The sequence below is a fragment of the Acinetobacter colistiniresistens genome (assembly GCF_000413935.1).
Lineage (GTDB): Bacteria > Pseudomonadota > Gammaproteobacteria > Pseudomonadales > Moraxellaceae > Acinetobacter > Acinetobacter colistiniresistens.
On the sequence record NZ_KE340380.1, the window covers coordinates 57672 to 115342 of the forward strand.

Below are 57671 nucleotides of genomic sequence, written 5' to 3' on the forward strand. Positions count from 1 at the left end.
CCATGGCTTAGTCACACACCAGTTGGCGTTTTGGTTGCTGGTCATATGATGATCGTAGTGCCAGGGGATTCTTTTTTTTGCATACTCTGGATCTAGATGGGATTGAGCATGTACTTTCCAATAGTTCCAAATGCCGTAGTACAAACCCGCAGTAAAGAACGGTGCAACAGGCAGGAAAATTGTGGATGCAGCAGCCAAGCCGATAAGTGCCGATTTTTCATTATACATTTCCGAGTTTTTAAACATCGATTCGGCATAACCTTCATCATGAAAGCCATTTAAACGAGCACGTTTATGGTGAGCAATATGGGTAAAGAATGGACTATTTCTATTTTTGCTTGGAAATTCGTGTAACCAGACTTTGTGGAAATACCATTCCATGCCATTGGCAACAAAAATACCGACTGGGAAACCGATCATGAGAGATTACCTCGTAAAACATGATCGGATTTTAAAAAGAAAACGGTTAAAACTTTTGACAGATCTGGCAGCTTTTGATTGCCTACCGAATCAATTTAAGCCTGTTTACGTTGCCGATATGCTGTAGGTGTTTCACCAGTCCAGCGTTTAAAGGCTCTTGAAAATGCTGAGGGCTCAGAAAAGCCAGTGAGATAAACAATCTGGTCAATCGTTTCTTGGGTTTGGGAGAGTAATCGCCGTGCCAGACGTTCCCGATAATGGGCAATGACTTTTTCATAGTTGGTATTTAACAGTTGTAAATCCGCTCTCAAACTACGGGCACTGCGATTTAAATATTGCGCGACGATATTTTGATCAAACTCACCTGATTCCAATAATCCACTGGCTAGAATTTTCTCGATTTCATGAATGAGTTGATATTTTTTTAGTAACTCAAGTTGAGTTTTTGCATGATTTTCATGGATTTTTAATAATTCAGGTTCATGGGCAGGTGAAGGGGTATGCAGTAATTTTGCATCAAAATAAATACATCCTTCAGTTTGTCCTAGTTTGACATTACATCCCCAGATTTTCTGATATTCCTCTTGATTCGCACCATCTGGGTAAGGCAGGCCAATTTCAGTCGGTGTAAAAGCTCCGTCACTGATGTATTTAAAAAAATTCAATAAAATCCCGATCGCACATTCCAGATAATGCCGAACAGGATGATGCAGACCTGAAATCATTGCGGTGTGTTCGTTGATTATTTCAAGTTTGAAGGACATTGCATTGGTCAGTAAGGCTTGATAGCGAATCGTTCGTTTTAAACCTTCCCCAAAATTGGGGCTACTAAGAAAAAGATATTCAATCACCTGTCCGCGAAAGGGTGGAACATTGTGACCAATATGCAAGCCAATATCAGAATCTTGGCTGATCTGTTCTGCGGCTTGCCAAAAACGTTGCTGAGTCGCGTTATCGCGACGAACAAATTTATCAGGCGGCTGATCAGGTAAATGTACACGGGCAAAGATGGCTGCGGCATCCAGATTCATCTTTTGCATGGTCTGGTACACCATCCACAAAAAAATGCCCGCATCACTGGTTTTTCTTGACGTCATAAAACAAACTAAGTATTCGTTTTTAAATAATATACGCTGTTCTTTTTAAGATAGAAATGGATTGGAGCTAAATCTAAGGGAAAAGGGACTTATGCGGAGATCAGTCCCTATTCGTGTTTATCGTTATTCAGTGACTTCAACCGTAACGCTGTAGGTATAAGCTTGTGCAATAGGTGGTTTGGTATTGTCAGTGTTGGCTTCAGGGTAAGTGGTGGTAATTAAATAAATACCAGCTTCATTAAACTTAACTTCGACTTCACCTTTGGCATTGGTTTTTACATGGGGTTGTTCGCGTTTTGCATTGGGTTGATAACTGCTTGCGCCTTTAAATACATCTACTTCTAAATTAGGTACAGGTTTTCCATCCATCAATACCAATGCTTTGAGTGATTCACCTGAAAACAGTTCATTGGGATGGGTTGCAAACTTGAATTCAAGGCCTTTGTTGCTGACAGCGGGTAGGGTACTTGGTTTGCCTTTGGTGACAAAACTTTCTGCAAGATAGCTATTGATGGTTTGTGCTGTTTTTGCATTGCTAGGAATTTGGTCTTCTGCAATAAAGCGTGGTGGTTGATTGGTCGGCGCTGGAGTTGCTTTTTGTTCTGATTTATTGCTTTGCTGTGGCATAGGGTTGGCATTGGCTGGACGTTGTGGGCGAACCCGTAACCAACGACCATCAATCAGTGCATATTTGTTCGGGGTGCCTGTTGCATTTTGAGTGCGGAGACGATAAGTCCCATCCGTACTTAAATTGGCTTCAGCAATATTAAATTTTTTTAATTCTGCTGCGGCTTTGATGGTTTCAGTTTTACCTTCAGGTGTGGTGAGCTGATAATCTGTTTTAAAGTTGCGGCTTGCGACAAAGAATTTTTCAATAGTGATTCCACTTTGGAAACTGACATTATCTGCTTGGCTGTCGAATACTTCTGGCAATAAAAAAGGGCTTGCCGTATGAGCAAAGCTGAATGTCGGTAGCGAAGAAAATAGGGCAAGAGTGAGCAAATGACGCATGCAGAATTCCTTAAAAGAGAAATAAACAAAAATGCAAAAGATTTGCTACAATCTACTTGATAACGAGTATCAGTTGCAATATTATTCCGATAAATTTTTAATCGTTTTTATGCCATTAGACATATACAGATGAACACGTTATTTTTCTCCCTAATGTGTATCTCAAGTGAATAGAATGTTTTTGATTTTATTGAAAATAAAATTATTTCACTTTCATGTTATTTTGGTTGTAATTCATGCGTGAGACCAAGCCATTTGCTTTTCATAAAGCTCATGTATTGGCTTAGGTAAATCTTAGAAAATGGAAGCTTAACGATGTCATCAACGCAACAAATTTTTCGTCCAATTCACATCATTTTTCGTTTATCGCCGTTGATGGCAGCCATCGCTGTATTTATGTCACCTGTTACCACACTTCAGGCCGGTGAACATGCTACAAAAGATCTGCAGAGCATACAGGCTCAAGCCCAGATTCCGAGTTATAGCTTTCACCAAGATCATATTTTAGGTACTTCTTTGGATGTGGTAGTGACAACAGCCCATCAACAGGATGCAGAAAAGGTATTACAGGCGATTCAGACTGAAATTGCACGATTGGATCAGATTTTATCGGTCTGGCGTGATGACAGTGAAATTAGTCAACTTAATCGTGAACAACACATTGAGGCTTCTTCGGAACTGTATGAAGTGATTGCTGCTTGTGAACAGTGGCGTAGTGCGACCTGTGGCGGTTTTGATGCGCGTTTGGGTCAATTGATTCAGCTTTGGGAACACAGCAATCAGGTGCAAAATCTGGATGATCAAACGCAAGAAGCATTATTACGTCAGTTAAAAACACAAAGTATTGAGTTAAATCCAAAGACGAAACAGATTAAAATGGGCTCAGCCATCAAAATTGCACCTGATGCTTATGCAAAAGGGTATGTGATTGATCGTGCTTTAATCGCTGCGCAAAAGGCGGTGCCACATGTACAAGGGATCTTGATTGATATTGGTGGTGATATGCGGGTGTGGGGGCAATCACCCCAACAAGCAGGTTGGAAAGTTGGCATTCAAAATCCAGATGAGCGTTTTGACAATGCTGCGCCAGCGCAGGTTCTCAATATCAAAGACCAAGCAGTGGCATTGAGTGGCCAAGGTTATCGTTCTTTGTCGGGGCAATCGCATTTGCTTAACCCACAAACGGGGATGCCGATTCAAACCGTTGAACAATGTGTCGTGGTTGGGCAATGTGCTGCAGATGCAGATGCTTTGGCTACGGCTTTAACAGCTATGTCACCTTATGAAGGTATGCAACTGATTGAACAATTAGTCGGTTTTGAAGCGCAGTTAGTGGCAAGTGATGGTACCAGCTATCAAAGTACGGGTTGGTCTACACTTCTAGATGCCAATCAGGCAGCAGTGATGCGACATATTGCAGGCAATGCCGCAGCAACGGTTTGGCCAAAAGGCTTCCAAGCACAAGTTGAAGTAAATATTCCAAAACTTGCGGTTGAAAATTATCGTGCACCTTATGTTTCAGTCTGGGTTACGGACAGTGATAAAAAGTTGGTGCGCACCCTAGCTGTTTGGGGTAAAGATGAAAAATGGATTAATTCAAATTATGTATGGTGGCGTCGTTATGGTCGTCAAATGCCGAATCTGGATGCAGTGGCTAAACCGTCACGCCAACCAGGCCAGTATCGTTTGGCTTGGGATGGTAAAGATGAGGCCGGCAAGATGGTTGATACAGGCAAATATTTAATCCATATTGAGACCTCTCGCGAGCATGGTGATCATTCGTATCAAAGCTTTGAATTAGAAGTGGGGCCTAAAGCGGTGAGTAAAACACTTCCTGCACAAGCTGAAATTGGTACGCTGAAACTAAATTTCCAACGTGGTGCTTAATTTAAAGCCCACTCATTCATGAGGCTTGTCTCTTGTATCAACGCCGTGATTTTTACCGCCATGCTCGCTATGTGCATGGTTGGTTGTCTGCCTTTGCTTTCATTGTACTGATTTTTTTTGCAGCAACAGGGCTGTTACTAAATAATCCTAATTGGTTTAAATCATCCAATGATGAACAAACCGTAAAGCTTACTTTGCCAGCTGCCTTTGTCAGTGCCATTCAAAAACAAGAAAATCCAAGTCAATCAATTCTGGATTTTGTTCGAGATAAGCAGCCGTTGATTGGTCGCTATAAAAGTAGCGAAGTGATGGATGGTGAAGTCATGATCCGTTTGGAGAGTCCAGCTGGTTCAACTGATGTATGGGTGTTGATGGATGAAGGACAAGTGGAAATCACGCAGAAACCCGCAAGCACTGTTTCATTGCTCAATGATCTGCATCGTGGCAAAAATGTCGGTGCCACTTGGCATTGGCTCATTGATATCAGTGCCATCATTATCATTTTATTGTCCTTGGCGGGCTATATCTTATTTTTAACCATTAAAACGCGTTTAATTCAGCATGTGTTGTTAACTGCAGCAAGTTTATTGACGATTATTTTATTTATGTGGTTTGCAATTTAAGGTGAAGTCATGACTCAGGCTGTGCTGATCGTGATTGCGATTCTCGCAATCTTATTGGGTCTGCATCTTTTTGCGATTGTGTGGTTGTACTGGCAGCAAAAACAGTCGAAATCTGCTTTACAACAAGTTTCCGTTTATTTAGTGGTCTATGCCAGCCAGTCAGGACATGCGGAAGTTTGGGCAAAGCATACGGCTGAACAACTACGTTTGCTCGATGATCAAGTTATAGTTAAAGATATTCAAGATCTGAGCCACGATGATTTAATTCAGCAACACAGAATTTTATGGGTGGTGAGTACCTATGGCGAAGGCGATGCACCGGATAGTGCGCGTTCCTTTGTGAATAAATTCTTTACTGAACGTTTGGACTTGTCACATTTATCCTTCTCCGTGTTGGCATTGGGAGATCGGCGCTATGCTAACTTCTGCCAGTTTGGTCGTACACTTGAACAATGGCTAGTTCAGCAACAGGCACAAGTTTTATTTGATACGGTTTTGGTCGATCAAATGAATAGTCGTGATTTAGAGCAATGGTTGAGTGGTCTAGAACAGCTGACTTCAATACAGTTTAGCGATTTAGCTCATTCACATCCAATGCTGCAATTAAAGTTTGCCCATCGTCAGTGCTTAAATAAAGGCAGTGTGGGAGAACCCATTTATAAAGTCCAATTGATTGGTGATGAGGATTTAACGTGGTCATCTGGTGATATTCTTGAAATTCAATGTGAGAACGATCTGCATGAGATCCATGATTTTTTAGGGTCACAGCAACAACCGGTCAATGCTGAATTGACTGCTCAATTAAGCGCTCTGAATTTAAGAAAATTACCAGCAAAGGCAGAACAATCTTTTGAACAATGGGTTGAAAAATTTGAGCGTTTAGCAAGACGGGAATATTCTATTGCGAGCTTGCCTGAAAATGGCTTGATTGAGTTGGTAGTCAGACAGCAACATACCATAACAGGGTTGGGTTTGGGCTCAGGTTGGTTGACACAAGGATTGCAACAAGATCAATTGCTTCAGGCCCGGATTCGCCATAATCCAAGTTTTCATTTGCCGCATGATGACAGACCTTTGATTTTGATTGGCAATGGGACGGGAATTGCGGGCTTGCTGGCACATTTACGCCAGAGAGAACACTGGGGTTATCAGCAAAACTGGCTGATTTTTGGTGAGCGACAACAACAGTTTGACCATCTTTACCATGCTGAAATCCATTATTGGCAGCAGCATGGTTTTCTGGATCAGGTAGATTATGCATTTTCCCGAGATCAAGCCGAAAAAATCTATGTACAAGACTGCATAAAAGCACAATCGGCCCGATTACAGAGTTGGATTCATCAAGGTGCTGCAATTTATGTTTGTGGCAGTCTCAAGGGGATGGCGAGTGGTGTCGATCAGGCCTTAAAAGAGGTTTTAGGTCTTGATTTAGTAACGCAACTTAAGCAAGAACAGCGCTATCAACGCGATGTTTATTAATCGAATTCTGCTAAAACCAGTGTTTTAATCTTACTGGCTTTTTCAAAATGATCCAGTCGATGTTCCATGATCCACCAATGGGCAGCCTCCATCAGGCGCTCAGGATCATCATTTTTATTGGCGAAGAACGCATAAAAAGAAAGCCCGACATTTTCGCCTTTTTTGGCCATTTTTTCGTCGCAGACTTGGATGATTTTGGCTTTTAATTCGGTTCTCATATTGTTCTAGGCTTTGAAGGGTAAATTGGGCTGAAGAGCATAGCATTCTAAATACAAACGACCGTTATGCTTTGGTTTAATAGGTATGCTGGAATTAAAAAGCCAGCGATGGATAGGCTGACTTTAAACATTTGAATCATTCTAAAGAGAAATTAGGCTTAAAACTTTTTCTCTAAGGTTAACTGGAAGGACGGAATACTCTCATTGATTCGCGCTTGATACAGGCTACCATCGACTTGGTTGGTTAAGCGCTCTTTATAGTGAGTACTTAATAGATTATTGAGATTGAGGCTTGCTGCCCAGCCATGAGTAAAACGTTTGGTTGCACTGAGGTCTAAACTGAAACGCTGATTGGTGGTTCTATCATAGGGCTGACCATCCAAAGCTCGCGTAAATTCAGGGGTATAACTGACATTCATACTGGTTGATAGCTGCCATGGCTTATAGCTATAGGATAAGCCTGCACTGGTATTATAAGGTGCTACATCGCTGACTAGACGCTCATTATGCTGCCCATCTTCAATTTTGGCGCGAATTGTTGATACTTGCCCATTAAGCATAAATGAATGCCCAGCTTCGGTTTGTTTGAGCGCATAGCGTCCAGAGAGTTCAACCCCATAAGTCGTGGCCTGATCTTGGTTTTGTGGTCGTTCCACATAACGTGTACCTTCCAGTGCGATGACTTTCTCAATGTAATCTTTAATTTCGCGATGATACGCGGTTAGGCTGATACCACCACTCGCGGAGTCATAGGCAAGGGTTGATTCGGCTGCACGAATTTTTTCTGGTTTCAGGTTGGGATTGCCACCACGATCAGGATTATTCAGGCTACCTGCATCACTATCGGTTGAGACAGTAACATTCGGGACAAGCCGATCTGTATTGGGGCTTTTAAATGCTTGGCTTAAGTTGGTCTGAATTGACCATTGTTCAGTCAGGTCAAAACGGTATGCCAAAACAGGACTGAGATGTTGATCTTGATAATCGACCAAGCCGGAACGATTGAGCCATTCTTGACGGGCCCCTAAAGTCAAGGTTTGACGCTCGGTGAAGCGCCAACTGCCTTCAGCATAAACAGCATAACGTTGCTCATCGAGGCTTTTACTGACATTGCTGTCCAGTTCATTACTACGGGTATCAAAGCCAAATTTGACTTGGCGATCTTTATCTAACTTTCGTACACCATCATAAGCAAACCCATACTGGTTCACGGTTTCATCTGTATAGATAGTGCTGGCTAGAGAGCGAGTACGTTGTGTCTCCGTTTGACGCTCGACAGAGAGTCGAATCTTATCACTCAGGTCTTTATCTTTACGTTCATAACGGGTGTTTAAACGAATACTATCATTCTTGTCATCCTGAGTTTGATTGGCCGAATAGCCATCCATTTTGATATTGCGATAGAACAATTCTGCAATCAGTTTTTGTTGGTCATCCAGATCATATTGCAAACGGGGAGAGAACATTTGCATGGTACGGTTAATGGTACGAAGTTGCTCACGCGTTCCTGCTGCCGTTTCTGTCTTGGTGACCGAGGTGTTATCCATCCACATTTGATTGGCTGAAACACTGTATGACCACTGGTTTTCACGCCCATCAGCTTGAATGTTAATTTGTTTGCGTTCAGCTTGTTGTTCACCGCTATCACGTAAACCATAGCCTAATTTTACTGTGCCGTTTAAACGGGTATCTAGCGGTTCTTTTAAAATAATATTGATCACGGCAGAGGAGGCGACCGAAGCCTGTGCGACGCTCGGCTGTTTGATGACTTCGATTCGTTCGATCATTTCCGGAGTGATGGTATCAATGACAGACATACCGCCACGTGGGCCACCTTGAACAGGTTCACCGTTGACTAAAAAAGTGGGTGCGCCGCCACCACGAAAGCGCATTCCCGAAGCGCCACTGCCACCGCGAGGGCCTTGTCCAAAAGCGGGAATCTGAAAGCCAGCAGCGCGTCGTAATGCATCCATAACTGATTGATCCCCATATTGAAGCATTTCTTCACGGGTAATAACCGTTTTAGGTACAGCACTAATGTCATCATCTTTTACTTTTTTAGGCTCTGCTGAAGCTTTGAATGAAAGTGTTGGCAAAACTTGTGTATTTGATTCTGAGGGTGTGGAAGAGGGAGCCTCAGGCTGAGGCTCAGATGCAAAAATTGAAGCACTGATACTCAATAACGCTGTACTCAGCACACTGAGCTTTCCACAATAAACAGAATATCTCATTCTAAAACCCCAAAAAAAGATCAAATTATTTTGGCTGTAGCCTAATGTAAAATTGTGTAGAAAAATGGAATTTATAAGGACTAACTCAAAGATTTAAAAAATATTTTTAGAATTTTTCAGAAGACTAAAAAAGCAAGCCTTTATTTTAAATGAATAATAAATGGCCTGTTTAGTTAAAATTTAATGTAAAAAATGATGAAAATGAGAATGATTTTTATTAAAATTGTAATTGTTTTTTATTTTTAATCTTTTTTTAATTTTTGTCTGAATTTTTTGAGAATTTTATGCGTTATTTTTATCCAACTTTGATGAGCAAGCCCGCTTTTAAATTTAGCTTGCTTAGCTTGATGCTCCTCCAGGCCCAATATGCTGCTGCAAATGAGGCCACGTCATCAACTGCCGTTATGCCAACCATTAAAATTGAAGCAATGAGTGAGCTGGATCCGATCAAAAGCTATATCGATTATGATCAGGCAAGTGTCACCCGTAATGGCCTCAAGAAAAAAGACATTCCGCAAACCATCGATACGATCGATGTGCAAAAATATAAAATTTATGGGGCCAATGATCTGAGTGTCATGCTACAGGGGACGCCAGGTGTAACCACGACATATGACACTCGTGGCGATGGCATCATGATTCGTGGATTTGGGGCGGATACAAGTGATATCTACCGCAATGGTGTACGTGAAGGGGGCCAAGTACGCCGTAGTACTGCAAATGTCGAACGCATCGAGATTTTAAAAGGTCCTGCATCTGTGCTTTATGGTCGCGGTGCGGGTGGTGGTGTCGTGAATATGGTTACTAAGTTTGCTAATTTTGATTCAAAAAGTTCTGTGGGTGTTTATGGCGGTTCTTATGAAAATATTGGTGGTACTTTAGATATCAATCAAGTGGTGAATGATAATTGGGCTATACGTTTAGTCGGTGAAAAATCAGATACCAATAGTTTTCGTTCAGGTATTGGTACAAAACAGGCTATGTTCTCACCGAGTGTGACCTATCGAAGTGACGATGAAAAACTATTATGGACGACAGAATATACCTATGACAAATTGGATCGTATTCCAGATCGGGGACCGTCGTTTTCGGTATTAAGTCGTTTTCCTGAAAATATCTTGAGAGAAACAGGTTTTGCAACTTTATCAGATTTCATTATTGATGAATTACAAACAGTCCGTACTGACTTAAAGTACGAATTTTCGCCAGATTGGAAGCTTCATTGGGCATTAAGCTATAGACAAGCTAATCAAGATTTCGATAATTTCTTTGGAGGAAGTTATTGCACTGATAATGCAAAAGGATGCAAATCAGGCTATATCAAACAATCCTATGCTTGGCAAGAAACCATGAATAAAACGACAACAAATACCTTTGATATTACGGGTAAGTTTAATACGGGTAAATTAGAACACCAAGTAATGCTAGGAGTGGATTGGTCACATGAAGACCGAGAGCCGAAGTTGGGTAATTACTCAAGTGGTGATAAAGCCGGACTCTATTATCAGTTGATCAATCCATATAATACAAAAGACTACCAAACCTCCTTTGATCGTAGTTCTGGTCGACCAAATGCAACATCTTACACACACCAAAATAATGATAGTTTAGCATTTTTTGTACAGGACTTAATTTCATTGACACCAACACTTAAAATGATGCTTGGTGCTCGTTATGATCAATTCGAAGTTAAAACACGAGATACATTGATTGGTTCAAAAACATATGGACAATCTGTTTCTATGAATTCTGAGACATTTAGCCCGAATGTCGGTTTTGTTTGGCAACCTATCGAAAGCCAAAGTTTCTATACTTCATATAGTAAAAGTTTTGCCCCCTTTGGTGGTAGTGCAGGAGTTTCACCATTTACCAATGGAACAGTTGATTTGAGAACCGTGAATGCTGAACCTCAATATAATGAGCAATATGAAGTTGGCGTAAAAAGTGATTGGTTCAATGATCGCCTGAACACTCAGTTCTCGGTATTTGATATACGTAAAAAAAATATTCGTTATCGTCCCGATCCTGACAATCGACCTTTTGATTATGTGGTTGGAGGAGAACATCAGTCAAAAGGAGCCGAGTTCAGTTTTATTGGGCGTGTGTTAGATAATGTATTTGTTCGTGGTGGTTATGGATATACAGATGCAAAGGTAAAAGAGGATAAAGATAAGTCAGCAAGTGCTGGTCATTACTTAGCAAACGTCGCAAAAAATACAGGTAATTTATTTATTCGTTATTTGCCTGTTGAAAATATTTATACAGAGGTTGGTGCGACCTATAATGGTTCTCTTTATACGAATATTTCAAATGCCCCTGATACAAAGCTTGATGCTTGGACGCGTTTAGATGCTGCCGTCGGTTATAAGGGAGAGCATTGGGGCGCGACGTTAGCAGTGAGCAATCTTACAGATAAGGTATATTGGAGATCGAATACAATGCCAGGCACGCCACGTAACTTTTTGGTGCGTTTGAACTACCAGTTCTAAGCTAAATAGTTGTTGTGACGTTGAGCACTTTTCCGAGGGAAAGTGCTCTTTTGTTTTTACATACTGAAAATAAACTATTTTTTCTACAAGAAAGATGTGATTTATATCTATCTTATTGAATTATATAAAATGTAATTGCTAAAAAAACTGGAATATTCTAATATTTGATTGAGCGAAAATTAAGCGGAAAAATTATTAAAATAGCTATATAATTGTGATGTAGTTATCATTTGTGATTTTAATATGCGTTTTTGTTCTCGTTTTCCTTCTTTTTTGTTAGCATTAAAGAAAACTTTATAATAGAGATAATAATAATGAAGATTAAAATTGCGATTGCTTTGGCCTTTTTTGTGTTCATTTTGGGTTATGTTGCTTATGTGGATGCCCAAGCGAAGAAACGTCAAGAGCTATTAAAAATTGTTCAAGATGCTGAAAACAGCTTGAACACAATACAACATAATCCGCATACGCATTTATCCTCATATCAGCGTAGTCATTAGTTTTGGAACGGTATATGAGGTTATTCTTGACTCAATGAACTGAGATTGAGCATGAAATGCGCTTTTTTTGTATTGAGCTACTCAAGTTTTGAATAGAATCTGTTAAAATATTTGCCATTCAATAAAAAGCTGCATCTTGTTATGCGGCTTTTTACGTTTTGATATCGGAATCGGATTTATACATATCCTCTGCGTAGCAAGTGCAAAGCTGGCATATAGATTGCTTCTAGCCTTGTATACCTTTTTGTGTACATTCAAAAAAGATTGCAAACACAAACGTATAGATTTCACATTCTACGATCTTAGATTTCAACAGGTGCTATGTTATGACAACGCCTAATGCTTCGGCTGGTTTGCTAGAACGCTTATTTAAATTGAGCGATAACAAAACCAACTTTAGAACAGAAGTTCTAGCAGGTGTAACTACATTTCTAACGATGTGTTACATCATCATTGTAAACCCACTCATTCTCTCTGAAACTGGCATGGATCATGGTGCTGTGTTTGTTGCGACCTGTTTGGCTGCAGCAATTGGGTGTTTGGTCATGGGGATTATTGCGAATTATCCAATCGCACTTGCACCTGGTATGGGCTTAAATGCTTATTTTACCTATTCTGTCTGTTTGGGCATGGGCGTGCCTTGGCAAACTGCTTTAGCTGCTGTTTTTGTCTCAGGGATTGTCTTCCTTGCGATCAGCTTCTTCAAAATTCGTGAAGCAATCGTCAATGCAATTCCAATGTCACTCAAATTTGCCATTGGTGGTGGTATTGGTTTGTTCTTGGCATTGGTTGCCTTGAAAAACTCGGGCATTATCGTGGCAAATCAAGCGACTTTGGTTGGCCTTGGCGATATTAAACAACCAACCGTATTGCTTGCTTTATTCGGTTTCCTACTCATTGTTATGCTGCATCAGTTTAAAGTACGAGGTGCGATTATCATCAGTATCTTGGCCGTGACAGCAATTGCAACGATGATGGGTTTAAATGACTTTAAAGGAGTGGTTGGGGAGATTCCTTCGATTGCACCGACATTCATGCAAATGGATTTTGAAGGCCTATTTACTGCCAGTATGGTCGGCGTGATTTTTGTATTCTTTATTGTCGATTTATTTGATAGTACAGGTACTTTGGTTGGGGTGTCGCACCGTGCCGGGTTATTGCAAGATGGTAAGTTGCCACGTTTGAAGAAAGCACTTTTTGCCGATTCAACCGCAATTGTTGCTGGTGCAGCATTGGGAACTTCATCAACGACGCCTTATATTGAGTCAGCTTCGGGCGTTGCCGCTGGTGGTCGTACAGGTTTAACGGCTGTGGTGGTTGCTTTTCTGTTTATTGGCTGTTTGTTCTTGGCACCTTTGGCACAATCTGTACCTGGCTTTGCAACAGCACCAGCATTATTGTTCATTGGCGTGCTAATGATCCAAGGGATTACCAACATTGATTGGGATGATATCACTGAAGCGGTTCCTGCATTTTTAACCATCGTATTTATGCCATTTGCTTATTCAATTGCAGATGGGATAGCAATGGGCTTTATTAGCTACGCTTTGGTGAAGTTGTTAACAGGTAAGGCAAAGACTGTACCGTATATGGTGTGGATCATTGCTGCGCTTTGGGTATTTAAATTTGCTGCATTTGGCGGTTAATCCAATCTTTATTATTCTTTAATAATTCTTTGCTTGAATTACTGTTTAAGCAAAGAACCCGAAAAGGGTGTCCATATTGGTTACACCCTTTTTTCTTTAGACGTGGAGTTACTATGAATCAAATCGAGCTGATTCGTGCTTTACCCAAAGCCGAATTGCATGTGCATATTGAAGGGACATTTGAACCAGAATTGATGTTTGCTATTGCACAGCGTAATCAGATTCAGATTCCTTATCAATCTGTGGAAGAAGTGAAGCAAGCCTATAACTTCCATAATCTTCAATCATTTCTTGATATCTACTACGCTGGTGCAAACGTGCTGGTACATGAACAAGATTTTTATGATCTTGCTTGGGCATATTTCGAAAAATGTGCTGAAGATCGTGTGGTACATACCGAAATGTTCTTTGATCCGCAAACGCATACTGAGCGTGGGGTTGAGTTTGCAACCGTGTTGGCGGGTTTAAAACGTGCGTGTAAGGATGCTCAGGAAAAACTAGGGATTAGTTCTCAGTTGATCATGTGTTTCTTGCGTCATTTAAGCGAAGAAAAGGCCTTTGAAACGCTTGAGCAAGCTTTACCATTCAAAGATGACATTATTGCAATTGGTCTGGACTCAAGTGAAGTAGGGCATCCACCATCGAAATTTGAACGTGTTTTTGCCAAAGCGCGTGAGGCAGGATTCTTAATTGTGGCGCATGCCGGTGAAGAAGGCCCACCTGAATATATCTGGGAAGCATTGGATTTGCTGAAAGTGAATCGCATTGACCATGGCGTACGTTCAGAAGAGGACGAGCGTTTAATGACACGTTTAATTGCTGAAAAAATGCCTTTGACCGTGTGTCCTTTAAGTAATTTAAAACTCTGTGTCGTAAATGATATGGCTGATCACAACATCCGTCGTTTATTGCAGCAGGGTGTGCATGTCACTGTGAACTCGGATGATCCTTCGTATTTCGGTGGTTATATGAATGATAACTTTGTTGCAATTCAGCAGGCTTTGGATTTGAGCAATGATGAATTAAAACAATTGGCAATTAATTCTTTTGAGGCTTCATTCATTTCTGATGAAGAAAAACAAAAGTGGATTGCAGAAGTGAAAAAGATCTAAATTAAAAAAAACCGCGTTAAGCGGTTTTTTTTAAGCCTAAAATTTATTTAGGCTGGCGTAACATGCTAAGTAACACATTATCTTTATCAATCAGGTGATGTTTAATTGCAGCTAAAGCATGTCCAGCCACCAATAAACCAGCAAACCAAGAGAGGTAAATGTGTAAAGGTTTTACAATGGCGAGCAAGTCTGGATTATCTTGTACTAAACGTGGAATTTCGAATAAGTACAAGACTGGTGCGGGATGCCCAGCACTCCAACTAAATAAGCAGCCTGTAATTGGAAGTGCAAGCAGCATTAAATAAAGTAAGAAGTGTCCAACATGTGCCAAGGTTTTCATCATTGGTGACATGGTGTCGGGAAGTTGTGGGACAGGGTGGGTATAGCGCCAAAAAATACGGATAACCACCAGAAAGATAATGGTGGTGGCAATATTCTTATGTAGGGTAATCACATTGCCCTTAAAGCTTCCATCAACGTCATAACTGAGGAAGTTACCACTATAGAAACCAATCAACCAGGCGGCAATGAAAATAGCAGCCATGAGCCAATGAATAACTTGTGCCGTGCGAGTGTAATATTGTGCTGAGGTTGACATTGCAACATCCTGGCTTTGTTATAGGTAATTATTTTTAATAATAGATATCCCATTGAGGTTCTCCTACAGTGTAAATGTAACGGAGCGTTTTATGCTTGGAACGGTCAGAAGGGGAATCTTAAGTTATAATTGTTTTATTATGTAAAGATTATCTAGAGTCATATCATAAAATGTGTCGTTTAGGCACAATACGCCTGCCAAAATTTAGATACAGGTTAGAAATCATGAAAAAGTTGGTGCTTATTGTTGCCCCTGTCGTTTTAGCTTTAACAGGATGTGTTACGCCAAATGGCAGTAACTCGGCTGGAACAACTTCTCAGCAGCTGGGTATGGCGGCACTGAAAGTTGCTGTAAATGCAAAATGTATTAATGAGATCAATGCTCTTCCAGCATGGAAGACCGCGACACGTTTGATGACAACTGAACAACGCGACAATATTCAAACTGAAGTATGTGGTTGTGTCAGCGAAAAAGCGCCAAATAGTGTGACAGCTGTTGAATTGGCAACTGCTGCAATTGACCCGACTGCACGTGCAACGATTGTGACTCAAGTGGTTTCACAGACTGTAAATGCTTGTGTTGCAGAGACGTTAAAGAAAGCAAGTTAAGCGAAAAAGGCTGAGTTATCAGCCTGCTTCTTGAAAATCACGCAGCTCTTAGAATGGGCGTGTGAGAACGCTGTGGGTACATGGAATAAAAGACCTGAAAATTGGTCAACTTCAATGTGCTCAAGCGGATATTTCAAAACCATATCCACAACGATGAGATTGGCCAAGACCGAGTTAATTGGTTGGGCAGCATGTCTCTACCTAAGCTTATAGTGCATTTAATCGCTTTAATGTAATTCAACAGCACTAATCAGGGCATGTACGGCTTTGTCATTTGATTTAAGGCCGAATAAAAATCTAAATAAGATGGAGATGGCTAAGAGATATGTTAATTGAAGATGTGAATGGAAAGATGAAATGAGAGTTGCTGGTGTGGATGAGGCTGGGCGTGGACCTTTAGTGGGTTCTGTTGTCGCTGCCGCAGTTATTTTAGATCCAAACAATCCGATTGAAGGTTTGAATGATTCTAAAAAGCTGACCGAAAAAAAACGGGAAAAGCTTTTTATTGAAATTCAGGAAAAAGCACTTGCTTGGTCAATTGCTGAGGCAACGCATGTTGAAATCGATGAGCTCAATATCTTACAAGCCACTTTTCTGGCAATGCGTCGCGCAGTTGAAGCATTAGATACTCAACCTTCAAAAGTGATTGTGGATGGTAATCAAATTCCAAAAGGAATAACTATTCCCTGTGAAGCGATTGTAGGAGGGGATGCCAGTCATGCAGAGATCAGTGCGGCGAGTATTTTGGCTAAAGTGACACGTGATCGTCAGATGCAAGAACTTGATCAGCAATTTCCAGATTATGGTTTTGCTAAACACAAAGGATATCCAACTAAAGCACACTTTGAAGCGATTGCGGCCCATGGTGTGATTGAGCAACATCGACGCAGCTATGGCCCAGTGAAGAAAGCTTTAGGGTTGTAAAAATAATTAAAGCGACTAAGGATAGTCGCTTTAATTATTCGAGAAGAATTCTGCGCATTAACGATTGAAGTTATTATGACGAGGGAACTCGTTATTCTCTTCTTCATAAGAATGTTGATAATCTTGATCAAGATGTTGCAGATGCTCATGCATGGCACGTTCATGTTGGATGCGTTGGTAAATTTCCTCACGATGTACAGAAACTTCTTTTGGAGCATTTACACCAATACGCACTTGATTGCCTTTTACGCCAAGCACAGTAACACTGACTTGATCCCCAATCATTAATGTTTCTCCGACACGACGGGTCAGAATCAGCATGTTTATCTCCTTGCTAAACGCTTAAACTTGCGACAGGGAATTCATTGTTTGAAAGCACAGCCTAATATACAGAAAATTCTAACAGAAATATGTAAAAAACATTTTTTTTCGTAAGTTCTGTGAGAATTTTCTAAAAACCTCAGACCTAATATAACAGAGCCACTATAAAAAAAACTATAGTGGCTCTGTTTTTTTTCTTATTTACTTGCGAGTAAATATGTTTAAGCAGCTATTAATTAAGCACGAGCACTGCTTTCGCCATGTTCACGATCTAGGCCAAAAGCCGTATGTAAACAACGCACTGCCAACTCTAAATAGTTTTCTTCGATGATCACAGACACTTTGATTTCTGATGTAGAAATCATGAGAATATTAATGCTTTCTTCAGCCAAGGCGGTGAACATTTTGCTCGCTACACCAGCATGAGAGCGCATACCAACACCTACGATTGAAACTTTTACGATGTCATCGCGCGTTACAACTTCACAACCGTCAATACTGTTTGCTGTTTGTTCTAAGATGGCTTTTGCTTTCGCTAAGTCACTACGATTTACAGTAAAGGTAAAATCAGTTGTACCATCTTCTTCAACATTTTGGATTATCATATCCACTTCAATGTTAGCATCACTGATTGGTGACAAGATTTTAGAGGCAATACCTGGTTCGTCAGGAACACCCAAAATAGTGAGTTTTGCTTCGTCACGGTTAAATGCAATGCCTGCAATGATTGGTTGTTCCATATCGTCTTCTGCCTCAGTGGTAATTAGTGTGCCTACGTTTTGTTTGAAATCATCATCAAATGCACCATCGTTTTCATTATCAAAGCTTGATAATACACGTAATGGAACTTGATATTTGCCTGCGAATTCAACAGAGCGAATTTGTAACACTTTTGAGCCTAAAGATGCCATTTCCAGCATTTCTTCAAAAGAGATACGGTCAACTTTTTTTGCTTTTGGTGCAACACGTGGGTCAGTAGTATAAACACCATCTACATCGGTATAGATTTGGCATTCATCTGCTTTCAAGGCTGCTGCAAGTGCAACACCTGAAGTGTCAGAACCGCCACGACCTAAAGTGGTGATATTGCCATTGGCATCATAACCTTGGAAACCAGCAACGACAATGACACGACCTGCATCTAAATCAGCAGTCATGACATCCGTATCAATTGATTCAATACGTGCTTTGGTAAACGCGCTGTCGGTTTTAATCCCAACTTGACGACCTGTATATGACTTCGCTTCTACACCAATTGAATTCAGTGCCATCGCTAACATGGAAATCGTTACTTGTTCACCCGTTGACACCATTTGATCTAATTCACGTGGGTCAGGGGTGCTGGTAATGGCTTTTGCAAGTGCAAGTAAGCGGTTGGTTTCACCACTCATTGCTGATACAACCACGACCACTTTGTGACCATGATCATGCCAACGCTTGACACGACGAGCAACATTTAAAATGCGCTCAGGAGTACCCATTGAGGTACCGCCATATTTTTGAACGATTAATGCCATAGTTGTTCCATATAAGCCATGACCCTGAGAGGCATCAGGGTCAGTTACACAAAAGTGAAGTGTTGATTATTGTTCAAGCCAAGCAGGTAATGCTGCAATCACTTGATCAAACTTCTCGTTTAGTGGCGCGCCACCTTGTGCTAAGTCAGGTTTACCACCACCTTTACCACCTAGCTCTTGAGCCAAGTGTTTGATGATGTCACCTGCTTTTAGAGTCGCAGTATATTGTTTAGCGACAGAGGCGATTAAACTCACTTTATCACCTTCAACACCAGCTAAAATAATGACTGCATCTTCTAATTTTGATTTTACGCTGTCATGAAGATTGCGTAATGATTTGGCATCTAAACCTTGTACCGTGGTAATCAAAGTTTGACGACCAGCAATGTCTTTCACTTGATCCAAGAGTTCTGCTGCTTGGAAGCTGGCTAACTTTTGATTCAGTTGTTCGATTTGCTTTTGTAGGCTAGAAGCAGTTTCAACAATCGCTTCAACTTTTTCTACTGTTTGATCTTTCTGTGCTTTTAACAAGCCATTGATCGTTTGGATATCTGTTTCAGCTTTTTGAACGACTTCAAGTGCTTTAGTACCCGTCACGGCTTCAATACGACGAACGCCCGCAGCGACACCACCTTCAGAGGTGATTTTGAACAGGCCAATGTCACCTGTGCGCTTTACGTGAATACCACCACACAGTTCGATTGAGAAGTTTTTCTCGTCAATCACTGAACCCATAGACAGTACGCGAACTTCTTCACCATACTTTTCACCGAACAGCATCATCGCACCTTTGGCTTTGGCTGTTTCGATATCAAGTAACTCAGTACTTACCGCAGTATTGGCAATGACTTCGGCATTGACTAAGCGCTCAATCTGTTGCAATTGTTCAAATGAAACAGGTTGGTCATTGGCAAAGTCAAAACGTAAAATATCGCTCGCAACCAAAGAACCTTTCTGCTGCACATGCGTACCTAAAATCTGGCGTAAAGCAGCGTGTAAGAGGTGAGTTGCAGAGTGGTTACGTGCTGTTGCTGCACGAATATCCGCTTTAACTGTCGCTTCTACGTTCTGAGTCGCTTTGAGGTTACCCATGGTCACAATACCTTGGTGTACAAAAGCACCACCAGATTTTTTAGTATCTTGAACTTCAAAGATACCGGTATCATTTTTGAATAAACCTGTGTCACCGATTTGACCACCGCTTTCCGCATAGAAAGGGGTTTGGTTCAATACGATAAGCGCTTCGTCGCCTTCATTGATTTCATCAACTTGAACGCCATCTTTATAGATTGCAACGATTTGGCCCTGACCCTGAGTCGCATCATAGCCATCAAATTGAGTTTCGCCTTCAACTTTTACAATGCTGTTATAGTCAACAGCGAATTTACCAGCATCACGTGCACGTTGGCGCTGTGCAGCCATCTCAACTTCAAAACCGGCTTCATCAATGGTCAGATCACGTTCACGTGCGATATCAGCGGTTAAGTCTGTCGGGAAACCATAAGTATCATAGAGTTTAAATACGGTTTCACCTGGAATGACACTACCTTTCAGTTGTGCTAATTCACCTTCGAGCAATTTTAAGCCTTGCTCAAGTGTTTTCGCGAATTGTTCTTCTTCTTTTAGCAATTGTGCTTCGATACGGGCTTGCTGTGCAGCAAGTTCTGGATAGGCATCGCCCATTACTTCAATCAGCGGTTGCAACATCTTATAGAAGAATGAACCGGTTGCGCCTAACTTGTTACCATGACGGACCGCACGACGAATGATACGACGCAATACATAACCGCGACCTTCGTTTGAAGGGTTAACGCCATCAGCAATCAAGAATGAACATGAACGAGCATGGTCAGCAATGACTTTTAATGAAGCTGGGTATTCAACTGGTTTATTTTGAGCTTTCGCTTCAGCTTCAATGGCGGTGGTATCTAAGCCAATAATTTCAGCAGCAGCTTTTAATAAATGCTGGAACAGGTCAATTTCATAGTTTGAATTCACATGTTGTAGTACCGCCGAAATACGCTCCAAGCCCATACCTGTATCAACAGAAGGTGCTGGAAGAGGGTGCATGACACCATCTGCAGTACGGTTGAACTGCATGAAAACGTTGTTCCAGATTTCGATGAAACGGTCGCCATCTTCTTCAGGGGTACCCGGTAAGCCACCCCAGATATGGTCGCCATGATCAAAGAAAATTTCAGAACATGGACCACATGGACCAGTGTCACCCATAGCCCAGAAGTTGTCTGATGCGTATTGACCACCTTTATTGTCACCAATACGGATAATACGTTCAGCATCGATTCCGATTTCTTTATTCCAGATATCAAATGCTTCATCATCGGTGTGATAAACCGTGACATATAAGCGATCTTTAGGTAAGCCTAACCACTGTTCGCTGGTCAAAAATTCCCAAGCAAATTTCAGCGCATTTTGTTTGAAATAATCACCAAAAGAGAAGTTACCTAACATTTCAAAAAAGGTATGGTGACGTGCGGTATAACCGACATTGTCGAGGTCATTGTGTTTACCGCCGGCGCGTACACACTTTTGTGATGAAACAGCACGTACGTAATCGCGTTTTTCTAAACCTAAGAAACAATCTTTAAACTGGTTCATACCAGCATTGGTAAACAGCAAAGTTGGGTCGTTGGAAGGAACGAGAGAACTCGAAGCAACACGTGTATGCCCTTGCGATTCGAAATAACGCAAAAATGCTTCACGGATTTCAGCTGATGTCATAAAGCGAGTACTCACAACCAAGACACTCCATAATTTTGAATTTGGCTATATGCAACAAGGTACGTTGTGTCTAACGTTCTACAATCGAACCCAGTGCGTGGCATAGATTTTAAAAGTGCTAAATTATAACGGAAAATACCCGCCTCACCAACGATTTTACAAGCAATATCATATAAAACTGTGTTTAAGCTAAAAATCTATATTCAACAATGTGCTTGATGTTTTACCATATAGCACAGAAAAGATGATGTTTTGATGAAGAAGGACGCTACATGCAACGTATCGCTATCAATGGATTTGGTCGAATTGGCCGGAATGTATTACGTGCGTGGTTTGAGAGTCCTAAGCAATTTCAGTTTGATATCATTGCCATTAATGATATTGCTGATGTGCAGACCTTAGTACATTTATTCAAATATGACACCACGCATGGGCGTTTTGCCGGCAAAGTTGAGATTCAGATTGAAAACCAACATATTTTTCTGAATATCCAGTCCAATCAACGCCAGTTAAAGCTACAGGTTTTTAAACAAGCCCAGCCCGAATTATTACCGTGGGCAGATTTACACATTGATGTGGTGCTTGAATGTACCGGTCTATTCCGCTCACGCGTCGATGCCACTCGTCATGTTGAGGCAGGTGCCAAGCGTGTGATTATTGGTGCTGCACCTTTTGATTCTGTCGATGCGGCGATTGTCTATGGCGTCAATCACAATGACGTAAAAGCCTCAGATCAAATTATTTCTAGTGTCTCGTGTACTACTCAGGCTTTAGTACCGTTGGTCAAAATTATTGATGATGCCTTTGGTATTGATACGGCATTAATGACGGAAATCCATGCAGTCACGGCAGATCAATCGGTTTTGGATCATGCGCACCGAGATTTACGTCGTGCACGCGCATCAGGGCAAAATATTATTCCAACTACATCGAGTGCTTTAGGTGCGTTAAAACAAGTCATGCCAAAAATGGAAGATCGGATTAATGGTTATTCTATTCGCGTACCAACCATTAATGTGGCGGCTATTGATCTGACTTTTGTTTCGCATTCACCGATTACCGTGCATAAAATCAATGAAGTTTTGAGCAAAGCTGCGCAATTTGATTATGCGCAGATTATGCAAGTGACAGATGAAGATCTGGTTTCGAGTGACTTTAATCATTCACCGTATTCTCTAATTGTTGATTTAACCCAAACCATGGTGGTGGGGCATCAAGCAAAAGTTTTTGCGTGGTATGATAATGAATGGGGATATGCAAATCGCTTGCTGGATTTGTGTGAATCATTTTCAAATTAATATTTTAAATAAGATATAAATAATAATGTGGGGTATTGCATGACATTGATGTTGGTTTGGGGATTTATTGCTGTTTTATTGGTGGCGGTGGCTTTTTTATTCTGGTTTCAGTTTAAAAGCGTAGACGTACAAAACCAAGATGTTCAGGTGCAACAACTTGAAGAAAAAGTGCTGCATCTGGAATTACACCTGAAAAAGAGTCTGGAAATCATGCAGGATCTCGCTAAAAAGATGCATGTACAACAAGAAGTTTTGGATCGAACTGTGGCAAATATTGCTGCATTGGAAAAGCAGAATGTTGAAATGGTGAATTTGCTAGAAATCGTAGTAAAAGGCGGGAAAGGAACTTAATAAACATAAGCTAATTTCTGAGAATCTTTTATAAAAATTCAGATTCACGATAAGTTCGAGGTATTGAATGAGCCGAAACTTGGATGAATTGGTGGTCCGTCTTACCACCGAGGAGGATTGGAAAATCCTTAAAACCGTTCGTTTAGAGTCGTTGCTTGATAGTCCTGATGTTTTCGCTGTTAATTATGCCACTGCGGAGAAATATAGTGAGTCAGAATGGCGTGACCGTGCCTCACAAAAGTTTCAAAATCAATATGTTTTAGCAATTACAGGGAATCAGGCAATTGGGATTATTGGTGGAACTCAAAACGCTGTACGTGAATTTAATGTGATTGCTATGTGGGTTAATCCTATGTTTCGTGGCAGTGGTATAGCTGATCTTTTGATTTCTGAGATTAAGAATTTAGCAGTTTCTAAAGGTCATTCTAGGATTGTATTAAGCGTATCTCCAAAAAATGAGCGAGCAGTCTGTTTATATTCTAGGCACGATTTTGTGTTTATACCTGAATGGGAATCTTTAGACCTGAGTTCAGGTGAAAGAAATCAAAAAATGGAATGCGTGTTTTTTTAATATAAACTAAGAACAAGACCTTAAGGTGTTTCATTTATTTGGGGTAATAGCCGCTTAAGAGGCTCGGAATTTCGGACAGGCAGTTTTGCATTCAACTCTCAGGCAATCAATACGATCAAAAAATTAAATCTGATCAATTGGAAACAGGGCGATAGTTCAGATGTTGGGCAGTTCTTTGGATTAAGAACATGGACTTATACTCTCAGTGAGTAGTTTCAATCTATTGAATCTATTCGTTAATTTTGTCTCAGTAAGCTTGCAGATTAGACATTAAACTAGAAAGATTTATTCAAATTCGAAGGTGCATCACATAAATCTTCGTGCTACACTACGCTGAATCGGGCATTCACCCGATTTTTTTATGTGGTTGCTTTTTGTGTGGATGCCTCCACATTGAACAGATTTTAGGTTTGGAACATGACCATTTCAGAGACGTGGTTGCTCCCTGACGGGGTAGCAGATGTATTGCCCGAACAAGCGCAAGTTGTTGAAACCTTGCGTCGAGAAGCGTTAGATTTCCTCGCAGTTCGAGGTTATCAATTGGTGTATACACCATTTATTGAATACATCGAATCGTTGTCTTTATTATCAGAATCGAATCAAGATTTAGATTTAGTCACATTCAAAGTAATTGATCAGTTGTCTGGCCGTTTACTTGGTGTTCGCGCGGATATGACACCGCAAGTTGCACGTATTGATGCTCACGTACGCCCCGTTGAAGGCGTAGCGCGTTATTGCTATGCAGGTTCTGTCTTGCATACAAAACCACAGAATTTTAATGCAACACGTGCACCGTTACAGTTGGGTGCAGAGTTGTATGGTCATGACAGCATCGAAGCGGATGTGGAAATGATCAATGTGATGTTGGCGTTGATTGAGCACACTCACACTTTAGAAGGGGCTCACTTAGACCTTGGTCATGTGGGGTTATTCCGTAGTCTGGTGAAACGTGCTGGTTTAAATAAAAATACAGAAAGTGAACTTTCTGATTTATACCAGCGTAAAGCGCTACCAGAACTTGAAGCGTTTACGCAAGATTTAGCGATGGGTGCGGACTTTTATGCCTTGGGTCGCTATGCGAGCGATCTGGATGCATTACAAGCGCATTTAAGCCAAGATATTTTAAATGATGTTGATTTTAAGATTGCTTTAGATGCATTGAAATCAACATTAGCACAAATCCAATCGCGTTGGTCTGACCTCAATGTTGGCATCGACGTAGTGGAATTGCGTAGTTATCACTACCATACAGGTTTAATGTATGCCATTTATGCACCAAATCGTGCAGCACCACTGGCTCAAGGTGGGCGTTATGATGGTATTGGTGAGCACTTTGGTCGTGCCCGCCCAGCAACCGGTTTTAGTTGTGATTTATATGCTTTAGGTGCAACTCAGTTTGTTGAAATTGAAACTGTGGTTGCTCCAAAAGGCCAAGACCAAGATTTATTAAATGCAATTGTAGATGCGCGTAGCCAAGGTTTACGTGTGGTGCAATTGTTAGGTAATGATGATTTAAGCTCAGTGCCTTATGCGACCCATCAGTTGGTGTCTCAAAATGGGCAATGGGTGATTGAAAAAATTTAATTGCCAAGTCTCAAGACTTGGTTTCCAATTTTAACAGCATGATGTAATGAGGCTATTATGGGCAAAAATGTTGTGGTACTTGGTACCCAATGGGGCGACGAAGGAAAAGGTAAAATCGTCGACCTGCTCACAGATCAAGCGGCTGCGGTAGTTCGCTATCAAGGCGGACACAACGCAGGTCATACGCTTGTGGTAGGTGGTAAGAAGACTGTATTACACCTCATTCCATCTGGTATTTTACGTGAAAACGTATTGTGCTTAATCGGGAATGGTGTTGTTCTTTCTCCTGAAGCCCTAATTAAAGAAATGGCAATTTTGGAAGGTGAAGGCGTACCTGTTAAAGAACGTTTACGTATTTCTCCAAACTGCCCACTTATTTTGCCAAACCACATCGCGCTTGACCAAGCACGTGAGAAAAAACGTGGGAATGCCAAAATCGGTACAACAGGTCGTGGTATTGGTCCAGCTTACGAAGATAAAGTTGCACGTCGTGCAGTACGTGTCGCAGACCTGATTCGTGGTGGTGCGTTACTTGAAGAACAACTCAAGGAAATGCTTGAACTGCATAACTTCCAACTTTCTCAATTCTATGGCGTTGAAGAAGTTAAGTTTGAAGATGTTCTTGCACTTTGTAATGAATGGCGTGAAGTGCTTGCACCATTAGTCATTGACGTGACTAAAGTGTTACATGATTACCGTAAAGAAGGTAAGGCAATCATGTTTGAGGGCGCACAAGGTTCATTGCTTGACATCGATCATGGTACTTATCCATTTGTAACGAGTTCAAATACCACTGCTGGCGGTGTAAGTTCTGGTTCAGGTATGGGGCCATTGCATTTAGACTATGTATTGGGTATCACTAAAGCCTATACAACACGTGTGGGTGCAGGTCCATTCCCAACTGAGTTGCACTATGATGCAGCAACAGATACAGGTGATGCGATTGGTCGTCACTTAGGTACTGTTGGTCATGAATTTGGTGCATCTACTGGCCGTCAACGTCGTTGTGGTTGGTTCGATGCCGAGATCTTACGTCGTTCAGTTGAAGTGAACTCGTTGTCTGGTATTTGCTTAACTAAACTTGATGTACTAGATGGTTTGGAAGAAGTGAAAATCTGTGTCGGTTATGAAGATGTAGATTCAGGCTGTGCAGGTTCTTCTGATGCGATTTCATTCGAAAGCTTGAAACCAATCTATGAAACCATGCCAGGTTGGAGCGAATCAACTGTAGGTTTAACTCAAATCGAGCAACTTCCTGCAAATGCATTGGCATATGTACGTCGTATCGAAACTTTAATTGGTTGCCCAATTGATATCGTTTCTACAGGCCCTGACCGTGCCGAAACAATCGTATTACGTCATCCGTTTTCAGCATAAGCTGAGTCGATGATAAAAAAGCTCTCATCATTTTGAGGGCTTTTTTTATGGGAAAAATTTCAAGTGAGCGGTGAGAATATGACTCTAAAACTGATTGCCGAAGATTTTATTCAACCAGAACATATCGAGATGGTTTTACCGCTTTATCAAGAATTGGTCGAGGAAACCAGAACTGAAGCAGGATGCATTGCCTATGATCTGTATCATGATCATAAATTGCAGGGACATTTTGTTTTTATTGAAGAATGGGTAGATCGTACAGCGCTGGATTTACATGTGCAGTCTGAACATTTTCAGCGCTTAGTACCGCAAATTGATCAGTATCAGGTACAAGCAGGACGTTTTACCCATCTGCATCGTTTTGAGGCTTTACTGCCCAATAAAGATGATGGGTAATTGAATTCTTAATCCTAAGCCAGCAATAGCAAAAAAACAGCTTTGGATTCCCATCTTTGTTATTTCACAGCCTGAAAAATCCTCGCTATATTAGCCTTACATTCAAACAAAGAGGGTTTTGATGATGACCAAAAAGAGAATCCGCTACAATGGCTATGAATTAGCGTGCCGATGTTGATTTAAATCAAAGCGCTTAAAAAGGTACAAACCAATTTTGATCAAGGCGGGGAGAGAGGTTGGTTTGAACATTTAAATAATAAAAATAATACTGAGTGTTTGATAATAAAATTTATAAAAAAATCGAAGAGAACCGAGAGGTTCTCTTTTTTATTTGGATTGTTCTTCAATCTCTTTGACTGCATTGTAGACCGCTGCAGGTTCGATATTGAGGATTTTTTTACCGAAACTTCTGAGCCACCAAACCAGTTGTGAAGTAAATGGAACGGTTGCAGAAACTTCAACAATATTTTCTTCTAGGTGTTGAATGATTTGATCCCTGCTCAGTTGGCTTTCGTAGAAGCTTTTGGCCGTACTCTCGCTCATGGTCAGCTTTAACTGGATCTGTTCGGTTGGTTTGCTGTAGTCAACGCGGAAACCGAGTGCACCCGATTCAATATAGCTATCAAGCTCAAAATTGACAGGATGTAAGGCGCGGCTTTCCAATACGGTAGCAGCCTTAAAACGATGTAATGCAAAAGTTTGGACGTCAGTTTTATCATTTCGGGTACAAATTAAATAAATCACTGCACCTTTTTGAACTAAAGCCAATGGATTCAAAATATAAGTTTTATCTTCACCTTGATGGGTTCTTGCACGATAAATACATTCGATTTGTTTGTCTTGCAATAAGCCTTCATAAATTGCCTGTTGCGCATGTTTATCGACCACAGGTGGGATTAAAGGTTGAGTCGCAGGCACAATACGGACACGGTTGATCCATTGTCTGACGTTGTTTTGAGTTGATAGGCTACGTTTGGCCAGATCAAACCAAGGTGTCATTTCTTCTAATAAACTGGGTGGAAGCAAGTGACGCAAATGTTCTTCAACCATCATAAAAGTGACCGCTTGCGAGCTGGTCATATGAGGCAAGCTCTGAATTGGTGCATCTGAACGCCAACGCCAGCCTTGTGGTACGGTTTTATTACTTTCAATGGGGAATCGCTGGGCAATTTGGTTTAAATCACGCTGAATGGTACGCAAGCTGATATCAATGCCTTCACGTTCTAAGATTTCTTGTAATTCACGTGTGCCCATCCATTTCCCTGTCGAAAGGCGAGATAAAATTTGCCATTGGCGATAAAGGCTATTGGAGGTTTCTTTTTCTTGTACGGATGACATAAGCGTAATACGTAATTTAATGGTCTAAAGCAGACACAATAAAAAAACTCTCTCTATTTATCAAGTCTATCGGGTGTGGATTACGTATTTACGACTGAAATGAGTGTGCTTTTGCATAAATATTCTAAGTCTGGTTGAAAATTGATCGTTTTATATAAGTGGCATTGAAATTGCTTTTGCTAGATATAAATAAATGATGAGACGAGGTCTATATGTCAGAACAAGAACACAACCTACATATCAGTACAGATTATTTTGCGGCAGAGCCAAATACAGCAATTCCCCTTGATACGTCTACATTTATTCCCCAGCTCAATGTGAGCAGTAATTTATTTGAACAGCTCAAATCAGAATTTTTTAATGAAATGTTGGATGATAAAAGCTTTAACGGTGAAGCGTCGAAAAAAATTGAACAGTGGTTGAGTATTCGCAGTCTTGACGATTTAAAAACGTTGGAAGCACAGGCAAAACAGCACTTTCTCTACCAAGGGATCACCTTTAATGTTTATGGTGATCAAGCCGGTGCAGAACGAACCATTCCGTATGATCTGATTCCTCGTGTGATTGAAAAGAAGCAATGGGAACAGATCGCGGCGGGTTGCGAGCAACGTGTGAAAGCATTGAACTTATTTCTAGATGATATCTATCATGGTCAGCATATTCTAAAACAAGGATTGATTCCTGCACAGCAAGTCATTGCCCACGAAGCTTTTCAACCGCATATGTTAAAGCATCAGCTGAAAGGAAAGATCTATTCACAAATCAGCGGTATTGACATCATTCGCGATGGTCAGGGTGATTTCTTTGTATTGGAGGATAATTTGCGGACACCATCAGGTGTGTCTTATATGCTGGAAAGTCGTAAAATCAGCCAAAAATTGATGCCAGATTTATGTAGCAGTAATAATTTGCAGGGCATTGAGCAATATCCAAGTTTATTAAGAACGGTTCTGGAAGAAAATGCGGATGTTGATCGGCCTGTGATTGTAGTGCTTACTCCGGGACGTTTTAACAGTGCTTATTATGAGCATTCATTTCTCGCCCGTGAAATGGACGTGCCACTAGTGACCAGTCGAGATTTATTTGTCGAAGATGAGAAAGTCTTTGTCAAAACTATTCGTGGCCGTCAACAAGTCGATGTGATTTACCGCCGCGTTGATGATGATTTTCTTGATCCACTGAGTTTTAGACCTGACAGCAGTTTAGGGGTGGCAGGTTTGATGTCTGCATACCTACAACACAATGTGGTAATTGCTAATGCGCCGGGAACTGGGGTGGCAGATGATAAATCGATCTATCCTTATGTCGATCAAATGATTCAATTCTACTTAGGTGAAACACCGATTTTAAATAATGTACCCACTTATCAATGTCGAGATGCCGAGCAACTGGATTATGTATTGGCCAATATTGAAAAACTAGTGGTCAAAGAGGCGCAAGGTTCGGGTGGTTATGGCATGTTGATTGGCCCTCAAGCGGATCAAGAGCAAATTGACGGATTTAGACAAAAACTTATCGAGACGCCGCATTTATATATTGCTCAACCGACCTTAGCACTTTCTGTTGCACCAACACTGACCACTGAAGGGGTTGCCGAGCGACATATTGATTTGCGTCCATTCGTTTTAAGTTCACCTTATCGTACCGAAATCGTACCTGGCGGTCTAACACGGGTAGCTATGCAGGCGGGTTCGCTTGTTGTTAACTCCTCTCAAGGTGGAGGCATTAAAGATACATGGGTGGTTGAAACCCTACGTTCCTAAATGAGATGCCACAGCTTAGATGATGAAATAAAACAGCGCTGTGGCGTTACAAGAAATAAAAGGGAGGAGATGTATGCTTTTACTGAGTTCAAGCGCGCAACATATTTACTGGTTAGGACGTTATTTGTTTCGTATTGGTCATGTGGCTGGGCAATTACCTTTTGTTGATAATCAACAAGCTGCAGATTTTGCACAGGCACTTTGTTTGCATATTGCTGATGCGGAGAGCTTGAATCATTTCATGTTGGATCGACAGCAACCTTACTCTTTATTAAGCCAACTTGAGATTGCACGTGACAATATTCAAGAATTGAGAGGTTTGTTAACTGCTCAGGCCTATGCTGAGTTGAATTACCTGATTAAAAATACACTAGCAGATGGTCTAGCGATTCAAAGTGTCGTGCAAAGCTGCTGTGATATCCTAAACAAGGAGCAAGAAGAAATCTTTTTATTCTTTCATATTGGGCAAAGTATTGAGCAAATAGATATATATTTCAGATTTAAACACAATGTGCCCGCAGTATTTGATGCTATGGATCCTGAAATAGAGCAGTTATTTCAGTTGGGATGGCAGGATCTGCAACCGAGTTGGGAGATATTGAAAGATCAACCTTATGTAAATCAGTTTTATGCATTTACCTATAAATTGGAAAATCAATTTGAGGCGTCCCCATGAAACTTATGGTCAATCACCAGACACATTATCGTTATACGGAGGTTGCGCGGAATAGTGTCCAGTCGATTAAAATGATGCCGCAGAGTTCACGGCATCAACATATCGAAAACTGGCAGATCAGTGTGCCTGGTCAATATTCTTGTCAGCGCGATGCATTTAATAACTTGTGGATTACGGCAACACAGCGCCATGATTATCGGTATCTGACCATCATGGCACAGGGCGTGGTTGATCTACACCCAACTGAGTTGGGTCATGTAGAAATGAATGTATCACCGCTGCTATTTCTACAGCGCACAACGATGACTTGTTGTGATTTGACCATGTCGGACTTTGCTCATTCTTATGTTAAGATCAAAGATCGTCAACATTTGATTGTGTTAGCAGAAAAGATTTTACAGCAAGTTCCATATCAACCAGAAACGACTTCGGTGACAACCTCTGCGATTGATGCTTTTTATGCAGGGCAGGGAGTATGCCAAGATCATGCGCATATCTTCATTGCCATGTGTCGTGCTTTACAGTTGCCAGCACGTTATATATCGGGTTATATCTATGATGAAAATCAACCACACCTTGCCAGTCATGCATGGGCTGAGGTTTTTGTGGAGAATGAATGGTATTGTTTTGATATCAGTAACCAGATATTTACACCCCAAAATCATATTTATGTTGCGGTCGGGCGTGACTATTTAGATGTTGCACCAGTGCGAGGTATTCGGGAGCAAGGTGGGGTGGAAAGTATGATGTCTGTGGTACAAGTTTTGGCATGTTAAGTAAAAAGAGAGAAAGATGACCTATTGTTGCGCATTAAGATTAGAGCAAGGTTTGGTATTGATTAGCGATACTCGAACCAATGCCGGGGTCGATCATATTTCTGTATTTCGTAAGTTGCATACTTTTGGGGTAGAAGGTGAGCGTTTTATTGCGCTACAAACATCGGGTAATTTGGCCACGACTCAGGCTGTGATTGGGCATTTGCAAAATGCTTTGGCGTTGCACCAGGAACCCAACTTATATAGTGCCAATACCATGTTTGAAGTGACTGAGCTGGTTGGTAAAACCTTGCGTAAGGTGTTAGAGGACATTACCACTGATACTCAGGAGCAAATGAATTACTCATGCAGTATTTTAGTGGGTGGGCAGATTAAAGGCGAAGAGATGCAGCTATATAATGTCTATCCACAAGGGAATTTTATTTGTGCAACCACGGATACACCTTATTTTCAAATTGGTGAAAGTAAATATGGTAAGCCTATTCTAGATCGTGCCTTGCATTATGATATGCCTCTGGATGACGCGTTACGTTGTTCATTGATTTCTTTTGATTCGACTTTACGTTCCAATGTGTCGGTTGGCTTACCGCTAGATGCTTTGGTTTACCATAAAGACAGTTTTATAATTCCTGAAGGTAAGCGTATTGGTGAAGATGATCCTTACTTTACCCAAATCAGTAAACAATGGTCAGAGACTTTGCGCCGTGGTTTGCAAGAATTGCCAAAGCCAACCGCTGATTATGGTTTATAAATCATGATTCCCTCTCAGACGAACAATGATCTTGTTTGAGGGGGAATTATTTAAACCGTCGAGATGTTTTTGCTTAGAAGACGATCCAGTGACAGGATGGTTGGCCGAGATGTGATGAGTATCGCAAGAATAAACATATACAACAGGTCATGCACATAGAAGAACCAACTCAGCCAGCTCATAGTATCTAAGCCATTAGGAATGGTATGTATGCCAACGGTGTATAAAGCGGTCAGGCAGATCACAAACAGTAAAATGCTGCTGATTTGAGTCAATAAACCGATAATCAATAATAAACCTGCGAGCATTTCTGTGGCAGAAACAAAGCTGCTCATGATTTCTGGAAATGGAATGCCAGCTTCAGTGATGGTTTCCAGCATAATCAATTTGTTTTTCTCAACAAATAGTTTATTAAAGCCTGTGCTAAAGAAAAAAATACCGATTGAAATTCGTACTAAAAATAGCACGAATTGCTGAATCGGCATTTTATAGAGCGGATTATCGTAAATCAGTTTGAGCATTCTGGATCTGAATGGTTAAAACCTTATTAGAGATAAAACACAAAAATTGATCAAGTAATGTTTAGTTACCTAACTGACGTATTGGGCGCTCTGTGAGGCGGCAAAGCAGCTCATAGCCTAGGGTTCCATTCGCTGCAGCAACATCATCAACTAAGCGAGATTGGCCCCAAAGCTCAACTTTAGTGCCAATTTCAGCATCCACATTACTAATATCAATGGCGATCATGTCCATACTGACACGGCCAACAACAGGGACAAGTTGTTGATTGATCGCAACGAAGTTTTGCTTGATATAAGCACGTGGGTAGCCATCCCCATAGCCAATCGAAACAATCGCGATCTCTGTCGGGCATGTGGCTGAATAGGCCGAACCATAACCGACAAATTCCCCTTGTTGAATCTGATTTAGTGCAATGATCTCGGCACTAAAGGTCATGACGGGCTTTAGATCAAGTTCATGTACATTTTTATCGGCAAAAGGTGAGGCGCCGTAAAGCATGATACCGGGACGTACAAAATCAAAATGCAGTTCAGGATATTTATAAATTGCAGCTGAATTACAGCAAGAGACTAAAATGGGTTCACAGGCCTGTTTTACATCTAAGAACTGTTGTTTCTGTTGCTCATTTAAAGGGTGGTCTACATCGGCATTGGCAAAATGCATGGCCAGTACACAAGTAAAACCTTCAGTTTTTAAACGTTGAATGACTTTAATGATTTCATCGACTTTAAAACCTAAACGGTTCATGCCGCTGTTCAGTTTGACCCAAACTTTTAAGCCTAATGCATTGTAAGCCGTTTTATGTTGAATCAACCATTCAACTTGTTGAGTGTGATGAACGATACATTCAAGTTTCTGTTCAATGACTTGTGCCATTTCATCTTCAGAAAATACACCTTCAATCAGGGTGATGGGTTGAGTATATCCCAGTTGCCTGATTTCCAAAGCTTCTTCCAAGCAGGCGACACCAAAAGCGTCCGTGGCCTCAAGGGCGGCTAAACAGTTTTTAACTCCATGTCCGTAGGCATTGGCTTTGACCATACTGACAATTTTTGAATGTGGAGCAAGTTGTTTAACACGGTTTAAATTATATTGCAGTGCTTTGCTGTCAATATAAACTGTAGCTTGGCGCACCCTGAGTTCTCCTTTGGGTCGACTTGAAACATATATAAAGCAGGAATCGTTTAGATATTTAGATATTATTCGTCATCTTCATACTGAGCATAGAACTCAGGCGAGAGGTTACTAAAACGGGTATATTGGCCTTCGAAGGCTAGACGAACGCTACCAATTGGACCGTTACGCTGTTTGCCGATAATGATTTCAGCTGTGCCAGCTTCCTTGGACTCTTTGTTATAGACTTCATCACGGTAAATGAACATGATTAAGTCGGCATCCTGCTCGATTGCACCTGATTCACGTAAGTCTGACATGACAGGACGTTTGTTTGGTCGGTTCTCCAAACTACGGTTTAACTGAGACAGTGCAATCACAGGACATTGCATCTCTTTGGCAAGCGCTTTTAAGCTTCGCGAAATTTCCGAGATCTCACCCACACGGTTATCGCCCATACCAGGGACTTTCATCAGCTGTAAATAGTCGACCATGATACAGCCGATTTTACCATCATGCATTTTGGCCACACGACGCGCACGTGCACGAAGTTCGGTAGGCGGTAGGGCAGATGAGTCATCGATATAGAGATGCATTTCTTGTAATTGTAGAATGGTGCCTGTCACTTTGGTCCATTCGTCTGCATCGAGATTACCTGAACGTAGATGGCCTTGATGGACTTTACCCATGGCTGAGATCAAACGCATGGCAATTGAGTCTGCTGGCATCTCCATCGAGAATACCAGAGCAGGTAGGCGGTTGTATTGCAGTACACTTTCAACCAAGTTCATGGCGAATGTGGTTTTACCCATTGATGGACGTGCCGCAACAATAATTAAATCCCCAGCCTGCATCCCTGAGGTTTTATTGTCCAACTCCAAGAAGCCAGTGGTTAAACCGGTAATGTTGCCATCAAGTTTAGACAGTTCATCTAATTTGGTAATAACGTCAGCAGTCACGGAACTGATTGATTTTGGCCCAGAATCTTTTTTATTGTTGTTATGCTGTTCGGCCAGCGAGAAAATACTGGTTTCTGCTAAATCAAGAATCTCGCTAACAGGTCGACCTTTGGTGTCATAGGCATTTTGTAAAATATCACTGCTGATCTTGATCATGTTACGCAGAGTTGAAAACTCTTTGATTTTATTTGCATAAATTTCGAGGTTGTAGAAGCTTGACGGGGAATCCGCCATCAATTGCATCAGGTATTCCTCACCGCCAATAGCATCGAGCAAATTCTGTTTGAGTAACCAGTCATTCACTAAAACTGCATCATAAGGCGAGTTTTCTTGTGCTAGTTTCTCAATGGCACGATAGATATATTTGTGACGTGTGGCATAAAAATCATTTTCTTTGAGTAAGTCACTGACTTGTTCGAATGATTCGGCAACGGTCATCAAAGCAGCTAAAACAGCTTGCTCAATGGCAAGATTATGCGGTGGGGTACGGAATTCTTTTAGTTGACCAGAGTCATTCACTTTACTCTCTGTGTTTGGAGCATTTTTGGAAAAATTGGCATTCGCCTGTGACATAACAAGACCTAATAAAAAGATGAAACCCTAACGACTGACTATCTTAATCCAAATGGAAGCTATCGGGACAATTTAATTCAGGGAAAATTGTGTAAGTGGCGAAAAAGTGTGGTTTAGCAGCTAGAGTCGATTGGATGCACCCCATTGGCACATCATGTCTAATAATGGAATTAAGGACAGCCCGCGTTCAGATAAGCGGTATTCGACTTTGGGTGGAATTTGTGGATATTCCTTGCGAATAATCAATTGGTCTCGTTCCATTTCCTTCAAGGTTAGGCTTAGGGTTTTAAAAGAAATATTCCCGATGGAGCGTTTTAGCTCATTGAATCGCATGATGGATTTATGCTGATAAAGCCAATACATGATGATCATTTTGTATTTGCCGTTAATCAGTGAAAGCGTATATCCAAAATCTGTTTGTTCTAAGTCAATTTGGGCTGGGGCGCAAGTTTCCATAATTTTTCCGACACTAACTTTTAGTCTAGTATATAACCATAATGACCGTACTTATATTATCGCCAGCATACTTTTATAATCGACTCATCACTATAACTGAACGATCAATGGAGTCTATTGAAATGAAAAAAACGCTTGTGATAGTTGCTCATCCTGACATCAATAATTCCATAATAAATAAATGTTGGATTGAAAAATTACATCAATATCCTGAGCAGTTCACTGTACATGAGCTTTACCAAAGTTATCCAAATGGTCAGATTGATGTGTTAAAAGAACAAGCTTTGGTAGAAGCACACCAGAATCTAGTATTTCAGTTCCCTGTGTATTGGTTTAACTGTCCACCGTTATTAAAGCAATGGTTAGATGATGTCCTGACTTATGGCTGGGCTTATGGTTCAGCAGGTAATCAGTTAAAAAATAAGAAAATAACCCTTGCGGTATCGACTGGAAGTAAAGCACATGATTATTCAGTGGATGGGAGACATCAAGTGAGTTTAGAAACTTTATGTGCTCCTTTTGAATTGACTGCACGTTATGTCAAAGCCGATTATCAGCCTGTTTATGCTTTTTATGGAATGGAAACCCAGCCAGAGGAGGGTGAGGTTTTACCTACAATCAATGATGTTGAGCAAAGTGCAGAGGATTATGTGAAATATTTATTAGAGATGCGCTAATTGCATTTTTAATGCATCGAATGATTCTAAGAAAAAACAATAGACATAAAAAAAGAGCATGTAAAACATGCTCTTTTTCTTTGCAGAAATTACTCAGATACGATAGTAACGAGAACTTCAGCAACAACATCATGATGCAATTGGATTGCGATGTTGAATTCACCAGTGTGACGAAGCGCACCGTTTGGTAAACGAACTTCTGCACGGTCAACAACAAGACCAGCATTCGTTAAAGCATCAGCGATGTCACGAGTACCGATAGAACCGAATAGTTTACCTTCGTCACCAGCTTTCGCAGTGATTACGATGTTAACTTCGTTCAATTGTTCAGCACGTGCATTCGCAGCAGCTAATACTTCAGCTTCTTGCTTCTCAAGTTCAGCACGACGAGCTTCAAAAGCAGCAGTGTTTGCTTCAGTTGCAGCTACAGCTTTACCTTGAGGGATCAAGAAGTTACGACCGTAACCAGCTTTAACTGATACTTTGTCGCCTAATTTACCAAGGTTCTTAATGCGTTGTAATAAGATAACGTCCACAGCTCACCTCACTTACTTATGGTTGTCAGTGTACGGAATCAAAGACAAATAGCGAGCTTGTTTAATAGCTAACGCTAATTGACGTTGATAACGAGCTTTAGTACCTGTAATACGGCTAGGAACAATCTTGCCGTTTTCAGTGATGTACTGTTTTAAAGTGTCGATATCTTTGTAGTCGATGTACGCAACATTCTCAGCTGTAAAGCGGCAGAACTTGCGACGACGGTAAAAACGTGCCATTGATGTTCTCCTTATTCAGCTTCTTGAACTGCTTGTTGTGCTTCTTCACGTTGAGCTTTACGCGCACGTTTTTCTTCAGCACTCTTAGCAAGTAAAGATTCTTCAGTAATTGCGTGTTCACGACGGATGATGATGTTACGAATGATTGCGTCGTTATAACGGAACAATTCTTCTAATTCATCAAGAGTCGTTTGACCACATTCAACATTCATAAGAATGTAGTGTGCTTTGTGAATTTTGTTAATCGGGTAAGCCAATTGGCGGCGGCCCCAATCTTCTAAACGGTGAATTTGACCTTCAGCTTCTTTGATCTGAGAGATATAGCGTTCAACCATACCTACAACTTGATCGCTTTGGTCTGGATGTACCAATAGTACGATTTCGTAGTGACGCATTGTCAGCTCCTTACGGTTTAAGCAGCCCCTGATTATAAAAATCAGAAGCAAGGAGTCATAACTTAAAAGTTATGTCGCAAATTGCGAAGCGGGGATTATATGCAAATTGACGCTATAAAGCAAATTTGCCATAGTCTTTGCATAATATTTTTTAAATAAAATAGGCAATAAGCATGGAACAACACTTTTTAAAAACAGTCGCATTGATTGAGTCAATTTTACAGTCAGGTACGGAGGAGGCATATTTCGAAGTGTTTGAGCAATATGAGGGGGATATTTATCAAATTTTAATGATTGTTGATTGGCGAGAAGAAGATGAGGCGATTATTGAGTATTGTGAAAATATTTTACAAACGGGGAATTTGCGGGCAGAGATACAGGATGCGGATAACCTGCAAGGATTTACCATTACTGTTTATTATCAGAATCAAACTTTGATTATTCCTTATCAAGGTGAGGGGGCTGATCGAGATACCACTTTAAAAGCACTTAATCAAATTTTACAGCCAGATTATGAAATCCGTTTTTGTGAGCCTTCTGATGGTTCCGATACCTTGGAGTTCATCCCGTTACCAAAAGCTTTATGGCAAAAATTAGATCAAAAATATCCACATCAGATTGATCAATTTTTTAGACGATTTGAGCAAGATAGTGTGTTCTTTGGCTAGAGTGGGTGTAGCAGATTGATTTTTTTACGATTGTAAAAATGTGCACGGAGTATACACAATACATAGTTTTCATTTAGGCAATAAGAAGCAAATGTTTTTATTGCACGAAATGATTACAGCGAGGGAGAATAAAAAGATAGAGCATTCTCTATCTTTTTAAAAAAGAGGGAGGAATGGTGCAGGGCTTTTAAAGGTAAAACTAAAGCTTAGACTGATAACAGTAACAAGAATTACTGAGAAAAGGAAAAAGCGTTTTGCCCAAAGCTGATCATCTTCAGCTTTGAATCCTAAAATACCGATGTAGAACCAATAAATACACAGCGCATTACAGATCACCAAGAAAATGATGTTGGTATATCCATAAACATACAGTGCATTCATCGCAACGCTAAATAAAATCACATAAATCACGGATTCGATTTTTGTTCTCAAAATAGAGCGTGCTACAGGTAAAATTGGAATTCCTGCATTTTTGTAATCATCAAAACGATAAATGGCGATGGCCCATGAATGTGGCATTTGCCATAAGGCATATGCAACAAAGATGAGGAGCGCCGCAACATCGAACTGATGACTTACAGCCGTATAACCAATAACAGGGGGACTCGCTCCAGAAATACTACCAATGACGGTCTGATGGATGGTGGTGCGTTTGCTCCACAAACTATAAAAACCGACATAGACCACGAAACCAATTACAGCAAATAAAAATGCATAGCCATTCACATAGAACCAGAGAATGCTAAAACCAATTACGCCTAAAACCAATGCATAAGACATGGCAACAGTTGGGGAAATCGTTTTTTGCACAAGGGCACGGTTCATGGTGCGTTGCATTTTTTGATCGATGTCTTGATCAATTACATTATTGACGACACAACCTGAAGCAACAACAAAAGTTGTTCCGAGTAGGGTCAGTAATAATAAGAGGCAGTCTATAGAGCCTTGGGCGGCTAAGAAGAAGCCGCCCAAGGTGGTAATAAAATTACCGAAGAGAATTCCTGGTTTAGTCAGGAATAAGTACTTTTTCCACATGACAATCAGTTTAGATCATCATGTTGTAGTGTAAGTAATTCATAATCCACACAGAGCCGACTAAGAGTACGGCAATACATAAAATTGTGTAGATAAATGCAATAAGGTTCCAACGTTGTTCAGACGATGTATTCATGTGCAAGAAATACACAAGTTGTACAAGCACCTGAGCAACAGCAGTAATTGCAATTACTGTAACTAAAACGCCACGGCTGAAACCACCTGACATCACCATCCCGAAGGGGATGATGGTGAGGATAACAGAGAGGATAAATCCAACAGTGTATTGTTTAAAGTTACCGTGTGACGCACCTGCAGCATTATGGTCATGACTACTCATTAGAGAACTCCCAGTAAGTAAACGACGCTGAATACACAGATCCAAACGATGTCAAGGAAGTGCCAGAACAAGCTTAAGCAAGCAAGACGACGTGTATTCGGTAAGGTCAAACCATTCTTTTTGATTTGATACATCAATACCAACATCCACACTAAACCAGAAGTTACGTGGATACCGTGTGTACCAACCAAGGTAAAGAATGCAGATAAGAATGCACTGTGAGTTGGACCATGACCTTCGTGTACGAGGTGATGGAACTCATAGATTTCCATACCAATGAACGATGCACCGAAAAGGAATGTAATGAATAACCAAGTGATAACTTGATTTACATTCTTTTTATAAGATGCAAGTACAGCAAAACCAAATGTTACCGATGAGATCAATAAGGCAAATGTTTCAGTTAACACGAAGCCTAATGAGTCATGGAACAGGTCATATGCACTTGGAGTTCCTGGTGGAATATGACTGCTTAATACAGCGAACGCAATGAAGAGTGATCCGAAAAGAATCAAGTCACTCATCAAGTATGTCCAGAAACCAAAGACCGTTAAGTCTGTATCATCATGTTCATGATGACCATCGTGGCCGTGGTTGTCGTGATGAAGTACTTCAGCCATTTCCTTAGTCCTTCTTCAAGTGTTTTACAAGTAAAGCATAGCGTTCGTTTTCAATACGCTCAACTTCAGCAGCAGGAACGTAGTAATCAACATTCTTAGTGAATGAGCTTACGATCAAGCTAACAATTGCTGAAACGAATGAAACGACAGCGAGCCACCAAATATGCCAGATAAGTGCAAAGCCAAGAATTGTAATGAACATTGCAATGACAAAACCAGCAGCACGATCAGTCGGCATGTGGATGTCTTCATATTTAGTGTTACGTGCGTATGCTACACCATTTTCTTTGTCAGTCCAGAAACGGTCAACGCCGCTTGCATCTGGTTCATGCGCAAAGTTATAGAACGGAGCAGGAGATGACGTTGCCCATTCAAGGGTACGGCTATCCCATGGATCGCCTGTATGGTCCATATTGTCCTTACGTTGTAAGAAACCAACGATGATTTGCATTAAGAAACATGCAATACCGATCGCGATAAGAACAGCACCAAACAATGCAATCGCCAAGTACGGATCCCACTCAGGGTTGTCATATGTATTCAAACGACGTGTCATACCCATGAAACCAAGGATATAAAGTGGCATGAATGCAAAATAGAAACCGATGAACCAGAACCAGAACGCAGCTTTACCCCATGCTTCGTTGAGCTTCCAACCAAACATTTTCGGCCAGTAGAAGATGATGCCGGCAAACATACCAAACACCACACCACCGATAATTACGTTATGGAAGTGAGCAATCAAGAATAATGAGTTGTGTACAAGGAAGTCCGCAGGTGGAACAGCCATAAGTACACCAGTTAAACCACCGATACCGAATGTTACAAGGAAGCCAAGCGTCCATAACATAGGTGTTGTATAGGTGATGCGACCTTTATACATTGTGAATAACCAAGAGAAGATTTTCACACCTGTAGGAATCGCAATAACCATGGTCATGATACCGAAGAACGCGTTAACGTTCGCACCAGCACCCATGGTGAAGAAGTGGTGAAGCCATACAACGAACGCAAGTACAGTAATTGCAATCGTCGCATACACCATAGACTTATAACCGAACAACGCTTTACGAGAGAAGGTTGCAACGATTTCTGAGTATAGACCAAATGCTGGCAATACCAAGATATATACTTCAGGGTGACCCCATGTCCAGATCAAGTTCACGTAAAGCATTGGGCTACCGCCAAGCTCATTGGTGAAGAAATGGAAACCGAAGTAACGGTCAAGTGTAAGCATTGCAAGCGTACCTGTTAATACAGGGAATGATGCAATGATTAATACAGCCGTACACAGTGAAGTCCACGTGAAAATCGGCATGTCCATCAATTTCATGCCAGGAGCACGCATCTTGATGATGGTAACAAAGAAGTTAACACCAGATAAAAGCGTACCTAGACCAGAAACCTGAAGTGCCCAGATATAGTAGTCAACACCTACACCAGGAGAATATTGAATGCCAGATAGAGGAGGGTAAGCCATCCAACCAGTCGCAGCAAATTCACCTAATACAAGTGAAAGCATCATCAAACCAGCAGCGCCTGCGAATAACCAGAAGCTTAAAGAGTTTAATAATGGGAAAGCAACGTCACGAGCACCAATCTGTAAAGGTACAGAGATGTTCATCATACCTACAACGAGACCCATTGCCACGAAGAAGATCATGATTACACCGTGCGCGGTGAAGATCTGGTCGTAGTGGTCAGGATGTAAGTAACCTTCGCCGCCGCCTTTCGCGAGGAAAAGTTGTAGACGCATCATGATCGCATCGGCGAAACCACGCAGAAGCATGACTACAGATACGATGATATACATGATACCAATCTTTTTATGGTCTACAGTGATAAACCACTCATTCCACAAATATCCCCATTTCTTGAAATAGGTGATACCGCCCAAAACAGCAATTGCACCAAGTGCCATAAAGACCATGGTGACAAGTACAAGGGGTTCAGTCGGGATAGAATCCCACCCCAATTTACCAAAAATCATATCCATGTCTTATTCCCCTTGAGCAGCGTGTTCTGCTGCAGCATGAGTTTCTGCTGTTGCATCATGTCCAGCAGAATGGTCAGCACCGTGATAGTTACTCATATAATGGTTGATGATTGTTTCAAACAATTTTGGCTCAACTGATGAGTAATAAGTCACTGGGTGTGGCTTAGTCGGGAACGGTTTCATCGCTTCAGCTTTAGCAAGTGCTTCTTCATCACCAGCAGCTTTAGCACGATTCACTAAATGTTCGATCTGATGCTTAGAACGATCGCCATCTTTAAGCGTTGCTAACTCAGCTTGGTCAAGTGCGCCTTTTTGAATTGCTTCAGGGTTGATACTTGTACCATTACCAGCTTTAACTGCTTCTACCCATTGTGCAAATTCTGGCTCAGTCACGCTGTGTGCTTTAAAGCGCATTTGTGAGAAACCGTAACCTGAATAGTTTGCAGAGAAACCACGGAAAACTCCTGGCTCATCGGCTAATAGGTGAAGGTGAGTTTGCATACCAGCCATTGCGTAAATCTGACCGCCTAACTGTGGGATGAAGAACGAGTTCATCGTAAAGTTAGAAGTGATTTTAAAGCTTACTGGTGTTTGTTCTGGGAAGCGTACTTCGTTTACCGTTGCAATGTTTTGCTCAGGATAGATAAAAATCCACTTGAACTGTTCAGCGACAGCTTGAATAGTCAATGGTGCTTTATCTGATTCTAACGGACGGTAAGGGTCGTACTTGTGGGAACCCCACCAAGTTAACCAAGCTAAAATACCAATAATAATGACAGGTACGCCCCATACAACAATTTCAATTGCCGTAGAGTGTGCCCAAGTAGGTTTATAGTCTGCATCTTTATTCGACGCGCGATATTTCCAACCAAACCATAATGCCATGACGATTGATGGAATCACCACCAATAGCATTAGATAGATCGCAGTCATCATCAAGTTACTTTGACCTTGACCAACTGGACCTTTATTGTTTAGAAGTACCATATCACCACCGCACCCAGTTAAGAGTGCAGCCATCGTTGATAAAGACAATACAGCTAAAATCGTTTGTCTCATTTTACAACCTCGGTGAAGAGTCCCATTCCCTAATTAAATTATGGGATAGCGATTAAAGTGTCGCGTGATTGATAAGAATTGTATGAAAAATGCTTAGCAATCACGCGACACCGCTACGTTGTTGGGCATTATGCCTCATATTGAAAAACTAAGCTACTGATAAAGTGGTCTGAACTGCTTGTTTTAAAACCCGATTTATCTTGTAGGGATTGTTGTTTCGGTATGTTTTTTTTCTATAGATATCAATTTAATATATAAAAAAAGAGGAATAAATCCTCTTTTGTTTATTGATTTGTGATTACTGCTTAATTACCTTGGTTTTTGCCAATTTATCGTGCAAAGTTTGACGATTTTTAGTAAATGCGAATAAAGCGTAATCAATCACGGTAATGATTGGGATTAGAAGAAGGTTCAGAATAATAAAGAGCACACTTCTCAACCAAAAGGCCCGAATTGTGCTGACTGGCGCAGAGGTTTCTACATCGACAATTTTAATCTTGGCGATTTTTTTACCAAGACTCTGGCCTGATTTTGCAATGAAAAATGCTTGGATCATGAGCATAATAATCAGGTAAGTAAAGATCATTATCCATGCTTCATTTGGAATTAGCTGCATCAGTTGGTGCTGCAATTCTACTGCTTTATCTGATGCAATTTGGGTTGCTTGCATCTGTTTTTGAATTTCAAATAATTCTTGATATTGGCTTTCATTAAAAAAGAAAGATGGAATTGAGGCCATCGGTAGCCATAAGATTAAATCAAAAACCTTTGCCAATGCACGAGAGTGAAAAGGGGCTAGTTCTGGTGCTTTCTGTTCGACTTTGATTTTGTAAGTTGGTTCATTCGTTTCAGTTTTAACTTGAGCACTAAAAGGAGAGTAACCTACAGGTTCGTAGACAAGTTTGCCTTGAGTTAGTTCGCCAAGTGTTTTCCATTCGGCCATACCTTCATGCCAAGCCAAATCGGTCAATAAAACTTGTTGACTAGCAAGCATCTGGTTCACTTGTTCTAAACTATAAGGTCCTGCTTGTTGATTGTTACGAGCCAAGTAAATTTGCATAATTTAAAAATCTCAATTACAAGGGTGTGTTGACATTTCAGACATATCTGGCGTTATAGGCTAAAACAACCCAAACAAGGCATGAAACGTAGACAATGGCAGTTCCCTTGTCAAGTTTCATAACGAAGTTTGGGGCGGTTTTAGCCATAACCCTACGGGACAAGGACATTTTTGCCACTACTGCGTTATGTCTTACTTATTTAGAATGGCTAAATTGCGTAAGCCATGCCTTGTATTGTCTAAAAATGTCCGTTGTCGCAAGTATCTCTGAAATATCAACAGACCCTACGATGAAAAAAGACCCTGCAAAGGAGGGTCTTTTTCTAAAAAAGACTAGGCTTGCTTGATTTGTTCTTCAGCAAGGAAGAACCATGTATCAAGTACTGAGTCAGGGTTAAGTGACACAGATTCAATCCCTTGTTCCATAAGCCATTTAGCAAGGTCAGGGTGATCCGAAGGACCTTGACCACAAATACCGACATATTTGCCTGCTTTACGGCAAGCATGAATGGCCATAGAAAGAAGCGCTTTAACTGCTGGGTCACGCTCATCGAATAAGTGAGACACGATACCAGAGTCGCGGTCTAGACCTAGTGTTAATTGTGTTAAGTCATTTGAGCCGATAGAGAAGCCATCGAAATGTTCAAGAAATTGCTCAGCCAATAATGCATTGGTTGGAAGTTCACACATCATAATGACTTTAAGACCATTTTCACCACGTTTTAAACCATTTAGAGCAAGCAACTCAATGACACGTTTTGCTTCAGAAACAGTACGAACAAATGGGATCATGATTTGAATGTTAGTTAAGCCCATTTCATCACGTGCTTTTTTCAAGGCACGGCATTCAAGCTCAAAACAATCACGGAAGTTGTCAGAAACATAACGACTTGCACCGCGGAAGCCCAACATTGGGTTTTCTTCTTCAGGTTCGTATAACTTACCACCGATCAAATTCGCATATTCATTTGATTTGAAGTCTGACATACGTACAATCACTGGCTTGTCTGCAAATGCAGCTGCAAGTGTAGAGATACCTTCAACCAACTTTTCAACATAGAATTCAACAGGTGAAGAGTAGCCTGCGGTACGTGCCATAACAGCAGCACGTGTTTCACGTGGCAAGCTTTCAATATTCAATAATGCTTTTGGATGTACGCCGATCATACGGTTAATGATGAACTCAAGACGTGCTAGACCAATCCCTTCATTTGGAATTTGAGCAAAGTCAAATGCGCGGTCAGGGTTACCGACGTTCATCATAATCTTGAATGGTAATGATGGCATTGAGTGAATCGAATTGCGTTGAACTTCGAAATCTAATGCACCTTCATAGATGAAACCTGTATCACCCTCAGCACAAGAAACAGTCACTTCTTGACCGTCTGAAAGGACTTCGGTGGCATTACCACAACCTACGATTGCTGGAACACCTAATTCACGTGCAATAATGGCAGCGTGACACGTACGACCACCACGGTTAGTTACAATCGCAGCAGCACGTTTCATAACGGGTTCCCAGTCTGGGTCAGTCATGTCAGAGACAAGTACATCACCGTCCTGAACCTTATCCATTTCTTTAATTGAAGTCACAACGCGAACTTTACCAGAACCAATACGTTGGCCAATTGAACGACCTTCACAAATCACGGTGCCGCGTTGTTTTAATAGGTAGCGTTCCATTGTGCCGACATTTTGACGGCTTTTCACAGTTTCAGGACGTGCTTGAACGATATAGATTTGACCGTCATCACCATCTTTCGCCCATTCAATGTCCATTGGTGAGCCATAATGTTGCTCAATGATCAAGGCTTGTTTAGCCAATTCATGTAATTCATGATCATTGAGTGCAAATTGTTGACGTTCTTGTTTTTCAACATCAACCACAACCACCGATTTACCTGCCGCACCTTCTTCACCATAAATCATTTTTTGGTGTTTAGAACCAAGGTTGCGACGTAAAACAGAGTGCTTGCCCGAATTTAAAAGCGGTTTAGATAAATAGAATTCGTCAGGATTAACTGCACCTTGCACCACCATTTCACCTAGACCGTAAGATGCGGTGATAAATACCACATCACGGAAACCTGATTCTGTATCTAGCGTGAACATAACACCCGCAGCGCCAGTTTCTGAGCGAACCATACGTTGTACGCCAGCAGAAAGAGCGACAACACTATGTTCAAAGCCTTGGTGTACACGGTAAGCAATGGCGCGGTCATTATAAAGAGAAGCAAAAACCTCTTTAATCGCGATCAGAATATTATCGATCCCACGAATGTTGAGGAAAGTTTCTTGCTGACCTGCGAAAGACGCATCGGGTAAATCTTCAGCAGTCGCAGAAGAACGAACTGCAACGGCAATGTCTGGGTTACCGTTTGAAAGTGCTGCAAATGCATCACGAATTTCTTGTTCTAAAGTTGCAGTGAGCGGAGTGTCAACAATCCATTTACGGATTTTTGCACCGGTTTCAGCAAGTGTAATTACATCATCAATATTAAGCTGAGAAAGTTCAGCTTGAATACGAGCGTTTAAGCCGCTTTGATCTAAGAACTCACGATAGGCAGCAGCAGTTGTTGCAAAGCCACCCGGTACCGATACACCAGCATTGGATAAATGACTGATCATTTCACCCAGAGATGAGTTTTTCCCACCTACGAGTTCGACATCGTGTTTTCCTAATTTTTCCAGACCGATTACGCGCGCTTCCAAAGTATTTACTCCACTTTTTTTGCAGTATGAATGACCATCATTGGTATGAAATTATACAAAAGTGCTTAGATTTAGTATTTTACTAAGCGACAGTCATGTTAGATGAGTTTACTATAAAGATTATAGAGCACTAAGACAAATGTTTAAGGAGAATTTTGATGCCCGTAAGTAAAGAAATTAAACGGAGCGTTTTTTTTATTTCAGATGGTACCGCAATTACCGCAGAAACCCTTGGACATTCACTACTTGCGCAATTTCCGAATGTTGATTTTGACATTCATATTATGCCTTATATCACCACAGAAGAAGCCGCAATGAATGTGGTTGTAGAGATCAATGCCTGCCAATCTCGAGATGGTTCTTTGCCACTGGTTTTTGATACCTTGGTTGATCCGCATGTCCGTGAAATTATAAATACGGCCAAGGCCGTGAATCTTGATGTATTTGAAGGTTTAATTAGTAAGCTAGAACAGGAAATCGGGATTCCGCCAACAACTTTGGTTGGACAAACCCATGCCGTCACCGATTCAGAATATTATAAAGCACGTATCGATGCCGTTCATTTTGCGCTGGATAATGATGATGGAGCAAGAACACGCCATTATGATAAAGCCGATATCATTTTAATTGGCGTTTCTCGCTCAGGCAAAACACCGACTTCGATTTATTTGTCACTGCAATTTGGTGTACGTGTTGCGAACTATCCTCTGACTGAAGAAGATCTGGATGACAATCGCTTGCCTAAAGTGCTACGTGAACATAAAAATAAACTTTTTGGTTTGATGATTGATGCCGAACGTTTAGTGGCTATTCGTAATGAGCGTAAAGCCAATAGCCGTTATGCCAGCTTTAGTCAGTGTCAAATGGAATTGCGCGCAATTGAGGGAATTTATATCTCTGAGGGGATTAAATATTTAAATGTAACTGAGATGTCGATTGAAGAAATTTCAACACGTGTTTTACAAATGACGGGCTTAAAACGTCGTATTGGTTAGGCGGATAGGGCGGTCTAAGATAGGTCTGTTAGACTGCCCCAAAGCTATCTTGACGGGATTTAAAGTTTGACTATAACCACTAATTGGTAATAAATTTTTGATATTAAACAATAAATAAAAAATGGTTGGTCAGTCTTGTGATAGATGATAATTTAACTACATTTCTGCTATAATATTGTGACTTAAATCTCACTTTTATTTTTTTGTTGTTGGTGGTCTATGGCTTTTATTGCGACTGAATATCTTGATCGAAAGAGTTCTGTTTGGAACAGAAGTCTGTGAATCTCGCGTTCCCTTTTCACTCCAGCCACCAAATGAGTGAAGTTCAGCAAAATATTTATAATAGTATTCCGAGTCTGGTCTGGTTGCTTTCAGAGCAAGGTGATGCCTATTTTTTTAATAGTGTCAGCCAAGAATATATCGGTTTTAATAATCTAGAACATTTTGCGCAAAATTGGGTGGATTTAATTCATTCTGATGATATTTCATTGCTCCGTAATGAATGGGAGCATGCTTTTTGCTTGCGCTTACCTTTTCAGCTCGAATGCCGCTTAAAGCATCGATCAGGTTCGTACCGCTGGTTCTTACTGTCTGCAAAGTTTTTGAACGCTGAAATTGAGGGTCAAGGCTATTGGTTTGTTAACAGTGTTGATATTCATGAAACCAAACAATATCAACAAAATCTTGTGAAGTGTATTAATGCGCAAACCAGTATGCTGGATAATAGTATTGACTGTATCAAATTATTAGAAGCAGATGGCTCATTATTACATGTCAATAAAACAGGCTGTATCGCACTTAATATCCAAGAAAATAATCATCGATTTGGCATGAAGTGGGCTGAACTTTTGCCTTTAGAAATGCGTTCTAAAGCAACCTATGCCTTGAAAACAGCACTCAAAGGAAAGACGGCTCGCTTTCGTGGAATGAGTGGCGAGAGCACAGAGCGGCAATATTGGGATAATTTGCTGACACCTATATTAAATGATCAGGGACAGATTGAGCAGGTCTTATGTTTGTCACGGGATATAACGACACAGAGGCAAACGGAAATACAGCTCCGCCTGTCTAGTGAACTAGATGAATTAACCGGGCTTTATAATCGTCGTTTTTTGAAACGCCAGTTGAAACGTGCCCTACATCGACATAAAAAAGATGAAAAACTGGTTGGCTTGATGTTGCTGGATCTGGATTACTTCAAGCACATCAATGATACGCTGGGGCACTCAGCAGGAGATCATTTACTGCGTATTCTATCTAAACGTATCGAAAATATTTTGCCAGAAAATACCTTTGTTGCCCGTTTGGGGGGTGATGAGTTCGCAATTGTCGTGAATGGTATTGATACCGAAGCAGAACTTGAAAAAGTGGCTATAGATGTGAGTCGACAGCTAGATGCGCCTATTACTTATGCGGGAAGTTTAATTAACGGTAGCATGAGTATCGGTTGTGCGATTTATCCGCGTGATGCCAAAGACTCTTCAAATTTAATGAAGTGTGCGGATACAGCTTTAAATGATTTGAAAGCTTCCGGTCGTGGTGGTTTCCGTATGTTTAATCCGCAAATGCAGATAGCGGCACAGAATATTGCCATTCAACTGAATGAGGCACGACATATTATCCGTGATGGCCTAATGGTCCCCTATTACCAACCTAAGGTGCGGTTATCAGATGCGAAAGTCGTGGGTTTTGAAGCATTACTGCGTTGGCAAACAGAGGATCAATGCATTCATTCACCTCGTAAAATTGAACAGGCTTTTCAAGACTATTCATTAGCGACGAAAATTAGTGATGCAATACAGAATAAAGTGTTTAAAGATATTGCGATGTGGATTGAACAAGGGCTAGATGTTGTTCCTGTGTCAATCAACGCAGCACCAGTCGAATTTTTGAAAGATAATTATGCTGAGCGCTTATTACAGCGTCTGAACTTATATAAAATCCCACACCATTTGGTGGAAATTGAAATTACGGAACATATTTTGGATGACCGTGGTTCTGACTATGTGATTCGGGCATTAAATTTATTAAAACAACAAGGCGTTAAAATTGCGTTGGATGATTTTGGTACAGGCCATTCATCTTTAACCCGCTTACGTGATTATCCAGTGGACTGTCTGAAAATTGATTGTGATTTTATTCGTCAAATGAACGAAGATGATGCAATTTTAGCAATCGTTCAGGCCATTATTGCTTTAGGGCCGAAGTTGTCTTTGGATATTGTTGCTGAAGGTATTGAAAATATTAAACAGCTTGAATTACTCAAATTGTCTGGATGCTCGATTGGGCAGGGGTATTTATTTAGTGCTGCGGTGAATGTGCAACAAGCCACAGCAATGCTTCAACACGGCGTATGAGTGGTATCACTTCAATAATAAAAATTAAATAACAAGGCTTATCATATAAGCCTTGTATTTAGGTGAGGCGCTTAGTGGGCTTTAAGATCCATCAAGAGACTAAAATTTTCTAAACGTTTTTCTGTATCGTAAATATCACAGGTAAAAATAAACTCATCAACATCATATTGTGCTGCAATTTTATTTAAACCCGCTTGTACTGTAGCTTGAGAGCCAATTTGTGCCATGGCATAAAAATTCTGAATTGCCAATTGTTCCGCACTTGTTGCAAGACCTTGAGTTGAGTTAATCGGTGGTTTGAGCTTTAAACTGTGACCACGAATCAGATTTAAAATACGTTGGTAAGAGCTGGTTGCTAAATATTGAGCATCCTCATTCGTTGCCGCGACTACGGTTGGCACCCCCATGGAAACATAAGGTTTGTCCAGATATTCAGAAGCTTGGAAGTTATCTCGATAAATTTCGATTGCTTGGCCTAACATTCTTGGGGCAAAGTGTGAAGCAAAAGAATAGGGAAGCCCGAGCTTAGCCGCAAGTTGGGCGCTAAATAAACTTGAACCGAGTAGCCAGACTGGGACATGGGTATTTTGACCCGGTGTCGCAATAATTCTTTGGTTTGGCTGTGGAGCTTTAAAGTATTGCAAAATTTCCGCAACATCCTGAGGGAATTGATCTTCAGTTTCCTGACGGCCACGTCGCAGGGCACGCATGGTCATTTGATCCGTACCAGGAGCACGACCTAAACCAAGTTCAAAACGATTTGGATAAAGTGTTGCCAGGGTTCCGAATTGCTCTGCAACCACCAATGGTGCATGGTTTGGCAGCATAATACCGCCTGAACCAAGACGGATGTGCTGCGTATTTGCGGCAATAAAGCCCAATAAAACAGCAGTTGCAGAACTGGCAATACCATCCATATTATGATGTTCAGCCAGCCAGAATCGCTCGTAGCCTAATTTTTCAGCATGTTGTGCGAGTTCTAGTGCATGTCGCAGTGAAAACTCGATACTTTTGTCATCCCGAACTGGCGCAAGTTCAAGTATAGAGAATTTTATATCTTGTAGTGATTTCATCATTGATTCTCAAAACCATATATCGAAATAATACGATATAAGTTGGGTTTTGTATATCGCTTTTGATCGATATATTGTGTTGTTGCTATAAAAAAAGCGCCCGAAGGCGCTAAAAGGGTAACTTGTTGCTCTGTTTGTTTAGCGATCTTTATTTATACCAACCACGATGGCGACCATTGTCATGGCGATAGTCATAGCGGGAATTGTAATAACGGCGGTCATCATAATGGCGGCGGTTTTCATAACGGCGATCATCATAACGACGATCAGCATCGCGATCCTGACCAACTTTTTGACCTAATGCTGAACCACCAGCGGCACCTAAAGCGGCACCAATATAACCACCATTTGTGCCTCCCACATTACGACCAACCGTATAGCCACCAACACCGCCCAAGCCACCACCAATCGCTGCTTCTGTACGGTCACGTCGGTTACTGGATGCTGCTGCGCCACCTGCACCACCTAGCGCAGAACCAATCATGGCACCTGTATCACCACCCAGTTGTTTACCCAAAGCGGTACCAACCACACTTCCTAAAGCAGAGGTTGCGGCTACACGAGTTGTATTATCTGCATGTGCAACAGTCATCATTGACGATGCTGCCAGAACTACGCTACATAACCACAGATTTGATTTCATGGTGAAACTCCTTATCCATTCTTTTGGACAGTATTCTTTTGCTTGTGATAAATGTAACAAGAGATTTGAGTGAAAATATGGAGTGCAATCTCTGGATTGAGAGAGTTTGACGAGGGTTTTGTATGGGTTGTATTACAAGTGAAGAAATTGTGAATAAATTATAAAAATAAAGAATGAATACGCAACAAACAACGGTGCGCGTGCGAATCGAGTACAATAGCTGTAGTTTAAATTAGGGTATATGTATGCTGCTGGAAAAAATTTTGCAATCACAAGGCTTTGGTTCACGTAAGTATTGCCAGCAGTTAATAAAGAATGGGTCTGTCCAGATCGATCATCAGGTTTGTCATAATCCAAAGCAGAATATTGCGACAGATCAACTTTGTTTTCAGGTCTTTGGTGAAGAATATCAATATCGCGAGCACGTTTATATTGCCTTAAATAAACCCGAAGGATATGAGTGTTCGCATCAGGCGACACATCATAAGAGTGTATTCAGTTTATTGCCTGAAGTTTTGATTCATCGTGGTATTCAATGTGTGGGACGTTTGGATCAAGACACTACAGGTCTATTATTGCTGACCGATGATGGTCAATACCTACAAGCACTGACTCATCCACGTAAACATGTGCCGAAAGTTTATCACGTCACCACTGCTGATCCTGTCACAGCTGAACAGCAAATGAGATTAGAGCAGGGCGTTGAACTGCGCAATGAAAAAGGGATTTACGCGGCAACAGATGTGCAGCTTTTTTCAACCCATCAACTGGCGATGACGATTCATCAAGGCGTCTACCACCAAGTCAAAAGAATGCTTGCCGCTGTGGGTAATAAAGTTGAAGCTTTACATCGCCATCAAGTAGGCTTACTCGAATTGCCTGAATTGCCACAAGGTGAGTGGGTCTATCTTACGCCTTCGCAAAAACAGCTCAGCCAAAATGCGATTTTAGATGAATCATTACTTTAAGAAGCAATGATAGGTTTTAAATTCACTGTCCTGAATAAAACCCATTTGTTCATAGAGACGGTGAGATTGATAATTATTTTTTTGCGTTTCTAGACTGATGCGTTGAGCATTTTCATGGCGTGCAAATAGAATTGCAGTATCAATTAATTGTTTGGCAGCGCCTTGTTTACGGTAGGATGGTGTCACATAGACATCATCAAGGATGTAATAGGTTTCACAAGCAACGGAAGAAAAGGCGAGATAAAGCAAGACAAAACCTGTAAAGACATCATCTTTTACATGGATGAAAATGACACTGTCTTTATTGTCAAAGCGGTGCTTTAAAAATTGATAAGATTGTTCAATATTTGATGATGCACCGTAGAACTGACGGTATTCGTCAAACAAGACAGCAAGTTGATGTAGATCTTCTTTTGTGGCTCGCTTAACAATCATTCCTACACATCCTTACACTTATAATTTTATTAGGACTGTCAGAATAACGAAAAAAATTCAGCTGAAAAAATAAAAACTTGTTTATAAATGCAACATTGTTAAGTTTTGTCACTCTCACCGAGCAGCGCATTCAATTCTTCAAACAAATCTTCATGATCATCTTCAATCTCGGTCGCCGATGGATTTTCAGTGCTAGCTACGGCCTTGGATTTACGCAGTTTGAGTAACTGTTCCATATTAATGTTCTGGTTTTCGATTGTAAAAGGGATCGACTTGGTCAATACCACTTGTTTGAAGAAAAGGCGAACGGCCTGAGCAGGGGAGATCCCCAACTGTTTAAATACAGCAAAAGCTTGCTTCTTTTCCTGTGAATCGAGGCGAACCTGATAAACTTCTGTTTTTCGCATGAAGAATGTAACCACATATTTTTAGTTATCGTCATGTATTTTAAACCATTGCAATGTAATTTCAATATTTTTGAAGCGAAAAAATAGATTTTTTGTCATTACGTTGTGGTGGCAATGCAAGTTCAAAGAGAGAACTAAAATGCATTTCCTGTTTCAAAATCGGGTCAAGGAATTGAATTTCTTTGGCCAGTAATTGTAAAGGATGGCTAAAATCATCTTCTGCTTTATGTTCAATATTGGGATAAAATGAATCATTAAGTATTGGAATATCAAGATAATTTAAATGAACACGTAATTGATGTTGTTTGCCCGTTTTAGGCATAAGCTGGTATTTGGCGTAGTCTTGATTATGTGCCAGCAGTTCAATCAAAGTTTCTGTATTATTGGCTTTTTCTGCATTAATTTGCATGGTGTAAAAAGGCTGACCTTTTTCTAAATGGAGCTGCAAAATTTGCGGAAAATGCAGTTCAGGGCGATAAGCTGCAATCGCATGGTAGATTTTTTGCACTTTTCTGTCGGCAAAAAGTTGTTGATAGGTGCCTCTTGAGCTTGCTTTTTTACAGAATAGAACCACACCTGCAGTTTCACGATCAAGTCGATGAATGGGGGTGAGATCCTCATAGCCAGTCTGTTTTTTAAGTCTGACTAACAGGGTTTCTTGCACATATTGCCCTGTCGGGCTCATGGTTAAAAAGTGCGGTTTGTCGACCACAAGCAGATCATCATTTTCAAATAAAATTTCATGCTGAAACGGCACATGAGTTTCTTGAGCAAGAAAACGATAGTAAAAAATATGCGTATTGGACGTATAAGGACTGTCCGACTTGAGTTTGGTTCCATCTGCCGCATAAATTAGCTCATCAGCAAAGCGCTGTTGCCATTCGCTTACCTGAATATGTGGAAAGTGTTGGCAGAGATAATCAAAAATGGTATGTGCAGAAACATCATTGGGTAAAAAGACTTTACTGGCACTGACGCCATTGAGCAGCGGTGGCGTAAATTCAATGATTGATGACATACAGCGATATCGACTCGGTATAAACGGTGTAAAAAAAGTCAGTTTAAAAGGACTTTATTAGGCTTTAAAGCAGGGCAATGTTATCATAGCTGCCATTCTAATTTTGTTTTATTTGCCATGTCATCTTCAGTGAAATTTACTCTAAATCATGAACAAGACACTCAACGTTTTGCGCAGATCCTCTCTGAACAGGTGCATTCAGGCATTATTTATTTGATTGGTGATCTAGGAGCAGGGAAAACCACATTTACCCGTTATTTTCTACAAAACTTAGGGCATCAAGGTTCGGTAAAAAGTCCGACTTACACCTTGGTTGAACCTTATAGCATCCAAGGTAAAGAAGTCTTTCATTTTGACCTGTATCGTTTGAATGATCCCTATGAATTAGAGTTAATGGGCATTCGTGATTATCTAGACACACCTGATGCGCTGTTTTTATTTGAATGGCCATCGAAAGGTGGTGATGAAATTCCAAAACCCGATATTGTGATTGATATTCAAAAATCGGAAGATGAACTGACTCGATTCGTGACTTTAACTACCGATTCTGAACCTTTATCTCAAACTTTGCAGGAACAATTGAATGGCGCATGATTCAACTCGTCGTATCCATACCCTTGATGCTGCTTTAGCCAACCAGATCGCTGCGGGTGAGGTAATTGAGCGCCCATCATCAGTCGTTAAAGAATTATTAGAAAACTCAATCGATGCGGGTGCAACCGAACTGATTATTCGTGTGGCACAGGGCGGCTCGACCCTGATAGAAATCATTGATAACGGCAATGGTATTCACGCTGAAGATTTACCTTTAGCCGTAATGCGCCACGCCACCAGTAAAATTCAAACAGCAGATGATTTACATGCGATTGTGAGCTTGGGATTCCGTGGAGAAGCATTGGCTTCGATTGCAGCGGTATCACGCTTGACTCTCACGAGTAGTCAAGATGAGCAGGGTGTAGGCTATCAGGTTGAAGTGAATGGTACCGCGTTTGATCATCAGCAGATTCAAGCGGTGGCTGCACAAAAAGGCACACATATTCGTGTCCAAGATCTATTTTTTAATGTACCTGCACGCCGTAAATTCTTAAAAAAACCAAGCACTGAATTTAATCATATTGAAGAAATTGTGCGCCGTTTGGCGCTGACGCATTTTGATATTCGCTTTGTACTGGAGCATAACGATAATATTCGTTTAAATCTGCCTGTGGCGGACAGTGGAGAATTACGCTATCAGCGTGTACAACAATTGTTAGGTCAAGCGTTCATCCAAAATGCCTACTGGATTGATGCTGAAAGTATCAATATGCGTTTATCAGGCTGGTTGGGACACCCTTCTGACGCACGTGCGCAGGCAGACTTGCAGTATGTCTATGTGAATGGTCGTATTGTCAAAGACAAAACTATTTCACATGCGTTGCGTATGGCCTATGAGGGAATTTTGCATGGTCACCAGCATTCCTCTTATTTATTGTTTTTAGAAGTTGATCCTGAAAATACTGATGTCAATGTGCATCCCACCAAGCATGAAATTCGGTTTTTGAATCAGCGTGAAGTGCATGAATTTGTACGTCATTATGCCAAAGCAACCCTATCGCAATTTCAGACGGCAAGTGCAGATCTGGCACAAGCCATGAAAACAGATGAGGCCACAGCAGAAAATTTTAATTATCAGCCTCAACCCAAATACCAAGAACAATTCAGTTTACATCGTGCGGCAGTCGAAGCGGAATCAAAATTAAATCAACAGGTTGCTGTGTCGACAGATTTGTTAACTGAGTTTAATCAAAGTCGTCCACAAGCAGTGCAGTATAATTCAACGCCACAAGAGCCGCGTTATAATGGTTCTGCGCAGTTGAATAATGCACTTAAAACCTATTTGGCACCTTTACGTGAAGACGCAGAAGATGGAAATGATCAAGGTCCATCACGTGTAGATGAGTTTCCATTAGGGATTGCAATCGCCCAACTGCACGGCATCTATATTTTGGCGCAAAATACGGAAGGCTTGATTATTGTGGATATGCATGCCGCACATGAACGTATTTTGCTGCAACAAATGAAGTCGGCATGGGATAAACCAGAGTTTTGGACCTCACAGCAATTGCTGATTCCAAAAGTGGTTTCCATTACCCGTATGCAGGCCACCCGTGTAGAAGATTTACAACCACAATTGCAGCGCTTGGGCTTGGAGATTGACCAGTACGGTGATGAGCAGGTGATTGTACGTGGTGTACCTGCGATCTTGCATAAGGCTGATTTCGGTAATTTAGTACCTGAATTGTTAAATGATCTTGATCCAAATGATGAGGCCCGAGGTTTATTACAAAAACGTGATGAACTACTTGCAGGCATGGCCTGTCATGGTGCTGTGCGCGCCCATCGCCAGTTAAGCCTTTCTGAAATGAATGCTTTGTTGCGTCAAATGGAACAAACTGAATTTGCCAGCCAATGTAATCATGGGCGTCCGACTTGGCGGGCATTTCCACTGCATCAATTAGATAAATTATTTG

General features: G+C 41.0%; 55 protein-coding genes (2 of these 55 cut by a window edge). 26 read left to right on the top strand and 29 right to left on the bottom strand.

Annotation, left to right across the window (positions count from 1 at the left end; all coding sequences use genetic code 11):
• The 3 genes from F907_RS09840 to F907_RS09830 all read right to left on the bottom strand — a co-directional run.
• Positions 1 to 420 carry the 5' portion of a sterol desaturase family protein gene (locus tag F907_RS09840; RefSeq protein WP_016652063.1) on the bottom strand. 204 nt of this gene lie to the left of the window's left edge, so only the first 420 of its 624 coding nucleotides appear in the window; it begins with the start codon at positions 418 to 420; its stop codon lies off the left edge, out of view.
• A gap of 95 nt (positions 421 to 515) precedes the next feature.
• Complete coding sequence (locus F907_RS09835; protein WP_016652064.1) at positions 516 to 1517, bottom strand: AraC family transcriptional regulator; 1002 nt, start codon at positions 1515 to 1517, stop codon at positions 516 to 518.
• Between the two features lie 123 nt (positions 1518 to 1640).
• Positions 1641 to 2528, bottom strand: a complete 888-nt coding sequence (locus F907_RS09830; protein ID WP_016652065.1) for a DUF4198 domain-containing protein — start codon at positions 2526 to 2528, stop codon at positions 1641 to 1643.
• Between the two features lie 315 nt (positions 2529 to 2843).
• On the opposite strand from F907_RS09830, the gene F907_RS09825 reads away from it, so the two are divergent.
• From F907_RS09825 to F907_RS09815, 3 genes are read left to right on the top strand one after another with little or no spacing between them, the layout of a single operon-like run.
• Positions 2844 to 4415, top strand: a complete 1572-nt coding sequence (locus F907_RS09825; protein ID WP_016652066.1) for a DUF2271 domain-containing protein — start codon at positions 2844 to 2846, stop codon at positions 4413 to 4415.
• A gap of 32 nt (positions 4416 to 4447) precedes the next feature.
• Positions 4448 to 5038 (top strand): PepSY-associated TM helix domain-containing protein, encoded by a 591-nt coding sequence (locus F907_RS09820; RefSeq protein WP_016652067.1) that lies wholly within the window; start codon positions 4448 to 4450, stop codon positions 5036 to 5038.
• Between the two features lie 9 nt (positions 5039 to 5047).
• Positions 5048 to 6517 (top strand): sulfite reductase subunit alpha, encoded by a 1470-nt coding sequence (locus F907_RS09815; protein ID WP_016652068.1) that lies wholly within the window; start codon positions 5048 to 5050, stop codon positions 6515 to 6517.
• On the opposite strand, the gene F907_RS09810 is transcribed toward F907_RS09815, so the two are convergent.
• The gene (locus F907_RS09810; protein ID WP_016652069.1) at positions 6514 to 6735 is read right to left on the bottom strand and encodes a DUF6500 family protein; all 222 of its coding nucleotides are present in this window, start codon (positions 6733 to 6735) and stop codon (positions 6514 to 6516) included. The genes F907_RS09815 and F907_RS09810 overlap by 4 nt on opposite strands.
• A 158-nt stretch (positions 6736 to 6893) precedes the next feature.
• Positions 6894 to 8966: a TonB-dependent receptor plug domain-containing protein gene (locus F907_RS09805; protein ID WP_032862063.1), complete on the bottom strand. Its 2073-nt coding sequence runs from the start codon at positions 8964 to 8966 to the stop codon at positions 6894 to 6896.
• A gap of 284 nt (positions 8967 to 9250) precedes the next feature.
• Between F907_RS09805 and F907_RS09800 the strand changes: the two genes are divergently transcribed.
• The 4 genes from F907_RS09800 to F907_RS09785 all read left to right on the top strand — a co-directional run bounded on the left by F907_RS09800 (position 9251) and on the right by F907_RS09785 (position 14713).
• Positions 9251 to 11455 (top strand): TonB-dependent receptor, encoded by a 2205-nt coding sequence (locus F907_RS09800; protein WP_016652071.1) that lies wholly within the window; start codon positions 9251 to 9253, stop codon positions 11453 to 11455.
• Positions 11456 to 11769: 314 nt separating this feature from the next.
• Complete coding sequence (locus F907_RS09795; protein ID WP_005242401.1) at positions 11770 to 11955, top strand: hypothetical protein; 186 nt, start codon at positions 11770 to 11772, stop codon at positions 11953 to 11955.
• Between the two features lie 326 nt (positions 11956 to 12281).
• On the top strand, positions 12282 to 13601 hold the full coding sequence (locus F907_RS09790; protein WP_016652072.1) for an NCS2 family permease: 1320 nt from the start codon (positions 12282 to 12284) through the stop codon (positions 13599 to 13601).
• Positions 13602 to 13714: 113 nt separating this feature from the next.
• Positions 13715 to 14713: an adenosine deaminase gene (locus F907_RS09785; protein ID WP_016652073.1), complete on the top strand. Its 999-nt coding sequence runs from the start codon at positions 13715 to 13717 to the stop codon at positions 14711 to 14713.
• Positions 14714 to 14756: 43 nt separating this feature from the next.
• Here F907_RS09785 and F907_RS09780 read toward each other — a convergent pair whose 3' ends face one another.
• Positions 14757 to 15311, bottom strand: coding sequence for a cytochrome b (locus F907_RS09780; protein ID WP_016652074.1), 555 nt, complete (start codon positions 15309 to 15311; stop codon positions 14757 to 14759).
• A 224-nt stretch (positions 15312 to 15535) separates the two neighbouring features.
• On the opposite strand from F907_RS09780, the gene F907_RS09775 reads away from it, so the two are divergent.
• Both F907_RS09775 and rnhB read left to right on the top strand, forming a co-directional pair.
• Positions 15536 to 15919: a hypothetical protein gene (locus F907_RS09775; protein ID WP_016652075.1), complete on the top strand. Its 384-nt coding sequence runs from the start codon at positions 15536 to 15538 to the stop codon at positions 15917 to 15919.
• A 357-nt stretch (positions 15920 to 16276) separates the two neighbouring features.
• Positions 16277 to 16843, top strand: coding sequence for a ribonuclease HII (rnhB, locus tag F907_RS09770; protein ID WP_005274242.1), 567 nt, complete (start codon positions 16277 to 16279; stop codon positions 16841 to 16843).
• A gap of 57 nt (positions 16844 to 16900) precedes the next feature.
• Here the strand turns inward: rnhB and csrA are convergent, their stop codons facing one another.
• The 3 genes from csrA to alaS form a co-directional block, all read right to left on the bottom strand.
• Complete coding sequence (gene csrA, locus F907_RS09765) at positions 16901 to 17164, bottom strand: carbon storage regulator CsrA (protein ID WP_004654447.1); 264 nt, start codon at positions 17162 to 17164, stop codon at positions 16901 to 16903.
• A gap of 236 nt (positions 17165 to 17400) precedes the next feature.
• Positions 17401 to 18681 (bottom strand): aspartate kinase, encoded by a 1281-nt coding sequence (locus tag F907_RS09760; RefSeq protein WP_005274245.1) that lies wholly within the window; start codon positions 18679 to 18681, stop codon positions 17401 to 17403.
• A 66-nt stretch (positions 18682 to 18747) separates the two neighbouring features.
• Complete coding sequence (gene alaS / locus F907_RS09755; protein ID WP_171068376.1) at positions 18748 to 21438, bottom strand: alanine--tRNA ligase; 2691 nt, start codon at positions 21436 to 21438, stop codon at positions 18748 to 18750.
• A 257-nt stretch (positions 21439 to 21695) separates the two neighbouring features.
• Here alaS and F907_RS09750 point away from each other — a divergent pair, with 257 nt between their 5' ends.
• The 6 genes from F907_RS09750 to F907_RS09725 all read left to right on the top strand — a co-directional run bounded on the left by F907_RS09750 (position 21696) and on the right by F907_RS09725 (position 27000).
• Positions 21696 to 22721 carry a type I glyceraldehyde-3-phosphate dehydrogenase gene (locus F907_RS09750; RefSeq protein WP_016652077.1) on the top strand — a complete coding sequence of 342 codons (1026 nt, stop codon included), beginning with the start codon at positions 21696 to 21698 and terminating at the stop codon, positions 22719 to 22721.
• Positions 22722 to 22760: 39 nt separating this feature from the next.
• Complete coding sequence (locus tag F907_RS09745; protein WP_016652078.1) at positions 22761 to 23072, top strand: hypothetical protein; 312 nt, start codon at positions 22761 to 22763, stop codon at positions 23070 to 23072.
• Positions 23073 to 23139: 67 nt separating this feature from the next.
• Positions 23140 to 23643 carry a GNAT family N-acetyltransferase gene (locus F907_RS09740; protein ID WP_016652079.1) on the top strand — a complete coding sequence of 168 codons (504 nt, stop codon included), beginning with the start codon at positions 23140 to 23142 and terminating at the stop codon, positions 23641 to 23643.
• 417 nt (positions 23644 to 24060) lie between these two features.
• Positions 24061 to 25227: an ATP phosphoribosyltransferase regulatory subunit gene (locus F907_RS09735; RefSeq protein ID WP_005274259.1), complete on the top strand. Its 1167-nt coding sequence runs from the start codon at positions 24061 to 24063 to the stop codon at positions 25225 to 25227.
• 57 nt (positions 25228 to 25284) lie between these two features.
• The gene (locus tag F907_RS09730; protein ID WP_005274262.1) at positions 25285 to 26604 is read left to right on the top strand and encodes an adenylosuccinate synthase; all 1320 of its coding nucleotides are present in this window, start codon (positions 25285 to 25287) and stop codon (positions 26602 to 26604) included.
• A 78-nt stretch (positions 26605 to 26682) separates the two neighbouring features.
• Entirely contained in the window at positions 26683 to 27000 is a 318-nt protein-coding gene (locus tag F907_RS09725; RefSeq protein WP_016652080.1) for a putative quinol monooxygenase, read from the top strand.
• 327 nt (positions 27001 to 27327) lie between these two features.
• Here the strand turns inward: F907_RS09725 and F907_RS19105 are convergent, their stop codons facing one another.
• Positions 27328 to 28338, bottom strand: coding sequence for a helix-turn-helix transcriptional regulator (locus F907_RS19105; RefSeq protein ID WP_016652081.1), 1011 nt, complete (start codon positions 28336 to 28338; stop codon positions 27328 to 27330).
• A gap of 212 nt (positions 28339 to 28550) precedes the next feature.
• Here F907_RS19105 and F907_RS09715 point away from each other — a divergent pair, with 212 nt between their 5' ends.
• The 4 genes from F907_RS09715 to F907_RS09700 all read left to right on the top strand — a co-directional run bounded on the left by F907_RS09715 (position 28551) and on the right by F907_RS09700 (position 32304).
• Positions 28551 to 30101: a circularly permuted type 2 ATP-grasp protein gene (locus F907_RS09715; protein ID WP_016652082.1), complete on the top strand. Its 1551-nt coding sequence runs from the start codon at positions 28551 to 28553 to the stop codon at positions 30099 to 30101.
• Positions 30102 to 30174: 73 nt separating this feature from the next.
• Entirely contained in the window at positions 30175 to 30777 is a 603-nt protein-coding gene (locus tag F907_RS09710) for an alpha-E domain-containing protein (RefSeq protein WP_016652083.1), read from the top strand.
• Positions 30774 to 31553 carry a transglutaminase family protein gene (locus F907_RS09705; protein WP_016652084.1) on the top strand — a complete coding sequence of 260 codons (780 nt, stop codon included), beginning with the start codon at positions 30774 to 30776 and terminating at the stop codon, positions 31551 to 31553. The genes F907_RS09710 and F907_RS09705 overlap by 4 nt, the downstream gene beginning before the upstream one ends.
• A gap of 16 nt (positions 31554 to 31569) precedes the next feature.
• Positions 31570 to 32304: a proteasome-type protease gene (locus F907_RS09700; protein WP_005274278.1), complete on the top strand. Its 735-nt coding sequence runs from the start codon at positions 31570 to 31572 to the stop codon at positions 32302 to 32304.
• A 50-nt stretch (positions 32305 to 32354) separates the two neighbouring features.
• Here the strand turns inward: F907_RS09700 and F907_RS09695 are convergent, their stop codons facing one another.
• From F907_RS09695 to F907_RS09680, 4 genes are all read right to left on the bottom strand, one after another.
• A complete protein-coding gene (locus F907_RS09695) occupies positions 32355 to 32825 on the bottom strand; it encodes a DoxX family protein (RefSeq protein WP_016652085.1) in 471 nt (156 codons plus the stop codon).
• A 61-nt stretch (positions 32826 to 32886) separates the two neighbouring features.
• Complete coding sequence (gene alr / locus F907_RS09690) at positions 32887 to 33960, bottom strand: alanine racemase (protein ID WP_016652086.1); 1074 nt, start codon at positions 33958 to 33960, stop codon at positions 32887 to 32889.
• A 65-nt stretch (positions 33961 to 34025) separates the two neighbouring features.
• A complete protein-coding gene (gene dnaB / locus F907_RS09685; protein ID WP_005274284.1) occupies positions 34026 to 35471 on the bottom strand; it encodes a replicative DNA helicase in 1446 nt (481 codons plus the stop codon).
• 120 nt (positions 35472 to 35591) lie between these two features.
• Positions 35592 to 35927, bottom strand: a complete 336-nt coding sequence (locus F907_RS09680; RefSeq protein WP_016652087.1) for a winged helix-turn-helix transcriptional regulator — start codon at positions 35925 to 35927, stop codon at positions 35592 to 35594.
• A gap of 122 nt (positions 35928 to 36049) precedes the next feature.
• Between F907_RS09680 and F907_RS09675 the strand changes: the two genes are divergently transcribed.
• Positions 36050 to 36604, top strand: coding sequence for an NAD(P)H-dependent oxidoreductase (locus F907_RS09675; protein ID WP_016652088.1), 555 nt, complete (start codon positions 36050 to 36052; stop codon positions 36602 to 36604).
• A gap of 89 nt (positions 36605 to 36693) precedes the next feature.
• On the opposite strand, the gene rplI is transcribed toward F907_RS09675, so the two are convergent.
• Genes rplI through rpsF form a run of 3 tightly spaced genes read right to left on the bottom strand, consistent with a single transcriptional unit; the run spans position 36694 to position 37775 of the window.
• Positions 36694 to 37140 (bottom strand): 50S ribosomal protein L9, encoded by a 447-nt coding sequence (gene rplI / locus F907_RS09670; RefSeq protein WP_004654410.1) that lies wholly within the window; start codon positions 37138 to 37140, stop codon positions 36694 to 36696.
• A gap of 12 nt (positions 37141 to 37152) precedes the next feature.
• A complete protein-coding gene (rpsR, locus tag F907_RS09665) occupies positions 37153 to 37380 on the bottom strand; it encodes a 30S ribosomal protein S18 (protein WP_000090661.1) in 228 nt (75 codons plus the stop codon).
• A gap of 11 nt (positions 37381 to 37391) precedes the next feature.
• The gene (gene rpsF / locus F907_RS09660; RefSeq protein ID WP_004638540.1) at positions 37392 to 37775 is read right to left on the bottom strand and encodes a 30S ribosomal protein S6; all 384 of its coding nucleotides are present in this window, start codon (positions 37773 to 37775) and stop codon (positions 37392 to 37394) included.
• Between the two features lie 173 nt (positions 37776 to 37948).
• Here rpsF and F907_RS09655 point away from each other — a divergent pair, with 173 nt between their 5' ends.
• Positions 37949 to 38443 carry a hypothetical protein gene (locus F907_RS09655; protein ID WP_016652089.1) on the top strand — a complete coding sequence of 165 codons (495 nt, stop codon included), beginning with the start codon at positions 37949 to 37951 and terminating at the stop codon, positions 38441 to 38443.
• A 156-nt stretch (positions 38444 to 38599) separates the two neighbouring features.
• Here F907_RS09655 and cyoE read toward each other — a convergent pair whose 3' ends face one another.
• From cyoE to ppsA, 7 genes are all read right to left on the bottom strand, one after another.
• A complete protein-coding gene (gene cyoE / locus F907_RS09650) occupies positions 38600 to 39478 on the bottom strand; it encodes a heme o synthase (protein WP_005274294.1) in 879 nt (292 codons plus the stop codon).
• A gap of 10 nt (positions 39479 to 39488) precedes the next feature.
• Complete coding sequence (locus F907_RS09645) at positions 39489 to 39818, bottom strand: cytochrome o ubiquinol oxidase subunit IV (RefSeq protein WP_005242336.1); 330 nt, start codon at positions 39816 to 39818, stop codon at positions 39489 to 39491.
• Positions 39818 to 40438, bottom strand: coding sequence for a cytochrome o ubiquinol oxidase subunit III (gene cyoC, locus F907_RS09640; protein WP_005274296.1), 621 nt, complete (start codon positions 40436 to 40438; stop codon positions 39818 to 39820). The genes F907_RS09645 and cyoC overlap by 1 nt, the downstream gene beginning before the upstream one ends.
• A 4-nt stretch (positions 40439 to 40442) precedes the next feature.
• Entirely contained in the window at positions 40443 to 42434 is a 1992-nt protein-coding gene (cyoB, locus tag F907_RS09635) for a cytochrome o ubiquinol oxidase subunit I (RefSeq protein WP_016652090.1), read from the bottom strand.
• A 3-nt stretch (positions 42435 to 42437) separates the two neighbouring features.
• The gene (gene cyoA / locus F907_RS09630) at positions 42438 to 43493 is read right to left on the bottom strand and encodes a ubiquinol oxidase subunit II (protein ID WP_016652091.1); all 1056 of its coding nucleotides are present in this window, start codon (positions 43491 to 43493) and stop codon (positions 42438 to 42440) included.
• A gap of 298 nt (positions 43494 to 43791) precedes the next feature.
• Positions 43792 to 44553: an RDD family protein gene (locus tag F907_RS09625; RefSeq protein ID WP_016652092.1), complete on the bottom strand. Its 762-nt coding sequence runs from the start codon at positions 44551 to 44553 to the stop codon at positions 43792 to 43794.
• A 333-nt stretch (positions 44554 to 44886) separates the two neighbouring features.
• A complete protein-coding gene (gene ppsA, locus F907_RS09620; protein ID WP_016652093.1) occupies positions 44887 to 47265 on the bottom strand; it encodes a phosphoenolpyruvate synthase in 2379 nt (792 codons plus the stop codon).
• A 158-nt stretch (positions 47266 to 47423) separates the two neighbouring features.
• On the opposite strand from ppsA, the gene ppsR reads away from it, so the two are divergent.
• Positions 47424 to 48260 carry a posphoenolpyruvate synthetase regulatory kinase/phosphorylase PpsR gene (gene ppsR, locus F907_RS09615; RefSeq protein WP_005242327.1) on the top strand — a complete coding sequence of 279 codons (837 nt, stop codon included), beginning with the start codon at positions 47424 to 47426 and terminating at the stop codon, positions 48258 to 48260.
• A 278-nt stretch (positions 48261 to 48538) separates the two neighbouring features.
• Complete coding sequence (locus F907_RS09610) at positions 48539 to 50617, top strand: sensor domain-containing protein (protein WP_032862162.1); 2079 nt, start codon at positions 48539 to 48541, stop codon at positions 50615 to 50617.
• A gap of 71 nt (positions 50618 to 50688) precedes the next feature.
• Here F907_RS09610 and F907_RS09605 read toward each other — a convergent pair whose 3' ends face one another.
• Entirely contained in the window at positions 50689 to 51690 is a 1002-nt protein-coding gene (locus F907_RS09605; RefSeq protein WP_162616975.1) for an LLM class flavin-dependent oxidoreductase, read from the bottom strand.
• A 148-nt stretch (positions 51691 to 51838) separates the two neighbouring features.
• Entirely contained in the window at positions 51839 to 52333 is a 495-nt protein-coding gene (locus F907_RS09600) for a glycine zipper domain-containing protein (RefSeq protein WP_016652096.1), read from the bottom strand.
• A gap of 245 nt (positions 52334 to 52578) precedes the next feature.
• On the opposite strand from F907_RS09600, the gene F907_RS09595 reads away from it, so the two are divergent.
• Positions 52579 to 53301: a pseudouridine synthase gene (locus tag F907_RS09595; protein ID WP_016652097.1), complete on the top strand. Its 723-nt coding sequence runs from the start codon at positions 52579 to 52581 to the stop codon at positions 53299 to 53301.
• On the opposite strand, the gene F907_RS09590 is transcribed toward F907_RS09595, so the two are convergent.
• From F907_RS09590 to F907_RS09580, 3 genes are all read right to left on the bottom strand, one after another.
• Positions 53293 to 53736, bottom strand: coding sequence for a GNAT family N-acetyltransferase (locus F907_RS09590; RefSeq protein WP_005242317.1), 444 nt, complete (start codon positions 53734 to 53736; stop codon positions 53293 to 53295). The two genes, F907_RS09595 and F907_RS09590, sit on opposite strands and share 9 nt — an antisense overlap.
• Before the next feature lie 98 nt (positions 53737 to 53834).
• Entirely contained in the window at positions 53835 to 54143 is a 309-nt protein-coding gene (locus tag F907_RS09585; RefSeq protein WP_005274316.1) for a type II toxin-antitoxin system RelB/DinJ family antitoxin, read from the bottom strand.
• Positions 54144 to 54204: 61 nt separating this feature from the next.
• Entirely contained in the window at positions 54205 to 55161 is a 957-nt protein-coding gene (locus F907_RS09580; RefSeq protein WP_016652098.1) for a pseudouridine synthase, read from the bottom strand.
• A 117-nt stretch (positions 55162 to 55278) separates the two neighbouring features.
• Between F907_RS09580 and tsaE the strand changes: the two genes are divergently transcribed.
• Positions 55279 to 55755, top strand: coding sequence for a tRNA (adenosine(37)-N6)-threonylcarbamoyltransferase complex ATPase subunit type 1 TsaE (tsaE, locus tag F907_RS09575; RefSeq protein WP_016652099.1), 477 nt, complete (start codon positions 55279 to 55281; stop codon positions 55753 to 55755).
• Positions 55745 to 57671, top strand: partial view of a DNA mismatch repair endonuclease MutL gene (mutL, locus tag F907_RS09570; RefSeq protein ID WP_016652100.1) — the 5' portion only. It continues 14 nt past the right edge of the window; the window shows 1927 of its 1941 coding nt (coding positions 1-1927); the start codon lies at positions 55745 to 55747; its stop codon lies beyond the right edge, outside the window. Before tsaE ends, mutL begins: the two co-directional genes overlap by 11 nt.

What these genes read in the sequence shown, in the direction of transcription:
- F907_RS09835 (WP_016652064.1), bottom strand. Translation starts at nt 1,517, where the DNA reads ATGACGTCAAGAAAAACCAGTGATGCGGGCATTTTTTTGTGGATGGTG.
- F907_RS09830 (WP_016652065.1), bottom strand. Translation starts at nt 2,528, where the DNA reads ATGCGTCATTTGCTCACTCTTGCCCTATTTTCTTCGCTACCGACATTC.
- F907_RS09825 (WP_016652066.1), top strand. Translation starts at nt 2,844, where the DNA reads ATGTCATCAACGCAACAAATTTTTCGTCCAATTCACATCATTTTTCGT.
- F907_RS09815 (WP_016652068.1), top strand. Translation starts at nt 5,048, where the DNA reads ATGACTCAGGCTGTGCTGATCGTGATTGCGATTCTCGCAATCTTATTG.
- F907_RS09810 (WP_016652069.1), bottom strand. Translation starts at nt 6,735, where the DNA reads ATGAGAACCGAATTAAAAGCCAAAATCATCCAAGTCTGCGACGAAAAA.
- F907_RS09805 (WP_032862063.1), bottom strand. Translation starts at nt 8,966, where the DNA reads ATGAGATATTCTGTTTATTGTGGAAAGCTCAGTGTGCTGAGTACAGCG.
- F907_RS09800 (WP_016652071.1), top strand. Translation starts at nt 9,251, where the DNA reads ATGCGTTATTTTTATCCAACTTTGATGAGCAAGCCCGCTTTTAAATTT.
- F907_RS09795 (WP_005242401.1), top strand. Translation starts at nt 11,770, where the DNA reads ATGAAGATTAAAATTGCGATTGCTTTGGCCTTTTTTGTGTTCATTTTG.
- F907_RS09790 (WP_016652072.1), top strand. Translation starts at nt 12,282, where the DNA reads ATGACAACGCCTAATGCTTCGGCTGGTTTGCTAGAACGCTTATTTAAA.
- F907_RS09785 (WP_016652073.1), top strand. Translation starts at nt 13,715, where the DNA reads ATGAATCAAATCGAGCTGATTCGTGCTTTACCCAAAGCCGAATTGCAT.
- F907_RS09780 (WP_016652074.1), bottom strand. Translation starts at nt 15,311, where the DNA reads ATGTCAACCTCAGCACAATATTACACTCGCACGGCACAAGTTATTCAT.
- F907_RS09775 (WP_016652075.1), top strand. Translation starts at nt 15,536, where the DNA reads ATGAAAAAGTTGGTGCTTATTGTTGCCCCTGTCGTTTTAGCTTTAACA.
- rnhB (WP_005274242.1), top strand. Translation starts at nt 16,277, where the DNA reads ATGAGAGTTGCTGGTGTGGATGAGGCTGGGCGTGGACCTTTAGTGGGT.
- csrA (WP_004654447.1), bottom strand. Translation starts at nt 17,164, where the DNA reads ATGCTGATTCTGACCCGTCGTGTCGGAGAAACATTAATGATTGGGGAT.
- F907_RS09760 (WP_005274245.1), bottom strand. Translation starts at nt 18,681, where the DNA reads ATGGCATTAATCGTTCAAAAATATGGCGGTACCTCAATGGGTACTCCT.
- F907_RS09750 (WP_016652077.1), top strand. Translation starts at nt 21,696, where the DNA reads ATGCAACGTATCGCTATCAATGGATTTGGTCGAATTGGCCGGAATGTA.
- F907_RS09745 (WP_016652078.1), top strand. Translation starts at nt 22,761, where the DNA reads ATGACATTGATGTTGGTTTGGGGATTTATTGCTGTTTTATTGGTGGCG.
- F907_RS09740 (WP_016652079.1), top strand. Translation starts at nt 23,140, where the DNA reads ATGAGCCGAAACTTGGATGAATTGGTGGTCCGTCTTACCACCGAGGAG.
- F907_RS09735 (WP_005274259.1), top strand. Translation starts at nt 24,061, where the DNA reads ATGACCATTTCAGAGACGTGGTTGCTCCCTGACGGGGTAGCAGATGTA.
- F907_RS09730 (WP_005274262.1), top strand. Translation starts at nt 25,285, where the DNA reads ATGGGCAAAAATGTTGTGGTACTTGGTACCCAATGGGGCGACGAAGGA.
- F907_RS09725 (WP_016652080.1), top strand. Translation starts at nt 26,683, where the DNA reads ATGACTCTAAAACTGATTGCCGAAGATTTTATTCAACCAGAACATATC.
- F907_RS19105 (WP_016652081.1), bottom strand. Translation starts at nt 28,338, where the DNA reads ATGTCATCCGTACAAGAAAAAGAAACCTCCAATAGCCTTTATCGCCAA.
- F907_RS09715 (WP_016652082.1), top strand. Translation starts at nt 28,551, where the DNA reads ATGTCAGAACAAGAACACAACCTACATATCAGTACAGATTATTTTGCG.
- F907_RS09710 (WP_016652083.1), top strand. Translation starts at nt 30,175, where the DNA reads ATGCTTTTACTGAGTTCAAGCGCGCAACATATTTACTGGTTAGGACGT.
- F907_RS09705 (WP_016652084.1), top strand. Translation starts at nt 30,774, where the DNA reads ATGAAACTTATGGTCAATCACCAGACACATTATCGTTATACGGAGGTT.
- F907_RS09700 (WP_005274278.1), top strand. Translation starts at nt 31,570, where the DNA reads ATGACCTATTGTTGCGCATTAAGATTAGAGCAAGGTTTGGTATTGATT.
- F907_RS09695 (WP_016652085.1), bottom strand. Translation starts at nt 32,825, where the DNA reads ATGCTCAAACTGATTTACGATAATCCGCTCTATAAAATGCCGATTCAG.
- dnaB (WP_005274284.1), bottom strand. Translation starts at nt 35,471, where the DNA reads ATGTCACAGGCGAATGCCAATTTTTCCAAAAATGCTCCAAACACAGAG.
- F907_RS09680 (WP_016652087.1), bottom strand. Translation starts at nt 35,927, where the DNA reads ATGGAAACTTGCGCCCCAGCCCAAATTGACTTAGAACAAACAGATTTT.
- F907_RS09675 (WP_016652088.1), top strand. Translation starts at nt 36,050, where the DNA reads ATGAAAAAAACGCTTGTGATAGTTGCTCATCCTGACATCAATAATTCC.
- rpsR (WP_000090661.1), bottom strand. Translation starts at nt 37,380, where the DNA reads ATGGCACGTTTTTACCGTCGTCGCAAGTTCTGCCGCTTTACAGCTGAG.
- rpsF (WP_004638540.1), bottom strand. Translation starts at nt 37,775, where the DNA reads ATGCGTCACTACGAAATCGTACTATTGGTACATCCAGACCAAAGCGAT.
- F907_RS09655 (WP_016652089.1), top strand. Translation starts at nt 37,949, where the DNA reads ATGGAACAACACTTTTTAAAAACAGTCGCATTGATTGAGTCAATTTTA.
- cyoE (WP_005274294.1), bottom strand. Translation starts at nt 39,478, where the DNA reads ATGTGGAAAAAGTACTTATTCCTGACTAAACCAGGAATTCTCTTCGGT.
- F907_RS09645 (WP_005242336.1), bottom strand. Translation starts at nt 39,818, where the DNA reads ATGAGTAGTCATGACCATAATGCTGCAGGTGCGTCACACGGTAACTTT.
- cyoC (WP_005274296.1), bottom strand. Translation starts at nt 40,438, where the DNA reads ATGGCTGAAGTACTTCATCACGACAACCACGGCCACGATGGTCATCAT.
- cyoB (WP_016652090.1), bottom strand. Translation starts at nt 42,434, where the DNA reads ATGGATATGATTTTTGGTAAATTGGGGTGGGATTCTATCCCGACTGAA.
- cyoA (WP_016652091.1), bottom strand. Translation starts at nt 43,493, where the DNA reads ATGAGACAAACGATTTTAGCTGTATTGTCTTTATCAACGATGGCTGCA.
- F907_RS09625 (WP_016652092.1), bottom strand. Translation starts at nt 44,553, where the DNA reads ATGCAAATTTACTTGGCTCGTAACAATCAACAAGCAGGACCTTATAGT.
- ppsR (WP_005242327.1), top strand. Translation starts at nt 47,424, where the DNA reads ATGCCCGTAAGTAAAGAAATTAAACGGAGCGTTTTTTTTATTTCAGAT.
- F907_RS09605 (WP_162616975.1), bottom strand. Translation starts at nt 51,690, where the DNA reads ATGAAATCACTACAAGATATAAAATTCTCTATACTTGAACTTGCGCCA.
- F907_RS09600 (WP_016652096.1), bottom strand. Translation starts at nt 52,333, where the DNA reads ATGAAATCAAATCTGTGGTTATGTAGCGTAGTTCTGGCAGCATCGTCA.
- F907_RS09595 (WP_016652097.1), top strand. Translation starts at nt 52,579, where the DNA reads ATGCTGCTGGAAAAAATTTTGCAATCACAAGGCTTTGGTTCACGTAAG.
- F907_RS09590 (WP_005242317.1), bottom strand. Translation starts at nt 53,736, where the DNA reads ATGATTGTTAAGCGAGCCACAAAAGAAGATCTACATCAACTTGCTGTC.
- F907_RS09585 (WP_005274316.1), bottom strand. Translation starts at nt 54,143, where the DNA reads ATGCGAAAAACAGAAGTTTATCAGGTTCGCCTCGATTCACAGGAAAAG.
- F907_RS09580 (WP_016652098.1), bottom strand. Translation starts at nt 55,161, where the DNA reads ATGTCATCAATCATTGAATTTACGCCACCGCTGCTCAATGGCGTCAGT.
- tsaE (WP_016652099.1), top strand. Translation starts at nt 55,279, where the DNA reads ATGTCATCTTCAGTGAAATTTACTCTAAATCATGAACAAGACACTCAA.